This is a genomic window from Streptomyces mayteni (genome assembly GCF_054783955.1).
Genome location: NZ_BAAGPR010000007.1, coordinates 1 through 57542, shown reverse-complemented (window position 1 = coordinate 57542; position 57542 = coordinate 1). Strand labels below are relative to the sequence as shown.

Sequence of the window (57542 nt, the reverse complement as noted above, 5' to 3'; positions counted from 1 at the left end):
CCGCTCCTTCAGCGCCGTGTTCAGCGCCCTGGTGCCCGCCGGGCCGCCGTGGGCCGGGGTGATCACCTGGACCTCGCCAGCCGCGAGACCGAACGCCCGGGGGATGGAGTCGGTGACCAGCTGCACCGCGCGGTGCACGGCCTCGCCCGGATCCCGCACCGGCACGATCACCACCTCGTTGCCGGGGGCCGCCACCTGCGCGAGCTCGCCGACGCCGATCCCCGAGACCAGCTCGCCGACCGGCCCGGGGTCGGGGGTGCGGGAGCGGACGTGGGGGCAGCCGGCGGCCAGCACGTCGGCCAGCACCCGGCCGGGCCCCGCGGGGCCGAGCAGCAGCGGGTCGCCGCTGAGCACCAGCCGGGCGCCGTCCGGCAGGGACTCGACGAGGGACGCCGCCGACTCGGCCGTGAGCTGACCGGCGTCGAGCACCACGAGCAGGTCGAGCGGCAGCAGCCCCTCGGCGTCCCGCTCCGGGCCCTCCGCGCCGGACAGCAGCCCGGCCACCGTCACCGAGGCGCCGGCCGCGTCGTCCGGCAGCAGCGCGACCAACTGACGCCGGCCGGCCGGGACGTGGGAGGCGGCGCACACCCGAAGGCCGAGCTCCAGGGCCGCGGCGACCAGCGCCGCCGGCTCGGCCCTGGCGGCCTCGCCGCCGGTGTGGGCCACCAGCGCGGCGTCGGCCACCGCCCGGACCAGCTCGCCGGCCGAAGGGGACGGCGCGGCGCCGGCCGCGGCCGGCCAGTCGGCGTCGCCCGGGCCGCCGAAGGTGCCGCGCAGCCGGGAGAGGCCGTCGGCCAGGCTCTCCTCGGCCAACGCGCACCGGTCGAGCCCGAGCAGCACCCGGACCTGCGGCTCCTCCTCGTCGTCCCCGCCCCGGCCGGCGGCCGGCCGCTCCTCGCGGTCCTGGAAGGCGAGCACCGTGCCCGCCTCGACCGCGTCCCTGACGGCCGCCTCCGGGTCCGGCACGCCGTGCGCCGCGAGCCGCTCGGCCACCGCCTCCATCGGGAGCGCGGTGTGCCCGGTCAGGGCCGCCCGCTCCAGCAGCCAGCCGGTCAGCGCGCGCGTCCTGCGCTCGTCCTCCGGGGTGGAGTCGGCGCCGAGCAGCGCCCTGGCGAAGCCGTCCGCCTGCTCGGGGCGCACCCCCTCGACCGCGAGCAGCCGCCACGGATCGTCCCGCAACTCCCGCTCCGCACCCTCCCCGAGGGCCGCGGCCACCCGGCCGGCCAGCGATTCGGGCGCGCCGCCGGCGGCGAGCAGCGCGGGCAGCCCCTCGGGCACCGACACCGGAGCCGGCGCCCGCTCCCCGGCCGCGCCGGGTACCGGCGCCTTGGGCGCCGCTGGCCGTGGCCTGGGCGGCGGCGTGGGCCGGGTGAAGAAGGAGTCGGCCGAGCGCTCGCCGCTCTCCACCGCCCGCACGGCCTCCCGCAGCCGCTCGGCCACCGGTTTCTCGGCCGGGGAGTTGTTCGGTGCGGTCACAGCGAGCTCCAGTCGTGGTCGGGGTAGTGGTGCTCAGGAGCCGAGACGTCGTCCAACGCCTGGCAGATCTCCTGGGGAAGGCTAAGGTCCTCCACTGACAACGCCGCGCTGAGCTGCCGCGCCGTGCGCGCCCCGACGATCGGCGCCGCCACCCCCGGCCGGTCCCGCACCCAGGCGAGCGCCACCTGCAACGGCGTCACGGCCAGGCCGTCCGCGGCTATCGACACGGCGTCCACGATCCGGCTCGCGGCCTCGTCCAGATACGGCGCGACGAAGGGGGCCAACTGCTCGGACGCGCCCCGCGAGTCCGCCGGCAACGCCCCCTTCCGGTACTTGCCGGTGAGCACGCCGCGACCCAGCGGCGAGGACGGCAGCAGCGCGATCCCCAGGTCGAGCGCCGCGGGCAGCACCTCGCGCTCCACCCCGCGCTGCAATAGCGAGTACTCCATCTGGGAGCTCGCCAACCGGACGCGCGCCCCCGGCGCACCCAGCTGCCAGGTGGCCGCCTTGGCCAGCTGCCAGCCGCAGAAGCCGGACACCCCGGCGTAGCGCGCCCGCCCACTGCGCACCGCGATGTCCAGGGCCCCCAGGGTCTCCTCCAGCGGGGTCACCGGGTCGTAGGCGTGCAGCTGCCACAGGTCGACGTGGTCGGTGCCGAGCCGCTCCAACGAGGCGTCGAGCGCGGCCAGCAGATGCCCGCGGGAGCCGTCGAACCTGCGGTAGGGGTCGGGAACGCTGCCCGCCTTGGTGGCGATCACCAGGTCCTCGCGCGGCACCACGGAGCCGACCAGCCGGCCCAGGAGGTACTCGGCGGCACCGTCCGCGTAGACGTCGGCCGTGTCCACCAGCGAACCGCCGGCCTCCCAGAAGGTCTTGAGCAGTTCCGAGGCGTCCTGCTCGCCGATGTCCCGCGCCCAGGTGAGGGTGCCGAGTCCGAGCCGGGAGACGCGCAGGCCGGTGCGGCCCAGGTGCCGGTGATCCATGGGTGTTGAGCGTACTTGTGGCCCCCGTTACAGTCGGCGGGACGGGTAGTTACTCGCCAGTACATTCCGTACCGTCCGTGAGGAGTGGGGATGAAGCTTGGAATCAACCTCGGCTACTGGGGAGCCGGGATGGACGCCGACAATCTCGCGATCGTCCGCGAGGCCGACCGGCTCGGCTACGCGGTCACCTGGGCCGCCGAGGCGTACGGCTCGGACGCCGCCACCGTGCTCACCTGGGTCGCGGCGCACACCGAGCGAATGGACGTCGGCTCCGCGATCTTCCAGATCCCGGGCCGCGCTCCCGCCATGACCGCCATGACCGCGGCGACCCTCGACTCGCTGTCCGGCGGCCGGTTCCGCCTCGGCCTCGGCGTCTCAGGGCCGCAGGTCTCCGAGGGCTGGTACGGCGTCAGGTTCGACCACCCGCTGGCCCGCACCCGGGAGTACGTCGAGATCGTCCGCAAGGTGCTGGCCCGCGAGCGGCTGAGCTACCAGGGCGACCACTGGACGCTGCCGCTGCCCGGCGGCGCCGGAAAGCCCGTCAAGCTCATCGTGCACCCCGTCCGGGAGCACATCCCGGTCTACGTCGCGGCCGTCGGCCCCAGGAACCTCGCCCAGACCGGGGAGATCGCCGACGGCGCCCTGCTGCTGTTCTTCTCGCCCGAGCACGCCGAGGAGATCTCCATGCGCCACCTGCGGGCCGGCCGCGCCAAGGCCGGCCGCACCATGGAGGGCTTCGACGTCGTGCCCACGGTGCCGCTGGCCGTCGGCGACGACCTGGACGCGCTGGCCGACGAGTTCCGGCCGTACACGGCCCTCTACGTCGGCGGTATGGGCAGCCGCGGCAAGAACTTCTACCACCACCTCGCCCAGCGCATGGGCTACGAGAAGGAGGCCGCCGAGATCCAGGACCGCTACCTCGCCGGGGACCGGACCGGCGCCGAGGCGGCCGTGCCCCGCAAGCTCATCGAGGACACCGCGCTGCTCGGCCCCGTCGAGCGGATCGCCGACCGGATGACGGCCTACGCCGAGGCCGGGGTCACCACCGTCTCCTTCTTCCCCGGCGGCGCCACCCTGGACGAGCGGCTCCACGCCCTGCGCACCGCCGCCGAGGCGGTGGAGCTCGCCGGCCTCGGCTGAGGCGGTGCGGTCGGCGCGGTCGGCCGCCCCCGACGTCGGCGCGCTGCCTTAGGGTTGGCCACATGCCCACCCTGCTGCTCCTGCGCCATGGCCGCACCACCGCCAACTCCGCCGGGCTGCTCGCCGGCCGGGCGCCCGGCGTCGGCCTCGACGAGTTCGGCTCGGCGCAGGCCGCCGCGCTCCCGGCCAGGCTGGCGGGCATCCCGCTGGCCGCCGTCGTGCACAGCCCGCTGCAGCGCTGCGCCGAGACCGTCGCCCCGCTCCTCGCGGACCGCCCGGGCCTGCCCGCGTTCGCCGAGGAGCGGGTCGTCGAGTGCGACTACGGCGAGTGGACCAACCGGAAGCTGGCCGAACTGGCCGAGGAGCCGCTGATGGCCACCGTCAGGCGGCACCCGTCCGCCGCCGTCTTCCCCGGCGGCGAGTCGCTGCGCGCCATGTCGGCCCGGGTGGTGGCGGCCGTCCGCGACTGGGACGCCAGGATCGCCGCCGAGCACGGCCCGGGGGCCGTCTGGCTGATGTGCACGCACGGCGACAACATCAAGGCGATCGTGGCCGACGCGCTCGGCCTCCACCTCGACCTCTTCCAGCGGATCGTGCCCCACCCGGCGTCCGTCACGGCCCTGTGGTACGGCGAGCAGCCGCTGCTGCTGCGGTTCGGCGACACCGGCGACCTCGGCGAGTTCGTGCCGGACACCGAGGCCGCGGCGCGCGACGCGGCCGAGGCCACCAGGTCCCCGGTGGGCGGTGGGGCGTAGCGGAAGAGCCGTGCCCAGGGCACCGTGATCGCGAAGGGCAGTAGGGTGCCTGTGTCGGAACCGAGTCGACCCCCCGGAGCAGTGCGTGTCCCGTCAGGTGTTCCTCTACGACCCTCCCGACCGCTTCGTCGCGGGGACCGTCGGGCTGCCTGGCCGCCGTACCTTCTTCCTACAGGCCACGGCGGCGGGCCGAACCACCAGTGTCGCCCTGGAGAAGGCCCAGGTCGAGGCGTTGGCCGAGCGGATCGACGAGTTGCTCGACGAGGTCGTGCGCCGGTCGGGCGGCAACACCTCGGTGCCGGCCGTCTCCCCGTCCGAGCTCTCCGACACCGGCCCGCTGGAGAGCCCGGTGGAGGAGGAGTTCCGCGTCGGCACCATGGCGCTCGCCTGGGACAGCGAGAGTGAGCGCATGATCGTCGAGGCGCAGGCGCTGGTGGAGCTCGACGCCGACTCCGAGGAGGAGTTCGCGGAGGCCGAGGAGCGGCTGCTGCGCGACGACGAGAACGGCCCGCCGATGCTGCGGGTCCGGCTCAGCGGCACCATGGCCCGCGCCTTCGCCAAGCGGGCCCTCGAGGTCGTCAACGCCGGCCGCCCGCCGTGCCCGCTGTGCAGCCTGCCGCTCGATCCGGAAGGACACGTATGTCCGCGCCAGAACGGATACCGCCGCAGCCGGGCGTGACCGTCGACGAGGCGTTGGAGCGCGGCGAGTTGACCATCCACGGGCGGATCGCCGAGGCCTCCAACGCCGTGCTCTACGCCACGGCCGAGCTGTCGGGGCGCCGGGTGCCCTGCGTCTTCAAGCCGGTGGCCGGGGAACGCCCGCTGTGGGACTTCCCCGACGGCACGCTGGCCCAGCGCGAGGTCGCCGCCTACGAGGTCTCCAGGGCGCTCGGCTGGGACGTGGTGCCGCCCACCGTGCTGCGGGACGACCCGCTGGGCGGCGGGATGTGCCAGCTGTGGGTGGGCCCCGTGCCGGACGACGCCGACGCCGAATCCGGTGACGACGCCGAGGACCCCGAGGAGGCGGCCGCCGGCGGGCCCGAGTCGCTGCTGGCGCTGATCGAGGCCGAGCTGCCCGAGCCCGGCTGGAAGGCCGTGGGCCGCGCCGAGGTGGACGCGGGGCGCAGCGCCCTGCTGGTCCACGTGGACGACGAGCGGCTGCGTCGGATAGCCACGCTGGACGCGGTGATCAACAACGGCGACCGCAAGGGCGGCCATCTGCTGCCGCTCGCGGACGGCCGGCTCTACGGCATCGACCACGGCGTCACCTTCCACACCGAGGACAAGCTGCGCACCCTGCTGTGGGGCTGGGCCGGCGAGCCGCTGCCCGCCGCCGTGCTGACCGCGCTCACCGGTCTCGACGCCGAACTCGCGGACGGCCGGCCGCTGTTCACCCGGCTGCTGACGTTGATCACCGAGGCCGAGTGCCGGGCGCTGCGGGCCAGGACGGCCGCGCTGCTGAGCTCCGGTCGGCATCCGTTGCCCGGCGGCGAGTGGCCGGCCATCCCCTGGCCGCTGATCTGACGAGCCCGCCCCGCCGCCCCGGCCGCGGACGGCCCTGTCGTGTCCGCGCGGGCGGCCGGTTAGGCTCGTGGCATGTATGCCTGGCCTGCTTCCAAAGTCCCCGTTCTGCCCGGTCAGGGGCGTGATCTCACGATTCACGACACCGCCACGGGCGGCCCGGTGACGCCGACCCCCGGCCCCGTCGCTCGGCTCTACGTCTGCGGCATCACCCCCTACGACGCCACCCACATGGGCCACGCCGCCACCTACACGGCCTTCGACCTCGTCCAGCGGGTGTGGCTCGACACCAAGCGCCAGGTGCACTACGTCCAGAACGTCACCGACGTCGACGACCCCCTGCTGGAGCGCGCCGCCGCCACCGGCGAGGACTGGACGGCGCTCGCCGAACGCGAAACCACCCTGTTCCGCGAGGACATGACGGCCCTGCGGATCCTGCCGCCGCGGCACTACGTGGGGGCCGTGGAGTCCATACCGGCCATCGTGCCGCTGGTCGAGCGGCTGCGCGCCAAGGGCGCCGCCTACGACCTGGAGGGCGACGTCTACTTCTCCGTCGACGCCGACCCGCGCTTCGGCGGCGTCGCCCACCTGGCGCAGGACGCCATGCGCGCCCTGTCGGCCGAGCGCGGCGGCGACCCGGAGCGGCCGGGCAAGAAGAACCCGCTCGACCCGCAGCTGTGGCGCGCGGCCCGGCCGGGCGAGCCGTCCTGGGACGGCGCCTCGCTCGGCCCCGGCCGGCCCGGCTGGCACATCGAGTGCGTGGCCATCGCGCTCGAACACCTCGGCATGGGCTTCGACATCCAGGGCGGCGGCTCCGACCTCGCCTTCCCGCACCACGAGATGGGCGCCTCGCACGCCCAGGCGCTCACCGGCGAGCACCCGTTCGCGGCCAGCTACGCGCACGCCGGGATGGTCGGTTACCAGGGCGAGAAGATGTCCAAGTCCCGGGGCAACCTTGTGCTGGTGTCCCGGCTGCGCGCCGCCGGCGTCGACCCGGCGGCGATCCGTCTCGCGCTGCTCGCCCACCACTACCGGTCCGACTGGGAGTGGACGGACGCGGTGCTCGACGCCGCCGTGGAGCGGCTCGGCCGCTGGCGGGCCGCCGTCTCCCGGCCGGACGGGCCGCCGGCCGAGGGCCTGGTCGAGGAGATGCGCGCGGCGCTGGCCACCGATCTCGACGCGCCGGCCGCGCTGGCCGCCGTGGACCGCTGGGCCGCGGCCCAGGAACGGGGCGCGGGCGGCGATCCCGGCGGTCCTGGGGTCGTCTCCCGCGCGGTGGACGCGCTGCTCGGCGTGGCCCTCTGACGTCCGGCCCACGGCCGGCGCCCGCGCGTCCGTGTCGGCGCGCTCAGTCCTCGCCGTCGGCGGGGCCGGGCTCCGGCGGGCCCTGCTCGCCGTCCGTCGGCCGGCGCCGCGTCCGGGGCCGGCGGTTGCCGGGATCGCGCAGGTAGGAGCCGGTGTCGCCGGGCGGCGACTGGCCGTCCCTGCGCCGCAGGTAGCGCTCGAACTCCTTGGCGATCGCCTCGCCCGACGCCTCGGGCAGCTCCGCCGTGTCCCTGGCCTCCTCGAGCGACTTGACGTACTCGGCGACCTCGCTGTCCTCGGCCGCCAGCTGGTCGACGCCGATCTGCCACGCCCTGGCGTCCTCCGGCAGGTCGCCCATCGGGACCCCGACGCCCAGCAGGTCCTCCAGGGCGTGCAGCAGCGCCAGCGACGCCTTCGGGTTGGGCGGCTGCGCCACGTAGTGCGGCACGGCGGCCCACAGCGTCACCGCCGGCACCCCGGCGTGGGTGCACGCCTCCTGCAGGATGCCGACGATGCCGGTCGGTCCCTCGTAGCGGGACTCCTCGAGGTTCAGCCGGACCGCCAGGTCCTCGTCCGAGGTCACGCTGGTGACCGGCACCGGACGGGTGTGCGGGGTGTCACCGAGCAGCGCCCCGAGCACCACCACCATCTCGACGCCGAGCTCGTGCGCGAAGCCGAGCAGCTCGTTGCAGAACGAACGCCACCGCATGCTGGGCTCGATGCCGCGGACCAACACCAGGTCGCGGCGCTTCACCGGGCCGTTCTCCGAGCCGATCCTGACCACGGAGAGCCGGGTGGTGGGCCAGGTGACGCGGCGCACCCCGCCATCGAGCCAGATGTGCGGCCGATTGACCTGGAAGTCGTAGTAGTCCTCGGCGTCGAGCGCCGCGAACACTTCGCCCTTCCACTCCTGCTCCAGATGCGCGACCGCTGCGGAGGCGGCGTCACCCGCATCGTTCCAGCCCTCGAACGCGGCCACCATGACCGGGTCGACCAGCTCGGGAAGTCCTTCGAGCTCGATCACCCAGCGCCTCCTCCCGGCCGGGGCGGGAGGTGTGCCCGGCCCGGCTGCCGTTGTGTTGCGTGCGGCCCCAGCCTACGGCGTGACCGTGCCCATACCGGAGTCCTCGTACGCATGTGCGCGGGTCAGCGGCGTTCGCGGGTTCGGTCACTCGGTCGGTAGACCGAGCACGGTGGCCACCCGGGCGCGCACCTCGGGCGTGTCGAGACCCCGGATGGTCAACGTGGTGCGCCGGCGGACCACGTCCTCCACGGTCTCCGCCCACTCGTGGTCCCTGGCGTAGACGACCTGGGCCCAGATCTCGGGTCCGTCCGGGTGGACGCGCTCGCCGAGGGCCGGGTCCTCGCGGACCAGCCGGGCGATCTCGAAGGCCAGGGAGCCGTAGTGGGTGGCGAGTTGGCGGGCGGTCAGCGGATCCATCCGGGCGCCGGGGTCGCGGTCCACGAGCAGCCGGTGCGCGACCGCGTTGGGGTTGGCGACGCCGGGCAGCGGCACCCGGCGCACCAGCCCGGAGAGCGGCTCCATGTCCTCGCCGAGCGGCACCGTCGGCTGGCTGGCCAGCTTGCGCAGTACCATCCGGCCGATGTGCCGGTAGGTGGTCCACTTGCCGCCGGCCACCGACAGCATGCCGCCGCGCCCCTCGGTCACCACGGTCTCGCGCCTGGCCGACTCGACGCCGCCTGGCCCGCCCGGCAGCACCCGGAGGCCGGCGAACGCGTAGGTCAGCAGGGAGCGGTCGAGCTGCGCGTCGCGGACCGAGAACGCGGCCTCGTCCAGGATCTGCCGGATGTCCGCCTCGGTGGCGCGCACGTCGGCCGGGTCGCCCTCGTACGGCTCGTCGGTCGTGCCGAGCAGCAGCTGGTCCTCCCAGGGGAGGGCGAAGGTGATGCGGTACCTGTCGACCGGCGTGGCCAGCGCGGTCCGCCACGGAGCGGAGCGGCGCAGTACCACGTGCGCGCCCTTGGAGAGCCGGATGCTGGGGGCCGCGCCCGGGTTCTCCAGGCGGCGCAGGTGGTCCACCCAGGGCCCGGTGGCGTTGAGCACCACGCGGGCCGAGACGTCGAACTCCTCGCCGGTGAGCCGGTCGCGCAGCTCGGCGCCCGTGACCCGGCCGTGCACCTGGCGCAGCCCGACGACCTCGGCGTGGTTGAGGACGGCGGCGCCGGACTGGACGGCGGCGCGCACCGTCATCACGGCCATCCGGGAGTCGTTCATCTGGTGGTCGCCGTAGACGGCGACGGCACGCAGGTTCTCGGTGCGCAGCGCCGGGTTGAGGGCGGCGGCGCGGGCGGGGGAGATGACGCGGCCGACGCCGTCGCCGAAGGCCGAGAGCGCGGAGTAGGCGAAGACGCCGGCGCCCAGCTTGGCGGCGCCGTGCGGGCCGCCCCGGTAGACGGGCAGGTGGAAGGTGAGCGGGTTGACCAGGTGCGGCGCGACGTCGCGGGCCAGCACCCGGCGCTCGTGGTGGTTCTCGGCCACCAGCCGGACCGCGCCGGTCTGCAGGTAGCGCAGGCCGCCGTGCACCAGCTTGGAGGAGGCGGACGAGGTGGCGCCGGCGAAGTCGCCGGCGTCCACCATCGCCACCCGCAGCCCGGACTGGGCGGCGTGCCAGGCCACCGAGGTGCCCAGAATGCCGCCGCCGACGACGAGCAGGTCCCAGGTCGACGTGGCGAGTCGGTCCCTGGTCTCGGCCCGCCGGTCGGCCGCGGCTATGCCGGCGGGGCCGACGGGGGTGGGGGAACCTGCGGTCGGCTGCGGGGTGTTCATGATCGTCAGCTCTCCTCGTCTAGCCAGCCCATGGTCCGCTGCACGGCCTTGAGCCAGAACTGGTATTCGCGGTCGCGTTCGGCCGCGTCCATCGCCGGGGTCCACTCGGCGGCCCGGCGCCAGTTGTGGCGCAGGTCCTCGATGTCGGTCCAGAACCCCACCGCGAGGCCCGCGGCGTAGGCGGCGCCGAGGCAGGTGGTCTCGGAGACCATCGGGCGCACCACGGGCACGTCGAGGAAGTCCGAGATGTTCTGCATCAGCAGGTTGTTGGAGGTCATCCCGCCGTCCACCTTGAGGGTGGTGAGCTCCATTCCGGAGTCCTTCCTCATGGCGTCGACGATCTCGCGGGTCTGCCAGGCGGTGGCCTCCAGGACGGCCCTGGCGATGTGTGCCTTGGTGACGTAGCGGGTGAGCCCGGAGATGACGCCGCGGGCGTCGGACCGCCAGTAGGGGGCGAAGAGCCCGGAGAAGGCGGGGACGAAGTAGGCGCCGCCGTTGTCCTCGACGGAGCGGGCCAGGGTCTCGATCTCGGCCGCGCTGTTGATGAGGCCCATCTGGTCGCGCATCCACTGCACCAGGGCGCCGGTGATGGCGATGGAGCCCTCGAGCGCGTACACCGGGGCCTGGTCGCCGATCCGGTAGCCGACGGTGGTGATCAACCCGGCGTAGGAGTTGATGGCCTCGGTGCCGGTGTTCATCAGCAGGAACGTTCCGGTGCCGTAGGTGGACTTGCCCTCGCCCACCGCGAAGCAGGTCTGCCCGAAGAGCGCGGCCTGCTGGTCGCCGAGCGCCGAGGCCACCGGCACGCCGTCCAGCACGCCGCCCTTGGCGGTGCCGTAGACCTCGGCCGAGGAGCGGATCTCGGGGAGCACCTCGGGCGGCACGCCGATCGAGGTGACGATGCGCTGGTCCCAGTCGAGGGTGCGCAGGTTCATCAGCAGGGTGCGGGAGGCGTTGGTGACGTCGGTGACGTGCACGCCGCCGTCGGGGCCGCCGGTGAGGTTCCAGATGACCCAGGAGTCCATGGTGCCGAAGAGGATCTCGCCGCGTTCGGCGCGCTCCTGAAGGCCCTCGACGTTGTCGAGCAGCCAGCGGATCTTGGGGCCGGCGAAGTACGAGGCGAGCGGGAGCCCGGTCTCGCGGCGGAACCGGTCCTGGCCGACGTTCCGGCCCAGCTCGCGGCAGAGGGCGTCGGTGCGGGTGTCCTGCCAGACGATGGCGTTGTGCACCGGCTCGCCGGTGGCCCGGTCCCACAGCAGCGTGGTCTCGCGCTGGTTGGTGATGCCGATGGCCTTGACGTGCTCGCGGGTGATGCCGGCCTTCTCCAGGGCGCCCGCCACCACCTCCTGGACGTTGGTCCAGATCTCGGCGGCGTCGTGTTCGACCCAGCCGGGCTTGGGGAAGATCTGTTCGTGCTCCTTCTGGTCGACGGAGACGATCCGGCCGTCCCTGTCGAAGACGATGCAGCGGCTGGACGTGGTGCCCTGGTCGATGGCGGCGATGTACTCGCGTGGGGCGTTGGAGGTCTCTTGGGTGTCCGACATGCGGCGGCTCCTGGTGGCGGCGGATCGGCGGGGGTGGCGGGCTGGGCGCCCTCAGAACAGTGCGTTGTGGATTCCGCCGGCCGCGGCGGCGCCGATGAGCGGGCCGACCACCGGGATCCAGGCGTAGCTCCAGTCGGAGCTGCCCTTGTGGGGGAGCGGCAGCAGCTGGTGGACGATGCGGGGGCCCAGGTCGCGGGCCGGGTTGATGGCGTAGCCGGTCGGTCCGCCGAGCGAGAGGCCGATGCCGACGACGACCAGCGCGACCATCAGCCCGCCGGTGCCGGAGACCGCCAGCCCGTCGTTGAGGCCGATGCCGAGCACCAGGAGCACCAGGACCATCGTGGCGATGATCTCGGTGGCCAGGTTCTGCACGGTGTTGCGGATCTCGGGGGCGGTGGCGAAGACCCCGAGCACGGGGCCTGGCTGCCCGGCCTCCGGCTCGCGCCGCTCCTCGGTCTCGCGGACGTCGTCGAACGCCTTGGCGCCCGGGGTCCGGGAGCCGCTGACGATCTCGTGGTCCGCGAGGTGGGCCTTGAAGTGGCCGTAGTAGGCGATCCAGGTGAGGGTGGCGCCGATGATGGCGCCGACCATCTGGCCGCCGACATAGGTGCCGACGTTGCGCCACACGCCGGTGTCGATGGCGATACCGAGGGTGACGGCGGGGTTCAGGTGCGCGCCGGAGAGCTGGGTCGAGACGTAGACGCCGGAGAGCACGCCGATGCCCCAGCCGAAGCTGATGGCGACCCAGCCGGCGTCGAACGACTTCGATTTCTTGAGCACGACGCCTGCGACGACGCCCGTGCCGAGCAGGATCAGCGTGGCGGTCCCGATGACCTCGCCGAAGAAGATGTCGGAGCTGGACACCCGTGACTCCTTTGTCCTTCGTCCAGGGATTCCTGGCCGACGACCGTCCAGTGTTCGACAATGTCGACCATCGAACGGCAGTTTTCTCCCCGGAGAAGCCACCGTCAAGGGGTTGTGCGGCAGATAACCCAAGGGTGCCTGGATTGTCCTAGAAGCGCCCGGCTCCGAGGTCGCGCGACACGGACCGGGCGCAGTCCCGCACGGCGGCCACCAGCCGGTGGTCGAGCTCTGAACCGACCTGCATCCGTTCCACCGCGCCGGTGATCCCCACCGCCCCGACCGGCATCCGCCGCCGGTCCACGATGGGCGCGGCGACGGACGCCACCCCGTCCCAGGTCTCGCCGACGTCGCTCGCCCAGCCACGGGCGCGCACCTGCTCCAGGTTCCGGGCGAGGGTCTCGGGGTCGGTCACCGTGCGCTCGGTGATCGGGGTGAGTTCGTCCTCCATGACCTCGTTGTGCGCCACCGGGTCGAAGGCCGCGATCACCTTGCCGAGCGCCGTGCTGTGCAGCGGCTGCATGGCGCCCACCTCCAGCACCTGCCGGCTCTCGTCCGGCCGGAAGACGTGGTGCACGATCAGCACGCCGCGCTGGTGCAGGACACCGACGTACGCGGCCTCCCCGCTGGCCCTGGCCAGGTCGTCCGTCCACACGAGCGCGCGGGCGCGCAGCTCGTGCACGTCCAGGTAGCTGTTGCCGAGCCGCAGCAGCTCGGCGCCGAGCTGGTACCTGCCGGAGCCCGGGTCCTGCTCGACGAAGCCCTCCTGCTGGAGGGTCCGCAGCAGCCCGTGCGTGGTGGCCTTGGCGAGCCCTATGGCCGAGGCGATGTCCGACAGGCCGAGGCGGCGCTCTCCGCCGGCCAGCAACCGCAGCACGGCCGCCGCGCGCTCCAGCGACTGGATGGTCCGTGCCATGAGGCCGCCTCCCTGCTCCTCGCTCCATACCCTGCCCGTGCCGGGCTTCGTTCGGCATTGTCGAACGAGAGCGGGTTATGTCGATACCCCCGGTGCCGCGGAATGAGTCTAAGTCCGTCCAACGACCGGAACGGATCCCCGCCCCGACCGGCCGGGCGGTTACCCTGACCAGGTGCGCCCGCCGCGGGGCAGGGCCCCGGAAGGGCGCATAGCCGACAGCCGTCGCATCTCCGGGAGCCTCCCCATGGCCTTGTCCAGTGCCGCGTCCAGTCCCGCCTCCGCCCCCCAGTCCCAGCGGGCCACCGCCCTCCGGGAGGCCCTGGCCTCCCGGATCGTGGTCGCCGACGGTGGCATGGGAACCATGCTCCAGGCGCAGGACCCCACGCTCGAGGACTTCGAACAGCTCGAGGGCTGTAACGAGGTCCTCAACGTCACCCGCCCCGACATCGTCGGCAACGTGCACCGCGCCTACTTCGAGGCCGGCGTCGACTGCGTCGAGACCAACACCTTCGGCGCCAACCTGAGCGCGCTCGGCGAGTACGAGATCCCGGAGCGGATCCACGAGCTGTCGGCCGCCGGCGCCGCCGTCGCCCGCGGCGTCGCCGACGAGTTCGCCGCGGCCGACGGCCGCCAGCGCTGGGTGCTCGGCTCGATGGGCCCAGGCACCAAGCTGCCCACGCTCGGGCACACCACCTTCGCCCCCCTCAGGGACGCCTACCAGCGCAACGCCGAGGGGCTGATCGAGGGCGGCGCCGACGCCCTGCTCGTCGAGACGTCCCAGGACCTGCTCGGCACCAAGTCCGCCGTGCTCGGCGCCCGGCGCGCCCTCACCGCCACCGGGGCCACGCTGCCCCTGATGGTGCAGGTCACCGTCGAGACCACCGGCACCATGCTGCTCGGCTCCGAGATCGGCGCCGCGCTGACCGCCCTCGAACCGCTCGGCATCGACGTGATCGGCCTCAACTGCGCCACCGGTCCCGCCGAGATGAGCGAGCACCTGCGCTACCTGGCGAGGCACGCCGGGGTCCTGATCTCCTGCATGCCCAACGCCGGCCTGCCCGTGCTCGGCAAGGACGGCGCGAGCTACCCGCTCTCACCCACCGAACTGGCCGACGCGCACGAGCGGTTCATCGCCGACTTCGGCCTCTCGCTGATCGGCGGCTGCTGCGGCACCACGCCCGAGCACCTGCGGCAGGTGGTGGAGCGCGTCGCACGGCTCACGCCCGCGACCCGCGACCCGCGCCCCGAGCCCGGCGCCTCCTCGCTCTACCAGACCGTGCCGTTCCAGCAGGACGCCTCCTACCTGGCCATCGGCGAGCGCACCAACGCCAACGGCTCCAAGAAGTTCCGCACCGCCATGCTCGAGGCCCGCTGGGACGACTGCGTGGAGCTGGCCCGCGAGCAGATCCGCGAGGGCGCCCACCTGCTCGACCTGTGCGTGGACTACGTGGGCCGGGACGGCGTGGCCGACATGGCCGAGCTGGCCGGCCGCCTCGCCACCGCCTCCACGCTGCCGATCGTGCTGGACTCCACCGAGCCGGGCGTGCTCCGCGCCGGCCTGGAGAAGCTCGGCGGGCGCGCGGTGATCAACTCCGTCAACTACGAGGACGGCGACGGCCCCGACTCGCGCTTCGCCACCGTCACGGCGCTCGCCGCCGAGCACGGCGCCGCGCTGATGGCGCTCACCATCGACGAGACCGGCCAGGCGCGCACCCCCGAGCACAAGGTGGCGGTGGCCGAGCGGCTGATCGCCGACCTCACCGGCAACTGGGGCGTGGCCGAGCACGACATCATCATCGACTGCCTCACCTTCACCATCTGCACCGGGCAGGAGGAGTCCAGGAAGGACGGCGTCAACACCATCGAGGCGATCCGGGAGTTGAAGCGCCGGCATCCCGCCGTGCAGACCACCCTCGGCCTCTCCAACATCTCCTTCGGCCTCAACCCGGCCGCCCGCCTCGTGCTGAACTCCGTCTTCCTCGACGAGTGCGTCAAGGCCGGCCTCGACTCGGCGATCGTGCACGCCGCCAAGATCCTGCCGATCGCCAGGATCGAGCCCGAACACGTCCAGGTCGCCCTCGACCTGATCCATGACCGGCGGCGCGAGGGCTACGACCCCCTCCAGCACTTCCTGCAGCTCTTCGAGGGCGTGGACGCCAAGTCGATGCGGGCCGGCAAGGCCGAGGAACTGGCCGCGCTGCCGCTCGACGAGCGCCTGCAGCGCCGGATCATCGACGGCGAACGCAAGGGCCTGGAGGCCGACCTGGACGACGCGCTGGCCGAGCGCCCCGCCCTGGAGATCGTCAACGACACGCTGCTCGCCGGCATGAAGGTGGTCGGCGAGCTGTTCGGCTCCGGCCAGATGCAGCTGCCGTTCGTGCTCCAGTCCGCCGAGGTGATGAAGCAGGCGGTCGCCCACCTGGAGCCGCACATGGAGAAGACCGGGGACGCCGGCAAGGGCACCATCGTGCTGGCCACCGTCCGCGGCGACGTCCACGACATCGGCAAGAACCTCGTCGACATCATCCTCACCAACAACGGCTACACCGTCGTCAACCTGGGCATCAAGCAGCCGGTCGGCGCCATCCTCGACGCCGCCGCCGAGCACCGCGCCGACGTCATCGGGATGTCCGGGCTGCTCGTGAAGTCCACGGTGATCATGAAGGAGAACCTGGAGGAGCTCAACCGGCGCGGCATGGCGGCCGACTACCCGGTGATCCTCGGCGGCGCCGCGCTGACCAGGGCCTACGTCGAACAGGACCTCCACGAGATCTACGAGGGCGAGGTCCGCTACGCCAGGGACGCCTTCGAGGGGCTGCGCCTGATGGACGCCCTGGTCGCCGTCAAGCGCGGCGTGCCGGGCGCCACCCTCCCCGAGCTCAAGCAGCGGCGGGTGGCCGCCCGCCCCCGCGCCGAGCTCGCGGTCGAGGAGCCGGCGCCGCCGGCCCGCTCCGCCACCGCCACCGACGTGCCGATCCCCGCCGCGCCGTTCCTCGGCACCCGGGTGGTCAAGGGCATCCCGCTCAAGGACTACGCCGCCTGGCTGGACGAGGGCGCCCTGTTCAAGGGGCAGTGGGGCCTCAAGGCGGCCCGCGAGGGCGGCCCCGACTACGCGGAGCTCGTGGAGAGCGAGGGCCGCCCCCGGCTGCGCGGCTGGCTCGACCGGCTGCACACCGAAGGGCTGCTCGAGGCCGCCGTGGTCTACGGCTACTTCCCCTGCCACGCCGAGGGCGACGACCTGGTCATCCTCGACGAGGACGGCAAGGAGCGCACCCGCTTCACCTTCCCCCGCCAGCGCCGCGGCCGGCACCTCTGCCTGGCGGACTTCTTCCGCCCGGCCGAGAGCGGCCAGACCGACGTCGTGGCGCTGCAGACCGTCACCGTCGGCCCGCGGGTCAGCCAGGCCACCGCCGAGCTGTTCGCCGCCGACTCCTACCGCGACTACCTGGAGCTCCACGGCCTCTCCGTGCAGCTCGCCGAGGCCCTGGCCGAGTACTGGCACGCCCGGGTCCGCGGCGAGCTCGGCATCGCCGGCGGCGACCCGGCCGAGCTCGACGGGATGTTCCGCACCGAGTACCAGGGCTGCCGCTACTCCCTCGGCTACCCGGCCTGCCCCGACCTCGCCGACCGGGCCAAGATCGCCCAGCTCCTGGACTCCCAGCGGATCGGCGTCACGCTCTCCGAGGAGTTCCAGCTCGACCCGGAACAGTCGACCGACGCGCTCATCCTGCACCACCCGGAAGCGAACTACTTCAACGCCCGCTAACCCGATCGGGCGTAAAAATCCGACGACCGCCGCCTGCGGTCGTCGGATTTTCGCCGCCGCAGTAGACTGATCGGTCCGGAACAGGCCGGTCGTCCCCCGTGGACGGCCGGCCTTCCCGCCCCTTTGGACCCCGACGCGGAGGTGTGCGGATGACGTCTTCCTACCAGGTCGTCGACGCCGGACCGGCCCTCGCCCCGACCCCGGGCGCCGTGCTGTTCGACATGGACGGCACCCTGGTCGACACCGAGGGCTTCTGGTGGGACGCCGAGGTGGAGGTGTTCGGCGCCCTCGGGCACGCCCTGGCCGACGAGCACCGCCAGGTCGTGGTCGGCGGCCCGATGAACCGGAGCGCCGGATACCTGATCGAGGTCACCGGCGCCGACATCACGCTCGACGAGGTGCGCGACCTGCTCAACGCGACCTTCCTGCGCCGCCTCGACGGAGGCGTCCCGCTGATGCCGGGCGCCCGCCGGCTGCTCACCGAGCTGACCGCGCACCGGATCCCCACCGCGCTGGTCTCGGCCTCCCACCGCACCGTCATCGACCGGATGCTGCGCTCGCTCGGCGCCGAGCACTTCACACTGACCGTCGCCGGCGACGAGGTGCCGCGCACCAAGCCGCACCCCGACCCCTACCTGACCGCCGCCGCCCGGCTCGGCGTCGACCCGACCCACTGCGTCGCCGTCGAGGACACCGTCACCGGCGTGGCCTCCGCCGAGGCCGCCGGCTGCCGGGTGCTCGCGGTGCCCTCTGTGGCCCCGATCCCGCCCGCCGCCACCCGCACCGTGGTCGGCTCCCTCGAACAGGTCGACCTGGCCTTCCTGCGCCGCCTGCCGGCCCTCGCGCCGCCCGGCGCGGGACCGCTCGCCCCGGCGCCGCACCCGTTCGGCCTCGGGCCCGAGCCCTCGCCGGTCGGCCCGTGAGCTTCCTCACCTCGGCCCGGCGGATCCGGATGTGACGTTAGGGTCTGTCTGTGAGCAGACGGGGACGAGGGCGGCGGACGTGAGAATTCGTGCTTCCCGGCCGGTCCTCCCGACGGTCGCGGTGGCCCTCACCGGTCTGCTCGGCGGCTGCGCCCTGGGCGCCGACGACGGCCCGGGCACCGGCGAGCCCGTCGTGGTCGGCATGACCGACGCCGTGCTGGCCACCGACCCGGCCGGCGGCTACGACCCCGGCTCCTGGCTGGTCTTCAACAACGTCTTCCAGTCCCTGCTCAGCTTCCCGCCAGGCGGCGTGGAACCGCAGCCCGAGGCCGCCGAGCAGTGCGGCTTCACCGACCGCGTCAGCCAGCGCTACACCTGCACCCTCCGCGACGACCTCACCTTCAGCAACGGCGACGAACTCACCGCGGAGGACGTGCGCTTCTCCTTCGAGCGCACGCTGCGCATCAACGATCCAGGCGGCCCCGCCGTGCTGCTCAGCTCCATCGAGCGCATCGACACCCCGGACGAGCACACCGTCACGTTCCACCTCAACCGGCCGGACGCCGCCTTCCCCCAGAAGATCGCCTCCGGCGCCGGCTCCATCGTCAACCACCGCGAGTACCCGGCGGACGCGCTCCGCACCGACGGCCGCGCGGTCGGCTCCGGCGCCTACACCCTGGAGAGCTACGGCGAGGACGAGGCCGTCTTCGGGGTCAACGACGACTACCGGGGGCCGGCCGAGGTGCGGAACTCCGGGCTCACCCTGCGGTTCTTCCACGGCGACCAGGGCGCCCTCGGGGACGCCGTGGCGGACGGCGGCGTCGACGTCGCCTACCGCGGGCTGGCCGCCACCGACATCGCCGAGCTCGGCGCCGCGGCGCGCTCCGGGCAGGGCGACGGGCTCAAGGTCGTCGACGGATCGAGCGCCGAGGCCCAGTACCTGGTCTTCAACGTCGACGACCCGGTGACCGGCCGCCAGGGCGTCCGCGAGGCCATCGCCTGGCTCGTCGACCGCACCGCCCTCGCCAGGGACGTCTACCAGCGCACCGTGGAACCGCTGTACTCGGTCGTCCCCGCCGGCATCACCGGCCACAACACCGCCTTCTACGATACCTACGGCGACGAGCCCGACCGCGGCCGCGCCGAGGCCGCGCTGCGCGCTGAGGGCATCACCGAGCCCGTCGAGCTGACCCTCTGGGTCACCCCGACGCGCTTCGGCCCCGACACCGAGGCCGCCTTCGAGCACCTCGCCGCCCAACTCGACGCCAGCGGCCTCTTCGACGCCACCGTGCGCAGCGTCGACGCCGACACGTTCGCCCGCGGCGTGGCCGACGGCTCCTACGGCGCCTACGTCCGCGGCTGGGTGCCCGACTACCCGGACCCCGACAACTTCGTCGAGCCCTTCTTCGGCCAGGACAACGTGCTGAACAACGGCTATCAGGACGAGCGGATCACCGGGGAGCTGATCCCGAGCACCGAGCGGGAGCCCGACCGGGCCGAGACCGTGCCGGACTACGAGGAGATCCAGGACATCGTCGCCGAGGACCTGCCGCTGATCCCGATCTGGCAGGGCCGGCAGTACGCCGTCGCCGCCGAGAGCGTCGGTGGCCTCCAGTGGTCGCTCGACGCCTCGACCGTCTTCCGCTTCGGGGAGATCGGCAAGAGCTCCTGACCGTCCGCGGGCCCCGCCGGACCGGTCAGAGGCCAGGCCGCACCAGGCCGCTCTCGTAGGCGTAGACGGCCGCCTGCACCCGGTCGCGCAGCCCGAGCTTGGTCAGCACGTGCCCCACGTGGGTCTTCACCGTGGTCTCGCTGACGAACAGGTCGGCGGCGATCTCCGCGTTCGACAGACCGCGCGCCACCAGCTTCAGCACCTCGACCTCGCGCTCGGTCAGCGTGCTCAACGCGTTGGGCACCGGATTCTCGCCGGACGGCAGCTTCTCCGCGTACATGTCGAGCAGCCGCCGCGTCACGCTCGGCGCGAGCATCGCCTCGCCGGCCGCCACCACCCGGATCGCCTGCACCAGCTCGGCCGCCGGCGCGTCCTTCAGCAGGAAGCCGCTCGCGCCCGCCCGCAGCGCCTCCACCACGTACTCGTCGAGATCGAAGGTGGTCAGCACCAACACCTTGGCAGGACCGTCCTTCGCCGGCCCGGTGATCTGCCGCGTCGCCTCCACACCGTCCATCCGCGGCATCCGGATGTCCATCAGCACCACGTCCGGCTGCAGCGCCCGCACCTGCTCCAGCGCCTGCACCCCGTCGCCGGCCTCGCCGACGACCGCCACGTCGGGCTCCGCCTCGAGGATCATCCGGAATCCGGTGCGCAGCAGCGGCTGGTCGTCCACCAGCAGAACGCGGATCGGCATGGGGCACCCATCGTCGGCTGAATCCGGCCGGCGCCCTGGGGCGCGACCGGCGGCGCGGCGCGCCGGGGCACCATTCTCACTCACGGCACCGGCTCGTCCGCCCCCGGCCTGGCCTGTCCTGGCAGCTCCACCGGCAGCGCCGGCTGGATCATCAGCGGATAGGGCGGGGGAGTGCCGCCGAACTCCGGACAGCGCGACTGGTGATCGCACCAACCGCAGAGCTTGGTGCGGTTGGGCCGCCAGTCGCCCGACTCCGTCGCCAGCCTGATCGCCTCCCACAGGGCCAGCAACTTCCGCTCCACGGTCCGCAGATCGGACTCGTCGGGGTCGTACGTCAGTACCTCGCCGCTGCCCAGGTAGACCAGCTGGAGCCGGCGCGGCGCGGTGCCCCGCAGCCGCCACAGCACCAGCGCGTAGAACTTCATCTGGAACAGCGCCTCGTTCTCGAACCGCGGCCCAGGCGCCTTGCCCGTCTTGTAGTCCACGATCCGCACCTCGCCGGTCGGCGCCACGTCCACCCGGTCGATCACCCCGCGCAGCCGCAGCCCCGACTCCAGCCGGGTTTCGACGAACAACTCGCGCTCGGCCGGCTCGAGACGCGTCGGGTCCTCCAGGGAGAACCAGCGCTCCACCAACGCCTCGGCCTCCGCCAGCCAGGTGGCGAGCCGCGCCCGGTCCAGCTCGTCCGCCGCTTCCGCCGCGGCCCCCTCGGCCGCCTCCGCCTCCTCCGCGCCCTCACCTTCCTGGGCGGCGCGGAACAGGCCGGCCAGCTCGGGCCGCTTGGCGAGCAGCCGCTCCCACTCCCGCACCACCAGCGCCTTCGCCCTCGGCGCCACCCGCTGCCCAGCCGGCATGTCGAAGACCCGCTCGAGCACCGCGTGCACCACCGTGCCCCGAGTGGCCGCCGCGTTCGGCTCCTCGGGCAGTTTGTCGATCACCCGGAAGCGGTACAGCAGGGGACACTGCATGAAATCCGCGGCTCTCGACGGCGACAGTGAGTTGGGAGGCGTTGCGGTGGACCCATTCTTCGGCGGCATGGAGCGAACCCTACGGCGCGTCACTGACACCGGGGCGGCATACCATCGACAGCAGAGCCCGTACGGACGGCCCGATCGACCTGGCGGCGGCGGTCGCGTGCGAGGACACAAAACAACGAGGGGAACTGGTGGGAGACTCGGATACGGACCGGACACCGCACGTCGAGGGCCGACCGGCCGACGGTCGGGAACCGCGACGTCCGGAGGGCGCCGGCGGCGGATTCCTGATGGGCAGGGTCTACGGCGTTCCGGTCTACGTGGCCCCCAGCTGGTTCCTGGTGGCCGCCCTGATCACCTGGTTCTTCGGCAACCAGCTCGACCGGGTGCTGCCCGAGCTCGGCAACGGCCGCTACCTGGTCTCACTGTTCTTCGCCGTGGCCTTCTACGCCTCCGTGCTCGTCCACGAACTCGCCCACACGGTGGCCGCGATCCGCTTCGACCTCCCGGTCCGCCGGATCCAGCTCCAGTTCTTCGGCGGCGTCTCGGAGATCGAGAAGGAGTCGCAGACCCCGGGCCGTGAGTTCGTGCTCGCCGGCGTCGGCCCGCTGCTCTCGCTGGTCCTCGCCGGCGTCTTCTACCTGGGCATGCTCGTCGTCGACGCGGACACCGTCCCCGGCGTGCTGCTCGCCGGGCTGATGATCTCCAACCTGATCGTCGCCGCGTTCAACCTGCTCCCCGGCCTCCCGCTCGACGGCGGTCGCATGCTGCGCGCCGTCGTCTGGAAGGTGTCGGGCTCCCCGATGACCGGCACCGTGGCCGCCGCCTGGACGGGCCGGGTGCTCGCCGTCGCCGTGCTGATCGGCTTCCCGCTCGCCACCCACCTCGGCTCGGCGGGCGAGCGCGACTCGTTCACCGGTCTCGAGACGCTCACCGACGCGCTGCTCGCCGCGATCCTCGCCGCCATCATCTGGACCGGGGCGGGCAACAGCCTGCGGATGGCCAGGCTCCGCGAGCGGCTGCCCGGGCTCAACGCCCGCACCCTGACCCGCCGAGCCGTGCCCGTGACCGGCGAGACGCCGCTCTCCGAGGCGCTGCGCCGGGCCAACGACGCCGGCGCCCGCGCCCTCGTGGTGGTCGACGGCCAGGGCGCCCCCGTCTCCGTGGTCCGCGAGGCCGGCATCGCCGGCGTCCCCCAGCACCGCAGGCCCTGGGTCCCGGTCAGCACCCTGGCCCAGGACCTCACCGACGGCATGCGGGTGCCGGCCGGGCTCACCGGCGAGGGGCTGCTCGACCACCTGCGGGCCACCCCGGCCACCGAGTACCTGGTGGTCGAGGAGACGGGCGAGATCTACGGCGTGCTGTCCACCAGCGACGTCGAGCGGGCCTTCATCGACGCCATGGCCCGCCCCGCCGCCCTCCCGGCCCGCCCACCCGCCGCCGGCTCCTGAGCCGGCCGGCCCCGACCACCCGGGCGACGACGCCGCCACCCGAGGTACTAGGCTTGCCCGCATGTCCGAACCGACCGGTGCGGCCCGCAGGCGCGGGCCCTTCAAGGTCGGGGACCAGGTCCAGCTGACCGATCCCAAGGGACGCCACTACACCTTCACGCTCGAAGCGGGGAAGAGCTTCCACACCCACAAGGGTGCCTTCCCCCACGACGAGCTGATCGGCGCCCCCGAGGGCTCGGTCGTGCGCACCACCGGGAACGTCGACTATCTCGCGCTGCGCCCCCTGCTCCCCGACTATGTCCTGTCCATGCCGCGCGGCGCGGCCGTGGTCTACCCCAAGGACGCGGGGCAGATCCTGGCCATGGCCGACATCTTCCCCGGTGCCCGGGTCGTCGAGGCCGGTGTGGGATCCGGCTCGCTGAGCACCTTCCTGCTGCGCGCCATCGGTGACCAGGGCATGCTCCACTCCTACGAGCGCCGCGAGGACTTCGCCAGGATCGCTCAGGAGAACGTCACCCGTTACTTCGGGGGACCGCACCCCGCCTGGCGGGTCACGGTCGGCGACCTGCAGGACCACCTCTCCGACACCGAGGTCGACCGGGTCATCCTGGACATGCTCGCCCCCTGGGAGTGCCTGGACCCGGTGGCCAAGGCGCTGGTGCCCGGCGGCATCCTCTGCGCCTACGTCGCCACCACCACCCAACTCGCCCGCACCGTCGAGACCATCCGCGAGCACGGCGCGTTCAACGAGCCGACCGCCTGGGAGACCATGGTCCGCACCTGGCACGTCGAGGGCCTCGCCGTCCGCCCCGACCACCGGATGATCGGGCACACCGGCTTCCTGCTCACCGCCCGCCGGCTCGCCGACGGCGTGGTGCCGCCAAGGCGCCGGCGCCGCCCGGCCCCCGGCGCCTACGGTGCCGACTACTCGGGCCCCGGCGGGCAGAGCGGCGGCGAGGGCGCGGAGCAGGGCTGACGGACCGTCGGGAACGTGCCCCCGCCGTTCACCGGCGGGGCTTCCTGTGGCACGATGCCGTGCACCTGCCGGCGGGCAGGGTCCGGCATCGTGTCCAACCCCCGTGTTCTCCCGTGTCCCCCCTCACGTCTCCCCTGGAGTCCACCGCGTGCTTCCGGCAGGCAACGACCTCCCGCACACCCGCACCCGCCCCACCCACTGGTTCGTCACCGCGGCCGCGCTCGTCGCCGTGACCGGTGCGGCCGCGCTCATCGAACCGGCCGGCGCCACCGCGCCCGCCGCGGCACCCGCGCCCACCACGCCGGCGCCCGAGGGGGACGACGCCCGGCCGCCGGCCCAGGCCACGGCGCCCGACCCGGAGACCGCCGACTATCCGGTCGACTGCGGCCCGCTCGACATCCTGGTCACCGACCACGTCGAGGTGGACCTGGACTCGGACGACCGGCCGGAGACCGTCGCGGTGGTCCGCTGCGACGCCGGCTCGGGATCGCCGCCCAACGGCGTGTACCTGCTCACCGCGCCGGCCGAGGCCGGCGCCCCGCCCACCGTGGCCGGCACCCTGGTCGACCCGGCAGAACGGATGACCGTGGAGAACCTCGAGGTCCGCGGCTCCGACGTGGCGGTGCGGCTGCTCGGCTACTCCTCGGAGGCCGTGCCGCGGTGCTGCCCCGACCAGCGCCGGGACGTCAGCTGGACCTGGCGCGGCGGCCGCCTCGAACTCGAGCCGGCGCCCGCGCCCAACAGCGTCTGACCCGGGACGTGTCAGTCGGCGTCCGGGCCGAACACCTCGGCCCGGTCCGCCACCCGGCGCACGTGGATGCACTGGCCGGGACAGTCCTTGGCGGAGTCCGCCACCTCGCGAAGCAGCGGCAGCGGCACCCGGGCGGTCGCGCCCGGCTCGGTCAGCAGCTCGGCCTCCTGGCCGATCGGCACCGGCGGTTTCACATAGGCGAGCCCGTCGATGTCGAGTTCGAACACCTCGGGCGCGTACTGGGCGCAGATCCCATCGCCGGTGCAGAGGTCCTGGTCGATCCAGACCTCGAGTTCCTCCGCCGCCTCGTCCCGCACGGTCATCTGGCCTACCGTTCCTCGTGTCACTGCGTCGTACCAGCTGTGTCGAACTGCGTCAAAGACAGCCATCCCTGACGGGTGTTGATCGGTTACGACCATACAGCGGGCCGCTTTCCCGTGGGGTCGGGTGGGTATTCCCCTGGCGTGAGGGAGTGCGCAAGGGTGAAGATCGGACACACCCCGACCGTCTTTTTGATCTAGGGGTTTCGAACTGCACCGGTCCAGGTAGGGTCTGGAAGCGTCCAGCTCCCCTTGGAGGAGGTGAGGACCGTGGTATCCCAGAACGACGACATCAACCGCGGCGACCGGCCCGGTCGAGGGTCCGACGACCCGGCCCGACGGGTAGCCGATCTCGAGCAGGAGATCACCGTCCTGCGCCGTAAGCTGGCAGACTCTCCGCGCCACACTCGGATCCTCGAGGAGCGGATCGTCGAGCTGCAGACCAACCTGGCGGGCGTCTCCGCGCAGAACGAGCGGCTGGCGAACACGCTGCGGGAGGCCCGCGACCAGATCGTCGCCCTCAAGGAGGAGGTCGACCGGCTGGCCCAGCCGCCCTCCGGCTTCGGTGTCTTCCTGCGCGGCAACGAGGACGACACCGCCGACATCTTCACCGGCGGCCGCAAGCTCCGGGTCAATGTCAGCCCCGGTATCGACCTCGACAAGCTGCGGCGTGGCCAGGAGGTCATGCTCAACGAGGCGCTGAACATCGTCTCCGCGATGGAGTTCGAGAGCGCCGGCGACATCGTCACCCTCAAGGAGGTCCTGGAGGACGGCGAGCGCGCCCTGGTCGTCGGCCACACGGACGAGGAGCGGGTGGTCAGGCTCGCCGAGCCCCTGATGGACGTCACGCTGCGCGCCGGGGACGCCCTGCTGCTGGAGCCCCGCTCCGGCTACGTCTACGAGGTCGTGCCCAAGAGCGAGGTCGAGGAGCTGATCCTCGAGGAGGTGCCCGACCTCGACTACTCGCAGATCGGCGGCCTCGGCGGACAGATCGAGCTCATCCGCGACGCGGTCGAGCTGCCCTACCTCCACCCCGACCTGTTCCGCGAGCACGAGCTGCGCCCGCCCAAGGGCGTCCTGCTCTACGGCCCGCCTGGCTGTGGCAAGACCCTGATCGCCAAGGCCGTGGCGAACTCGCTGGCCAAGAAGGTCGCCGAGGTCACCGGCAAGACGGCGGGGAAGAGCTTCTTCCTCAACATCAAGGGCCCCGAGCTGCTCAACAAGTACGTCGGCGAGACCGAGCGGCACATCAGGCTGGTCTTCCAACGGGCCCGCGAGAAGGCGAGCGAGGGCACGCCCGTCATCGTCTTCTTCGACGAGATGGACTCCCTCTTCCGCACCCGCGGCTCGGGCGTCAGCTCGGACGTCGAGAACACGATCGTCCCCCAGCTGCTCTCCGAGATCGACGGTGTCGAGGGCCTGGAGAACGTCATCGTCATCGGCGCCTCCAACCGCGAGGACATGATCGACCCGGCGATCCTGCGCCCTGGCCGGCTCGACGTGAAGATCAAGATCGAGCGCCCCGACGCCGAGGCCGCCAAGGACATCTTCTCCAAGTACCTCGCGCCGCGGCTCCCGCTGCACGCCGACGACCTCGGCGAGCACAACGGCAACGCGGACGCCACGGTCGCCGGAATGATCCAGACCGTCGTCGAGCAGATGTACGCCGAAACCGAGGAGAACCGCTTCCTCGAGGTGACGTACGCCAATGGCGACAAGGAAGTCCTCTACTTCAAGGACTTCAACTCGGGCGCCATGATCGAGAACATCGTGGACCGGGCCAAGAAAATGGCCATCAAGGATTTCCTCGACCACAACCAGAAGGGTCTGCGGGTCTCCCATCTCCTCGCCGCCTGCGTGGACGAGTTCAAGGAGAACGAGGACCTGCCGAACACCACCAACCCGGACGACTGGGCCCGGATCTCCGGCAAGAAGGGCGAGCGGATCGTCTTCATCCGCACCCTGGTCACCGGAAAGCAGGGCGGCGACACCGGCCGCTCGATCGACACGGTGGCCAACACCGGCCAGTACCTGTAAGACGCGTCCGACGCGTCGGCGTCCGGCTGCGGGGCACGCCACGGCGGCCCCGCAGCCGGGCGTTTTCCCAGCGGGCGCCCGCCTGGCACCCGCCACGGCAGTGCTTCCAAGTCAGTCCGATGGAAACCCGCAGTGACCTCCTCACCGCACCCCGTGTCGCCTAGGCTCGTAGGCAGCGACGGTTCGGCGCAGGACCGCCACCGGGCAAGGAGGGCCGCATGACTGTACGGCGAGTGATGGGCATCGAGACGGAGTACGGCGTGTCCGTTCCCGGCCACCCGAACGCCAACGCCATGCTCACCTCCTCCCAGGTGGTCAACGCCTACGCGGCGGCGATGCACCGGGCGCGGCGCGCCCGCTGGGACTTCGAGGAGGAGAACCCGCTGCGGGACGCCAGGGGCTTCGACCTGGCCAGGGACAACGCGGACGCCAGCCAGCTCACCGACGAGGACATCGGCCTCGCCAACGTCATCCTGACCAACGGCGCCCGGCTCTACGTGGACCACGCCCACCCCGAGTACAGCTCGCCGGAGACGACCAACCCGCTGGACGCCGTGCTGTGGGACAAGGCCGGCGAGCGCGTCATGGCCGAGGCGGCCCGCCGGGCCGCCGAGGTGCCGGGCGCGCAGCCGATCATGCTCTACAAGAACAACACCGACAACAAGGGCGCCTCCTACGGCACCCACGAGAACTACCTGATGAAGCGGGAGACCCCGTTCTCGGAGATCGTGCGCCACCTGACGCCCTTCTTCGTCTCCCGGCAGGTGGTCTGCGGCGCCGGCCGGGTCGGCATCGGCCAGGACGGTTCGGAGCACGGCTTCCAGCTCAGCCAGCGCGCCGACTACTTCGAGGTCGAGGTCGGGCTCGAGACGACGCTCAAGCGCCCGATCATCAACACCAGGGACGAGCCGCACGCGGACGCCGAGCGCTACCGCAGGCTGCACGTGATCATCGGCGACGCCAACCTCTCGGAGATCTCCACCTACCTCAAGCTGGGCACCACCGCGCTGGTCCTCTCCATGATCGAGGACGGCTTCATCGCCGTCGACCTGGCCGTCGACCAGCCCGTGCGCACCCTGCACCGGGTCAGCCACGACCCGTCACTGAAGCAGCTGGTCACACTGCGCAACGGGCGGTCGCTCACCGCGGTCCAGCTCCAGATGCAGTACTACGAGCTGGCCAGGAAGTACGTGGAGGAGCGCTGGGGCGTCGACGCCGACCCGCAGACGGCCGACGTGCTCGCCCGCTGGGAGGACGTGCTCACCCGCCTGGAGACGGACCCGATGAGCCTGGCGGGACAGCTGGACTGGGTGGCCAAGCGGGAGCTCATGGAGGGCTACCGGCGGCGCGACGGCCTGGGCTGGGAGGCGGCCAGGCTGCACCTCGTCGACCTGCAGTACGCGGACGTCCGGCCCGAGAAGGGGCTGTACAACCGGCTGGCGGCCCGGGGCCGGATGTCCAGGCTGCTCGCCGACGAGGACGTGCTGCGGGCCCAGGGGGCCCCGCCAGAGGACACCAGGGCCTACTTCCGTGGGCGCTGCCTCGACCAGTACGCCGACGACGTCGCGGCCGCCTCCTGGGACTCGGTGATCTTCGACCTCCCTGGCCGGGACTCGCTCCAGCGGGTGCCCACGATGGACCCGCTGCGGGGCACGAAGGAGCATGTCAAGGACCTGCTCGACCGCAGCTCCACCGCGGAGGAGCTGGTCCGATCGCTCTCCGGAGGCTGATTTCCCGCCGATCAGGGAATCATGGAGATGGGTCCCCATGGCGACGACGCGATCGGGGAGCCGATGTCGGTCCCGGCTAGTAGGGTCTGATCTTGATACGTCTGATACGTCGAATCTGATCATGGGGTGAGGGAGATGGCGACCAAGGACACCGGCGGCGGCCAGCAGAAGTCGTCGCGCACCAGCCAGGAGACAGAGGAGCAGGCACAGGAGGCCGAGGTCTCCGAGGAGCTCAAGGAGCGCCAGGAGGCCCTCACGGACGACGTCGACTCCGTCCTGGACGAGATCGACGAGGTGCTCGAGTCCAACGCCGAGGACTTCGTGCGCAGCTTCGTCCAGAAGGGCGGCCAGTAGGCCGCGGCGGCCGCGCCGCGAAGTTCACGCGATCCATGTGGATCATGAGTGTTTGACGGGTAGGGTCCGTGGCGTACCGCGCCTCTGCCCCGGCCGCGCCGCCGACCGGGGCAGCGGACTGTTACCACCTGGACACCACCTGGAAGGAAACCTGTGGCAGCCAACTCCCATGACCAGGGGCGACTCCCGGCGGCCTTCCTGCGGCCGGGGTCGTCCTCCTTCCTGGACTTCCTCTCCGACCACGCCCCCGAGCGGTTGCCCGGCAACCGGGTGCTGCCACCGGTGCAGGGCGACCTGGAGACGGTGCACGGCACCACCATCGTGTCCGCCACCTTCGCGGGCGGCGTGGTGCTCGCCGGCGACCGGCGCGCCACCATGGGCAACATGATCGCCCAGCGGGACGTCCAGAAGGTCTTCCCGGCCGACGAGTACTCGGCCGTGGGCATCGCCGGCACCGCCGGCCTCGCCGTCGAGCTGGTCAAGCTGTTCCAGCTGGAGTTGGAGCACTTCGAGAAGGTCGAGGGCCACGTGCTCTCCCTGGAGGGCAAGGCGAACCGCCTGTCCACCATGATCCGCGGCAACCTGGGCATGGCCATGCAGGGCCTGGCGGTCGTCCCGCTGTTCGCCGGCTATGACCTGGAGCGCCAGAAGGGCCGGATCTTCTCCTACGACGTGACCGGCGGCCGCACCGAGGAGCTGGGCTTCGCCACGGTGGGCTCGGGCTCCATCTTCGCCCGCGGCTCGCTGAAGAAGCTGCACCGCGACGACCTCACCGAGGAACAGACGGTCACGGCCGTCGTGCAGGCGCTCTACGACGCCGCCGACGACGATTCGGCCACCTCGGGGCCCGACCTGACGCGGCGGATCTTCCCGATCGTCACGGTGATCACGGAGGATGGGTTCCGCAGGCTCTCCGAGACGGAGATCTCCGAGATCGCCGGTTCCGTGGTCGAGGGTCGCCTCCAACTGCCCAACGGGCCCCAGGCACCGGTGCTCTAGGCGCTCGGCGCGCCGGACCGGGTCCGGGGGCGCCGAGCGGACTGCCGCGAAGACTTCCAACGGACTTTGAAGGGACGAACGCCGGTGTCGACGCCGTTCTATGTCTCACCCCAGCAGGCCATGGCGGACCGCGCGGAGTACGCCCGCAAGGGCATCGCGCGCGGGCGCAGCCTGGTCGTGCTGCAGTACGCCGACGGCATCGTGTTCGTCGCCGAGAACCCCTCGCGCGCGCTGCACAAGGTGAGTGAGATCTACGACCGGATCGCCTTCGCGGCGACCGGCAAGTACAACGAGTACGAGAGCCTGCGGATCGGCGGCACCCGCTACGCCGACCTGCGGGGCTACACCTACGACCGGGAGGACGTCACCGCCCGGGGGCTGGCCAACCTCTACGCGCAGACGCTCGGCAACATCTTCTCCAGCGCGGCCGAGAAGCCGTACGAGGTCGAGCTGTTGGTCGCCGAGGTCGGCGAGTCCCCGGCGGACGACGAGATCTACCGGCTGCCGCACGACGGTTCCATCATCGACGAGCACGGCTCGGTCGCGGTCGGCGGCAACGCCGACCAGATCAGCAGCTATCTGAGCCAGCGTCACCGGGAGGGCATGAGCCTGGGCGAGGCCCTGCGGCTCGCCGTCGAGTCGCTCACCAGGGAGAGCAACGGCACGGAGCGCGCGCTGACCGCCGACCAGCTCGAGGTGGCGGTCCTGGACCGCACCAGGCCGCAGCAGCGGAAGTTCAAGCGGGTACTCGGGGCACAGCTCGCCCGGCTGCTCGAGGAGTCGGCCGCCGCCACCGAGGACGCCGCAGCCGACGAGGGCGAGGCCGAGGAGAGCACCGAGAGCGCCGAGAACGGCGAGAACTAGTCCGGGTCGGGCCCGGCCGCCCGCGGCGGCCGGGCCGTCGAGCCGCGGGGCACCAACTCGACCGGCAGGAGCGCGCCCCCCGGCGCCTCGCCGCCCAGCGCGGCCAGCAGGGCGCGCATGCCCGTCGCGCCCAACTCCTCGGCGGGCAGCCGCACCGTCGTCAGCTCGGGCTCGAGCGCCGTGCTCAGCGTCAGGTCGTCGAAGCCGGTGACCGAGACGTCCTCCGGCACCCGCAGGCCCATCCGCCGGGCCGCCTTGACGGCGCCGGCCGCCAACAGGTCGTCGTCACAGACCAGGACCGTGGGCCGGGGCGCCGCGGTCAGCGCGCGCTCGGCCGCCCGCATCCCGCCCTCGATGGTGAGCGGCGTCCGTTCGGTGGTGAGCAGGCGCGCGCCTGGCGCCCCCGCCAGCCGCTCGGCGAGTTCACCCGACCTGACGGCGAAGGTCCAGGAGTCCACGGCCGCCGCCACATGGCCGAAACCGCGGTGTCCGAGCGCCAGCAGATGGTCGACGACCAGCCGCATCCCGGCCGCGATGTCCGGGTTGACGGTGCCCGCCGCGCCGCCGCGCCCCGGCTCGCTGTCCAGCATCACCAGCGGCAGCCCGTCACCGCTCAGCTCCGCGAGGGACTCGGCGGCCATCGAGGAGGCCAGCACGCCGGCCAGCGAGGCGCTGGCCGAGGCGAACGGGTCGCGCGCGGGCAGCACCACCTCGGGGGAGTGGTAGAGCACCAGACCCACGTCCTCCTCGCCGGCCACGCGGGCGGCGCCCGCGTGCACCCGGGCGAAGAACTCGTTGGTGAGCGCCGGCACCACGAGCAGCACCGTCCTGCTGCGGCCGAGGCGCAGGCTGCGCGCGGCCAGATTCGGTCGGTACGCCAGCTCGCGCGCCGCGGCGCGCACCGCCTCGACGCGCGCCGGGGAGACCCGCCCGCGCCAGCGGTCGCCGAGCACCAGCGAGACCGTCGCCTGGGACACCCCGGCCCGGCGCGCCACGTCCCGGCTGGTCGGCCGGCCCTGCCGCCCCGTCTCGCTCACCCGCCGCGCTCCCGCTCCCGTCCGGCCGGGATCCGCTCTCCCGGAGTCCCGCAATCGTACGTACACTCAGGCGGAGTTATACGTAACACGTGCGGAGGGTGCGGTCATGGCCATGGGGTATCTGGAGCTGCTAAGGGCCCGCCATGTGGGCAGGTTGCTCGTCGGTACGCTCGTCGGTCGGCTGCCCAACGCCACCGCGGGGCTGGGCATCGTGCTGTTCATCAGGGCCGAGGGCGGCGGCTACCCGCTGGCCGGCGCGCTGGCCGCCGCCTACGGCGTCGCCAACGCCGTGGGACAGCCGCTGCTCGGCCGGCTCGTCGACGTCCACGGACAGCCCCGGGTGCTGCTCCCCTCGGCGGTGCTCTCCGCCCTCGGTATGGGCCTGCTCGCCCTCGCCGGCACCGACCCCGTCGCGCTCGCCGTGGTCGGCGCCGTGATCGCCGGCCTCGCCACCCCGCCCCTGGAGGGCGCGCTGCGCGCCCTGTGGCCGAGCGTGCTGGTCGGCGAGGGGCGGGTGCAGCGCGCCTACGCGCTGGACGCGGTGGCCCAGGAGGTCATGTTCACTGTCGGCCCGCTCGCCGTGACGCTGCTTGTCGCGCTCTGGTCGGAGACCGCCGCGCTACTGGTGATCAACGTCCTCGGGCTGCTCGGCGCGCTCGCCGTGGCGACCTCCGGCCCCTCCAGGCGGTGGCGCGGGGCCAGGCGCGAGGCGCACTGGCTCGGCGCGCTGCGCTCGCCAGGGCTGCTCGCGCTGCTCGGTGGCTTCTTCTTCGTGGGGATGGCTCTCGGCTCCACCTCGGTGGCCGCCGTCGCCTACGCCGACGCCCGCGGCGACGAGTTGATCGCCAGCTATCTGCTCTCGGCGCTGAGTGCCGGCGCCCTGGTCGGCGGTCTCGGCTACGGCGCCGTGCCCTGGACCGGCGCCCCCGAACGCCGGCTGCGGTGGCTGCTCGCCGGCCTCGCCCTCGGCTACCTGCCGCTGGCCCTGGCGCCCGACTCGGTACCCCTGATGATCCTGCTCGCCGGGGTGGCGGGCGTCTTCCTCGCCCCCGCGCTGGCCTGCTCGTTCGTCGTCATCGACCGCCAGGCGCCGGTGGGCACGGTCACCGAGGCGTTCTCCTGGCTGGTCACCATGTTCGGGGTCGGGGCGGCCATCGGGCAGGCCGTGGTCGGCCCGGTCATCGAGTGGGGCGGGGAGGCCGCCGGGTTCTCGGTCACGGCGGCCGCCGGGGTCCTCGCCCTGCTGGTGGCGGCCGCGACCCGCCGTGTTCTCGCAGTTCCCGGCGTTTCGCCGGCCCGGGGTGCCACGCCGCCGGAATCGCAAAATGATCGAAACGCCGCGCGCGAACCCGGTTTCAGAACCGGGCATCAGGCGTAATGTTCACTCATGGATCGCCGAATCTTCGGGCTGGAGAACGAGTACGGCGTCACCTGCACGTTCCGTGGCCAGCGCCGGCTGTCCCCGGACGAGGTGGCCCGTTACCTCTTCCGTCGCGTCGTGTCCTGGGGGCGCAGCAGCAACGTTTTCCTGCGCAACGGCGCACGGCTGTATCTGGATGTCGGTTCGCACCCGGAATACGCCACGCCGGAATGTGACAACGTCGTCGAGCTCATCACCCACGACAAGGCCGGTGAACGCATCCTCGAGGGGCTGTTGGTCGACGCGGAGCGGCGGCTGCACGAGGAGGGCATCGCGGGCGACGTCTACCTGTTCAAGAACAACACGGACTCCGCCGGCAACTCCTACGGTTGCCACGAGAACTACCTGGTGGCCAGGCACGGCGAGTTCTCCCGGCTGGCCGACGTCCTGATCCCGTTCCTCGTCACCCGCCAGCTGATCTGCGGCGCCGGCAAGGTGCTCCAGACCCCGCGTGGCGCGGTGTTCTGCGTCAGCCAGCGCGCGGAGCACATCTGGGAGGGCGTGAGCTCGGCCACCACCAGGTCGAGGCCCATCATCAACACCCGCGACGAGCCGCACGCTGACGCGGAGCGCTACCGCAGGCTGCACGTCATCGTCGGCGACTCCAACATGTCCGAGACGACCATGCTGCTCAAGGTCGGGGCCACCGACCTGGTGCTGCGCATGATCGAGGCGGGCACCGTGATGCGCGACCTGACCCTGGAGAACCCGATCCGGGCCATCCGCGAGGTCAGCCACGACATCACGGGACAGCGCAAGGTGCGGCTGGCCACCGGGCGCGAGGCCTCCGCGCTGGAGATCCAGCAGGAGTACTACGAGAAGGCGCTCGACTTCTGCGAGCGGCGCGGCATGCGCACCGGGCTCACCGAGCAGGTCCTCGAGCTGTGGGGCCGGGCCCTGGAGTCCATCCGCAGCCAGGAGCTCGACAAGATCAACACCGAGATCGACTGGGTGATGAAGTACCAGCTGATCGAGCGGTACCGGGCCAAGCACAACCTGACCATGTCGCACCCCAGGGTCGCGCAGATAGACCTCGCGTACCACGACATCCACCGCCGCCGCGGCCTCTACTACCTGCTGGAGCGCAGGGGCCAGGCCCAGCGGATCTGCAACGACCTGAAGATCTTCCAGGGCAAGTCGGTGCCGCCCCAGACCACCAGGGCCCGGCTGCGCGGCGACTTCATCCGCCGCGCCCAGGAGCAGCGCAGGGACTTCACGGTGGACTGGGTGCACCTGAAGCTCAACGACCAGGCACAGCGCACCGTGCTGTGCAAGGACCCTTTCCGGTCGGTGGACGAGCGGGTGGAGAAGCTGATCGCCGGCATGTGACCGGTGTATGCGGGTGGGGCGCCGGAGCACGGGCGCCGGAGGTCGTAGGGTGGGTGGGACCAGCGGGTCCCGCCCCCGACCGTGCCTATCCGAGTTGGACTCATGATCCCCACCACCAAGCGAGTGCGCCGCATCGTCGCGGTGCTGGCCGTCCCGGCCATCCTGTTGCCCGTGGCCGCGTGCGGTTCCGACGACGGCTCCGGCTCCTCGTCGTCAGACGGCCCGGTGGCCACCGTGTCGGGCAAGCCAGGCGAGCAGCCGGAGATCACCGTCTCCGAGGACGCCGACGTCGCCGACGAGACCGTCTCCCGGGTGCTCGACGAGGGTGACGGCGCCGAGGTCGCGGAGGGGGACTTCGTCCGGGTGAATGTCGTCGGACGTACCCTCCAGGGCGACATGGAGCTGATCAACACCTGGAAGTCGACCACCGGCGAGGAGCTCTCGCCCGACGAGGGCCCGAGCCCGCAGGTCATCGTGCAGGCCGGCGCCGAGTCCGCGCTGCCCGCCACCGCGACCGAGCCGCTGATCGGCCAGACGGTCGGCAGCCGGATCCAGGTCGAGGGCGGCTCCGTGGACATGCTGGGCGCGGCCGCCCAGCAGGGCGGCATCCCCGAGGACGACGGCGTCGTCTGGGTCTTCGACATCGCGGGCGCGGTCAGCGTCGACCCGCAGGCGGCCGCGGAGGGCGAGCAGGCCCCCGCCGATGAGGGGCTGCCCGAGGTCGAGGCCCCGGCCGGCGAGCCCGCCACCGTCACCATGCCCGAGGGCCAGGAGCCGCCGGCCGAGCTCCAGGAGCAGGTGCTGATCCAGGGCGACGGGCCCGAGGTCACCGCAGGCCAGGCGCTCGTCGTCCAGTACACCGGCGTCACCTGGGAGTCCGGCGAGAAGTTCGACTCCTCCTGGGACCGGGAGAGCGCCTCGGCGTTCCAGATCGGCACCGGCCAGGTCGTCCAGGGCTGGGAGCAGGGCCTGGTCGGCAAGAACGTGGGCGACCGCGTGCTGCTGGTCATCCCGCCGGACCTCGGCTACGGCGAGCAGGAGCAGGGCGGCATCCCCGCCAACTCGACGCTGGTCTTCGTCGTCGACATCGTCGGCGCCGCGTAACACCCTTCGAGCGCGCCGAGCGGCCGGCACCGACTGCCGGCCGCGTAGGCCCTGTCCTGGCGGTCTTCGAGGATCAGCCCTTGGCTCCCCCAGGCCTGGCGGCCCGGGAGGTACCCCCAGACGCGGTGCATCGCAAGGCGCCGAATCGCAGCTCGTACTCGGTGGTATTCGCGCGATTCGGTAACGCGGCGAGGTGCTGTAGCTGGCGTCGCGGGCCCGAAGAAGATCGCCCGGACAGGGCCCAGGCACGCCGGAGCGCAGTTTTCCGAAGCAAAGCCCTTGGAGGGGTTTTCACGTGAACATCGACAAGCCCGAGGTCGACTTCCCGGGTGGCGAGCCGCCGGCCGATCTGGAGATCAAGGACATCTGGGAGGGCGAGGGCCCGGTCGCCCAGGCCGGCGCCACGGTCGCCGTGCACTACGTCGGGGTCTCCTTCAGCAGCGGCGAGGAGTTCGACGCCAGCTGGAACCGCGGCACCCCGCTGAGCTTCCAGCTGGGCGCCGGCCAGGTCATCCCTGGCTGGGACCGCGGCGTGCAGGGCATGCGGGTCGGCGGTCGGCGGCAGCTGATCATCCCGCCGCACCTGGCCTACGGCGACCGTGGGGCCGGCGGCGGCCAGATCGCGCCGGGTGAGACGCTGATCTTCGTCTGCGACCTGGTCTCGGTCTGATCCCCACAGGCGGTACCGTGGGCCCATCCCCGAACGGACCAACGCGGTCCAAACCCGGGATGGGCCCACGGTGTTGAAGAGGGAGGGCGGCGCTCCATGGCGATTGCCAAGGCCGAGCGACTGATGAACCTGGCGCTGTGCCTGCTCGGCAGCGGCCGCCCGCTGAGCAAGCGCGAGCTGCGCTCCTCCATCGAGGCGTACCTCGAGGTCGGCTCCGAGGACGCCTTCAACCGCATGTTCGAGCGCGACAAGGACGACCTCCGCGAGCTCGGCATGGTGATCGAGACGGTCGAGAGCCTCGACGGCGACGTCGGCTACGTGGCCCGCCGCGACCGCAACCAGCTGCCACCGGTCACGCTCGACGCCGAGGAGGCGGCGGCGCTCGGGCTCGCCGCCCGGGTCTGGCAGCAGGCCAGGCTGGCCGGCGCCGCCAGCGGCGCGCTCCAGAAGCTGCGCGCCGCCGGGATGCCGCTGGCCGCCGAGGAGGGCGAGGCGTACGGCGCGCTCGAGCCCCGGGTCCCGGCCGGCGAGGCCGCCTTCGAGCCGCTGATGCTGGCCTGCCGCGACCGCCGCCCGGTCACCTTCGACTACCGGAGGTCCAACGCCGCCCGCGCCCAGACCAGGCAGGTCGAGCCGTGGGCGCTCGAGTGCTGGCGCGGCCACTGGTATCTCGCCGGCTGGGACCGGGACCGCGGCGCCGAGCGGGTCTTCAGGCTCTCCCGGATCTCCGGGCGGGTCAGGTCCAGGTCGGGCGCCTTCACCGCTGTCGTGCCCGACCAGGTCGCCGTGCGCGGCAGCGTGGCGCGGTGGGCCGGCGAGGAGGCCACCGGGCAGGCCAGGATCAGGCTGCGGGCCGGCTCCGGCTACCCGCTGCGCGCCAGGGCCGCCAGCGTGACGACGGGCGCCGCCGGGCCCGACTGGGACGAGCTCGAGATCCCCTACGGACACGGGCTCGGCGCCTGGCTGGCCGAGTTCGGCCCCGACGTGATCGTGCTGGAGCCCGCCGAGCTGCGGGCCGACGTGGTCGACCGGCTGCGCGCGGTCGCCAAGGGCTAGGACCAGGGCAAGGGCTTAAGGAGAGGTACTGACAATGGCGACCACCGCCATCGACCGGACCCGGCGGATGCTGTCCCTGGTCACCTATCTCCGCGAGCGCCCCGGCGCCCGGGTGGAGGAGGTGGCGCGGGCCTTCGGGATCACCGAGGAGGAGTTGATCTCCGACTTGCAGGTGCTGCCCATGTGCGGCACCAGCTTCCGCGGCGGGGACCTGCTCGACATCGACACCGACGGCGAACACATCTGGTGGTACAACGCGGAGGCCGTCGGCTCGGGCACCGGCAAGCCGCTGCGGCTCGGCGCCGACGAGGCCACCGCCCTGCTGGTCGCGGCCCGCGCCGTGGCCACTCTGCCCGGGCTGCGCGACGGCGACCGGGACGCCCTGCTGCGCGCCACGGCCAAGCTGGAGGCGGCCGCGGGCGAGAACGCCGGGGCCAGCTCCCGGCTCTCGGTGACCTTCGAGGCCGAGGGCGGCGTCTTCGCCGACGTCGACCGGGCCATAACGGAGCGCCGCCGGCTCAGGATCCGCTACTACTCGCCGGGCCGCGACGAGCTGACCGACCGGGAGATCGACCCGATCCGGCTGTTCGCCGTCGGGCACACCTACGTCGAGGCCTGGTGCCGGCGCTCCGAGGCCCGCCGCACCTTCCGGCTCGACCGGGTGGCCAGGATCGAGCTGCTCGACACCCCGGCCGATCCGCCGCCCGTGGAGCCGCGCGACCTCAGCGAGGGCCTGGTGCAGCCCGCCCCCACCGACCCCGAGGTGGTCGTCGAGGTGGGCCCCGGCGGCCGGTGGGTCGCCGAGTACTACCCGCACGACACCGCGGAGGAGCTGCCGGACGGCGGGCTGCGGGTGACGCTGCGCACACCGGACCCGGCGACGCTGCGCCGGCTGGCGCTGCGGCTCGGCGGGGACGGCCGGATCGTGTCCCCGCCCGAGCTCGCGGACAGCGCGCGGCAGGCCGCGCGGGCCGCCCTGGCGCTCTACGAGGCGGCCGAGGAGGTCGGGTAACGGTGTTCTGGCCGATGTTCCAGCTCGCCCTCGCGTTCGTCGGGGTCGCGGTGCTGGGGGTGATGGCGGTGCTGGTGGGGATCGAGGTACGCAGGTTCTCCCGGGCCGTGGGAGACGGCGCCGAGCGGGTCAGCCGGGCGGCCGACGACCTGGAGCGGGCCGCCGCACCCCTCGCCACCAGGGGTGGGACCCTGGGCCGCGGTGACGGGTCGCCCGACGGGCGACAATAGGTGGTCGCGCGGGCATTGATTCGTGTTCACCCTCGCGCGTTAAGATTGCCGCACGTGCGGGACCGTCGGGAATGCCCGTCTCCGGCACGGCAAGGCTTCAGCCAGAAGCTCATTCCCGAACAGAAGGTAGACGGAGAAGATTATGGGCTCGCTCTCGATTTGGCATCTCCTCGTCGTCTTCCTCGTCGTCGTGCTGGTCTTCGGATCGAAGCGGCTGCCGGACACCGCGCGTTCGCTCGGCAAGTCCCTGCGCATCCTCAAGAGCGAGACGCAGGCCATGAAGAACGACGGCCGGACCGAAACCCCCGCCGCCGAGCCGACCACGGCCGAGCCGCAGGCCGCCCCGCGGACGATCCAGGCCGCCCCCGGCGACGTCGCGAGCTCCCGCCCGGTCGACGAGCCGAACCGTTCCACCCAGGGCTGACGCCCCGGCGGCTGTACAGGTTCGAGGTCAGGTGGCGGCCGGCGGTGTTCCGGCTGCCCTACGAGATGAGGACGTGGGGTGCCGAAGGCCGCACGGAGTAGAACGGTGAAGGACCCCGAGGGGCGGATGCCGCTCACGGAGCATCTGCGCGAGCTGCGCAACCGGCTCGGTATCGCGGTCGCGGCCATCCTGGTGGTCACCATCGCCAGCCTGGTGTTCGCCAAGGACATCATGGACTTCCTCACCGAACCGGTGCCGCTCTGTGCCGACCAGCAGGATCCGGACGCCGCCGCGCACCGCTGCGCCGTCCTCGCGCAGAACGGCCTGACGTCGCCGTTCGCCACCTACTTCCGGGTGTCCCTGCTGGTGGGCGTCATCGCCGCCTCGCCGGTCTGGCTGTACCAGTTCTGGGCCTTCATCGCGCCGGGGCTGCACAGGAACGAGAAGAAGTACAGCCGCGCGGTGGTCAGCGTCGGGGTGCCGCTCTTCCTGACGGGCACCTACTTCGCCTACTGGCTGCTGCCCAGGGCCATCCCGGTGCTGCTGAGCTTCAGCGCCAACGACGCCACCAACTTCGTGTCCGTCGAGGAGGTCCTCGACATCACGGTCCGGCTCGCGCTGGCCTTCGGCCTCTCGTTCGAGCTGCCACTGGTGCTGGTCATGCTCAACATCGGCGGCGTCCTCTCCGGCAAACGGATGCTGAGCTGGTGGCGCTGGATGGTGGTCGGCATCGCCGTCTTCGCCGCCGCGATCACCCCGACCGACCTGATGTCGATGATCGCGCTCCAGGTCCCCGTCACCGGCCTCTACTTCATCGCCTGCGGCATCGCCCTCTTCAACGACCGGCGCCGGCGCCGGCGGGACGAGGAGGCCGAGCTGGCCGACGACGAGGCCTCGCAGCTGGACCTCACCCCGGCCTCGATCGAGTCGCCCGAGCGGGTCAGCTCGGGCTCCCTCGACGACAACCCGCCGCGGCTCAACGGCTACGACGACGCCACCTGAGCCGGTCGGGGACGCGGCCGGGCCGAGAGGTTCCGGCCGCACCCGAGCGGCCGTAAAAGATCACCATCCTGTCAGAGGCGGCCGGTAGGCTCGTAACCACAATGACCGAGAACACGTCCCCCGCCGAGCGCTACGCCGAGGCTCGGCGGCGCGCCGTCGAGCAGGCCAGCGCCCTCGCTCCGTTCCGCGAGATGTACGACTTCGATCTCGACGCCTTCCAGATCGAGGCCTGTCAGGCCCTGGAGTCGGGCAAGGGCGTGCTGGTCGCCGCCCCCACCGGCTCGGGCAAGACGATCGTGGGGGAGTTCGCCGTCCACCTGGCGCTCGACCAGGGGCGCAAGTGCTTCTACACCACGCCGATCAAGGCGCTCTCCAACCAGAAGTACACCGACCTGGTCAAGCGGTACGGCGCCGACCGGGTCGGCCTGCTCACCGGCGACAACAGCGTGAACGCGGACGCCCCGGTGGTCGTGATGACCACCGAGGTGCTGCGGAACATGCTCTACGCCGGCTCGCAGGCCCTGGTGGGCCTCGGCTACGTCGTGATGGACGAGGTGCACTACCTGTCGGACCGCTTCCGCGGCGCGGTCTGGGAGGAGGTGATCATCCACCTGCCCGAGTCCGTCACCCTGGTCTCGCTCTCCGCCACGGTCTCCAACGCCGAGGAGTTCGGCGACTGGCTGGACACGGTGCGCGGCGACACCCGGGTGATCGTCTCCGAGCACCGGCCGGTGCCGCTGTGGCAGCACGTGCTGGCCGGCCGCCGGATGCTCGACCTGTTCGAGGAGTCGGAGCACAAGCGCGAGGTCAACCCCGACCTGCAGCGGATGGCCCGGCTGGAGAACAGCCGCAGCTGGGGCGCCCGCGACCGGGACCGGAACGGCCGCGACCGGCGCCGGGCGGCCGACCGGGAGCGGGAGCGGCGGCAGCGCTCCCGGGTCTACACGCCGAGCCGGGTCGAGGTCATCGACCGGCTCGACGCCGAGGGGCTGCTGCCCGCCATCACCTTCATCTTCAGCCGGGCCGGCTGCGAGGCCGCCGTCCAGCAGTGCCTGCACGCCGGGCTCCGGCTCAACGACGCGCCGGCCAGGGCGCGGGTGCGGGAGATCGTGGAGCGCCGCACGGCGGCCATCCCCGACGAGGACCTGCACGTGCTCGGCTACTTCGAGTGGCTGGAGGGCCTGGAGCGCGGTATCGCGGCGCACCACGCCGGCATGCTGCCGACGTTCAAGGAGATCGTCGAGGAGCTGTTCGTCCGCGGCCTGGTGAAGGCGGTGTTCGCCACCGAGACGCTGGCGCTCGGCATCAACATGCCGGCCCGTTCCGTGGTGTTGGAGAAGCTGGTCAAGTGGAACGGCGAGCAGCACGCCGACATCACGCCCGGCGAGTACACCCAGCTCACCGGCCGGGCCGGTCGGCGCGGGATCGACATCGAGGGCCACGCGGTGGTGCTGTGGCAGCGCGGGATGGATCCCGGGCACGTGGCGGGCCTCGCCGGCACCCGCACCTATCCGCTGCGCTCGTCCTTCAGGCCCTCGTACAACATGGCGGTCAACCTGGTCGGCCAGTTCGGCCGGCACCGTTCGCGGGAGCTGCTGGAGACGTCCTTCGCGCAGTTCCAGGCCGACCGGGCGGTGGTCGGGATCTCGCGCCAGGTCCAGCGGAACGAGACGGGTCTCGCCGGCTACCGCGAGGCGATGACCTGCCACCTGGGGAACTTCGAGGAGTACGCGCGGCTGCGGCACCGGCTCAAGGAGCGGGAGACGGAGCTGGCCAGGCAGGGTGTGGCCCAGCGGCGGGCCGCCGCCGCCAGCTCGCTCGAGCAGCTGCGGCCCGGCGACATCATCCACGTGCCGACCGGCAAGTTCGCGGGGCTCGCGCTGGTGCTCGACCCGGGGACCAGGCCAGGCCGCAGCCCTGGCCACCGTGGCTTCGACCCGCAGGACGGCCCGCGCCCGCTGGTGCTCACCGTCGAGCGGCAGGTCAAGCGGCTGGCGTCGATCGACTTTCCGGTGCCGGTCGAGCCGTTGGACCGGATGCGGATCCCCAAGTCCTTCAACCCGCGCAGCCCGCAGTCCCGGCGTGACCTGGCCTCGGCGCTGCGCTCCAGGGTGTCGCACGACGAGCCGCGCCGGCACCGCAGGCAGCGGGCCGCGGCCGCGGACGACGCCGAGATCGCGCGGCTGCGCACCGAGATCCGCGCGCACCCCTGCCACGGCTGCGACGATCGCGAGGACCACGCCAGGTGGGCCGAGCGGTACTACCGCCTGGAGCGGGACAACCGCGGGCTGGAGCGGCGGATCGAGGGCCGCACCAACACCATCGCCAGGACCTTCGACCAGGTCTGCGCGTTGCTGACCGAGCTCGACTACCTGCGCGACGACGAGGTCACCAGGGAGGGGCGTCGCCTCGGCCGGCTCTACGGCGAGCTCGACCTGCTGGCCAGCGAGTGCCTGCGGGCCGGCGTCTGGGAGGGGCTCGGCCCCGAGGAGCTGGCGGCCTGCGCCTCCGCCCTGGTCTACGAGGCCCGCTCCGCGGACGACGCGCCGGCGCCCGAGCTGCCGGGCGGCCCGGCCCGCCAGGCCCTGGGCGAGATGGTGCGGATCTGGGGCCGGCTCGACGCGCTGGAGGAGGAGCACCGGATCAGCCAGGCCACCGGCGTCGGCCAGCGCGAGCCGGATCTCGGCTTCGCGATGCCGGTCTTCCGCTGGGCCCACGGGAACGGCCTCGACGCGGTCCTGCGGGACGCGGACATGCCGGCCGGCGACTTCGTGCGCTGGTGCAAGCAGGTGATCGACGTGCTCGGGCAGATCGCGGCCGCCGCCCCGCCCGAGGGCACGGTGCCGGGGAGCGCCAGGAAGGCGGTTGACGCGGTGCTGCGGGGCGTGGTGGCGTACAGCTCGGTGGGCTGAGCCGGCTGAGCCGGGCCGGCCAGGCCCGGCTCAGCGCTGGAGCGCGCCGAGAAGCCTGGTCAGGGAGCCGCCCAGGCCCCAGCGGGCGTTCAGGGCGTCCAGCGCCTCGGGGTCGCGCGGCGCGGTCGGCAGCGCCGCGTCGTGCGGCGGCAGCGGCACGTCGGTGGCGACCCGGACGACCCTGGGCGCCACGGCGAGGTAGTCCCTGGCGTCGGTGAGCCGCTTCCGCTGGGTGGGGGTGAGGGCGGCGCGCGGGTCGTCGACGGCGGCCAGGATGCCGGCGAGGTCGCCGAACTGGTCGATCAGCCGGGCCGCGGTCTTCTCGCCGATGCCGGCCACGCCCGGCAGCCCGTCGCTCGGGTCGCCGCGGAGCAGGGCGAGGTCGGCGTAGCCGGGACCGTCCACGCCGTACTTCGCGCGCAGTGCCGCGCCGTCGAAGCCGGTCAGGGTGCTCATGCCCTTGACGGGGTAGAGCACCCGCACCCCCCGCGCGTCGTCGATCAGCTGGAAGAGGTCGCGGTCGCCGGTGACGATGTCGACCGGGCCCGTCGAGCGGCCGGCCAGGGTGCCGATCACGTCGTCGGCCTCGTAGCCCGGGGCGCCGACCCGGGCGATGCCGAGCGCGTCGAGCACCGCGTCGATGACCGGGACCTGGGGAGTGAGCGTGTCGGGCACGGTCTCGGTGTCCGGGCCCCCGGCGTGCTCCTCGGCCACCCGGTGGGCCTTGTAGCCGGGGATCAGTGCCACTCGCCAGGCCGGGCGCCAGTCCTCGTCGAGGCAGGCGACGAGATCGTCGGGGCGGTGGTCGGCCACCAGCCGGGCGATGAAGTCGAGCAGCCCGCGGACGGCGTTGACGGGGGTGCCGTCCGGGGCGCGGACCGATTCCGGCACGCCGAAGTAGGCGCGGAAGTAGAGCGAGGCGGTGTCGAGCAGCATGATGCGTCTGGTCACACACCGGATCATGCCGTAAGGAGCGGGTGAGCGATCGGTCCCTCCGACGTAAAAATAATCGTTTGATATGCTAACTATTGACGGTTTCTTTACGCCCTCTCGACGCTCAGATGACCGAGCCGTCCGGACGCCCCAGGAGGAAACATCCGCTCGCTGACGCCCGCCCGACCCGGCCCCCGTTCGCTCCTGTCCCCCAGCTCCACTCGGCGCGGGTGATCACATGGGACACGCTGACACCCTGCTCGCCATGGGCGGCGCCTTCGTGGCCGCCGCCATCCTCGCCCGCCTCGGCAGCCGGATAGGACTGCCCACGATTCCCCTGTTCATCCTGGCCGGGATACTCCTCGGCCCCAACACCCCGGGCTTCGTGCTGCTCGACGATCCGCACGACCTGGAGATGCTGTCCGCGCTCGGCCTGGTGCTGCTGCTGTTCTACCTGGGTCTCGAGTTCCACATGGACGACCTCAAGACCGGCGGCCGCAAGATGGCCGTGGCCGGCTGCACCTATCTGGCGCTGAACGTCGGCGCCGGCCTGGGCTTCGGCTTCGCGCTCGGCTGGGGCACCTCCGAGGCGCTGGTGCTCGCCGGCGTGCTCGGCATCTCGTCCTCCGCCATCGTGACCAAGATCCTCGTCGACCTCGGACGCATCGGCAATCCGGAGACCAAGCCGATCCTCGGCATCATCGTGGTCGAGGACATCTTCCTCGCCCTCTACCTGGCGGCCCTGCAACCGGTGATCTCCGGGGCCGACGACCTCGGCGCCATGGCCGTCGACATCGGCAAGGCGTTCGGCTTCCTGTTGGCGCTGGCCGTCGCGGCCCGCTGGGGCACCGGCCTGATCGGCAAGCTGTTCGCGATCAAGGACAACGAGCTGCTGGTCATCTCGTTCCTCGGCGCGGCCGTCCTGATCTCCGGCATCGCCGAGACCTTCGGCGTGGCCGACGCCATCGCCGCCTTCATGGTCGGCCTGATCCTGGGCAACACCACCTCGGGCGACCGGATCCGGGATCTGGTGCACCCGCTGCGCGACGCCTTCGCGGCGATCTTCTTCTTCGGCTTCGGCCTGTCGATCGCCCCCGGCGACCTGCCCATCGTCATCTGGCCGGTGCTGATCGCCATCGTGATCACCGTCTCGATGAACCTGCTGGCCGGCGTGGTCACGGCCCGGATCTACGGCTTCGGCCCGCAACCGGCGTCCAACGTGGCCACCACGCTGCTGGCGCGCGGCGAGTTCGCGTTGATCCTGGCCACCATGGCGGCCGCGGCCGGCCTCGACTCGCGGCTCTCGCCGTTCATCGCCGGCTACGTGCTGATCCTGGCCGTCGTCGCGCCACTGGTCGCCGGCCGCTCGCACTGGTTCGTCCGGGTCATGCCGGGCGGCAAGGCGCAGCTCGCCGCGGCCGCGGCGGCCGAGCGCGAACCGGCGGCGTCCCACCGCTAGCGTTCGCCGGGCCGTGGGCCGTGGGACGCGCCACCGGCGCATCCCACGGCCCACGGCCGTTCGCGGCCGGCTCAGCCCTCGGCGGCGGCGACCAGCGCGCGGAGCAGACGGGGGTCGTCGGCCGCCTCCGGATGCCACTGGACGGCCAGCACGAACGCCGCGGAGGCGGGCAGCTCGAGCGCCTCGACCGTGCCGTCGGCGGCGCGCGCGGTGGCCGTGAGACCGGTGCCGAGATCGGCCACCGACTGGTGGTGGTGGGTGGGTACCGCGAGCGGCGCGGGGGAGAGGACGGCGGCCAGCCGGCTGCCCGGCACCGGCGTGACCTCGTGGTCGACGAAGGTGCCAGGCCGGCCCTGGTGTCCTGCCACGTGCTGGTTGAGCGTCCCACCGAGCGCCACGTTGAGCAGCTGCATGCCCCGGCAGATCCCCAGCAGCGGCAGACCGGCGGCCAGCGCCGCCTCGATCAGCGCCAGCTCCCACGCGTCCCGCTCGGGCGCCGGCGGTCCGGTGCGCGGGTCGCGGGTGGCCCCGAAGCGGGCCGGATCCACGTCGGGTCCGCCGGAGATCACCAGCCCGTCGAGGCGGGCGACCGCGGTGGCCGCCGCCTCCGGCGCGCCGTCCGGCGGCAGCAGGACGGCGAGGCCGCCCGCCCGCTGCGTCTGCCGGTGGTAGCCGGCCGGCAGCAGCGCCGCCGGCGTCTCCCACACCCCCCACCGCGCCCGGTCCTCCAGATAGCTGCTGATCCCGATCAGCGGCAGCGCCATCGCGCCGACTCCCTTCAGTCCCGGGTCAGTTCGGCCTCGGCCGCGGCCAGGGCCGCGAACTCCTCCTCCGGCGCCGCGGCCACCAGGCGATGCCGACTGTAGAAGGCGAAGTACGCCGCCGCCACCGCGTACACGCCGAGCGCGATGAACGCCGCGTCCCGGTCCACCAGGAACGTCGCGACCAGCGCCGCCAGCGCCAGCACGAACGCGATCCCCGAGGTCAGCACGCCGCCGGGGGTGCGGTAGGGCCGGTGCAGCGCCGGCTCGCGGCGCCGCAGCACGATGTGCGAGAGCGTCATCAGGGCGTACGAGATCGTCGCGCCGAAGACCGCCACGTTCAGCATCCGCGCCCCGTCACCGGTCGCGGCGGCGAGCGCGAAGCCCAGCGCGCCGGGGATCAGCAGGCCCAGGTAGGGCGACCTGCGCCGGCTGGTCAGCGAGAGGAAGCGCGGCAGGTAGCCGGCCCTGGAGAGCGCGAACAGCTGCCGGGAGCCCGCGTAGACCAGGGAGAAGAAGGACGCCACCAGGCCGGCCAGGCCCGCGTAGTTCACGAAGCGGCTCAGGGCCGTCGTCTCGCCGTCCGGTTCGAGCGCCGCCACCAGAGGGTTGCCGGCCTCCATCACCGCCGCCGAGCCCCGCGCCCCGGTGGCGGCCACGAAGGTCAGCAGGGCGAGCACCAGCAGGACGCCGATCGCCCAGGCCATCGCCCTCGGCAGGGTGCGCGCCGGGTCCCTGGTCTCCTCGGCGGCCAGCGGCACCCCCTCCACCCCGAGGAAGAACCACATGCCGAACGGGAACGCCGCCCAGATGCCGAGCAGCCCGAACGGCAGCCAGGAGCTCGCGCCGAACGCCCCGGCGTCCACCGGGATGTCGTCGAGCGAGCCCGGGCTGAAGTCGGCCAGCGCCCCGACCACGAAGACCAGCAGCGCGGCCACCGCGATCGCCGTCACCGTCAGGCTGAACCGCAGTGCCTCGCCCACGCCCCACAGGTGGATGGCCAGGAACACCACGAAACAGCCCAGGTAGACCGGCCAGCTCGACTCCAGCCCGAACAGGTCGAGGGACTCCACGTAGTCGCCGATGAAGATCGCGATCGCGGCCGGCGCCAGCACGAACTCGATCAGGATCGCCGTGCCGGTCAGGAACCCGCCCCAGGGACCGAGCGCCCGCCGCGCGAAGCCGTAGCCGCCGCCGGCCGTCGGCAGCACGGCGGCCAGCTCGGCCAGCGCGAACACCATGCAGGTGTACATGATCCCCATCAGCGCCGCGGCGATGGCCAGGCCGCCGAAACCGCCCTCGGCCAGGCCGAAGTTCCAGCCCGCGTAGTCGCCGGAGACCACGTAGGCGACGCCGAGGCCGGTCAGCAGCAGCGGCCCGGCGCTGCCGGTGCGCAGCGCCCGGCGGCGCAGATAGGCGTCCTCCGCGGCGGACGGCTCGGCGCCGGACGACGGTGCGGTGCCTGGCTCGGTCTGCTCGGTCATGGGCCGCTCCTGACGCGCCGCCCGCGAGGGGCACGAATGGTTTGGGCGCATACCTTTGCGGGTGGAGCGCGCGCCGCGCAACCCCCCGTGCGTAAAAGGGCTGTTACGGCCGAGCCGGCGGTCGGGGCGGGGAAGCGGCGGGGAAGCGGCGGGGGAGCGGCGTCAGGCCAGGAAGCCGCGGAGCAGCGCCGCCGTCCCCGCGCAGTGCTCGCGCATCATCTCCCGCGCCCCGTCCGCGTCCCCCTCGCACACCGCCGCCACCAGCGCCACGTGCTGGGCCTGCGAGTGCCCCAGGTTGCGGACCAGCAGCGGGATGCAGTCCAGCAGATCGTTCACCGTGGCCCGCACCGCCGCGTACTGGGCGGCCAGCGAGGGGGAGCCGGACAGCTCGGCCAGCGTCAGGTGCAGCGCGGTGTCCATCCGCCGGTAGTCGGCCGGCGCCGCCTCATCGGTGGCGGCGAGCGCCGCCCGCAGCCGGGCCGCGCCTTCGGCGTCCGGCGGCCCGGCGGCGCACAGCCCCGCCGCGCCGACGCCCGGCACCGCGCGCAGCCGCAGCGCGTCCTCCAGGTCCACGTCCGCGATCCGCCGCCGCAGCTCGGCCCGCCCGGCGTCGCCGGCGGGCGGCGGCCGCCGGCAGACGAAGGTGCCGCCGTACCTGCCGCGCCGGCTCTCCACCAGACCCTCGTCCTGCAGCACCTTCAGCACCTCGCGCAGCGTCACCCGGCTCACCCCGAGCCGGGACGCCAACTCGCGCTCCGCGGGCAGCCGTTCGCCGGCCGGCACCAGGCCGAGCCTGAGCACCTGGAGTATCTGCTCAAGCGCCTCCTCGAAGCCGTTGCCGGCGCGCACCGGCCGCAGCACCGCCGTCAACCGTTCGGCGCCGCCGCCCCGGCCGCCGACCTCGTCGTCCATCGGACCTACTTCCCAATCAATGGTCTGCGCCGCTACCTTATGGCCCCCGACGGAAACGACAGGAGGCCGTAGCCGTGTGGGATCGCACACCACCGCTGTCCATCGAGGAACTGCGGGGCCTGGTCGACCTCGGCGAGCTCGACACCGTCGTCCTCGCCTTCACCGACATGCAGGGCCGCCTCCAGGGCAAGCGGTTCGCCGCCAGGTTCTTCCTCGACGAGGTCTGGCGGAACGGCAGCGAGGGCTGCGACTACCTGCTCGCCGTGGACACCGACATGAACACCGTCGACGGCTACGCCATGTCCTCCTGGGCGCGCGGCTACGGCGACTTCGCCATGCGCGGCGACCCCGACACCCTCCGCCGGGTGCCCTGGCACCCGGGCACCGCCATGATCACCGCCGACCTCGCCTGGCACGACGGCAGCCCGGTCGCCCCCTCCCCGCGGCAGATCCTGCGCCGCCAGCTCGACCGGCTCGCCGACCGCGGCTGGACCGGACACGCCGGCACCGAGCTGGAGTTCCTGCTCTTCAAGGACAGCTACGAGCGGGCCTGGGACGCGGGCTACCGGGGCCTCACCCCGGCCAACCAGTACAACGTCGACTACTCGGTGCTCGGCACCGGCCGCGTCGAGCCGCTGCTGCGCCGGATCCGCAACGAGATGGCCGGCGCCGGGCTCGTCGTCGAGTCCGCCAAGGGCGAGTGCAACCTCGGCCAGCACGAGATCGCCTTCCGATACGCCGACGCGCTCACCACCTGCGACCAGCACGCCGTCTACAAGACCGGCGCCAAGGAGATCGCCGCCCAGGAGGGCGTCGCCCTGACCTTCATGGCCAAGTACGACGAGCGCGAGGGCAACTCCTGCCACATCCACTTCTCGCTGCGCGACGCCGAGGGCCGCCCGGTCTTCGCGGCCGCCGACGCCCGCGAGCCACACGGCATGTCGCCGACCATGCGGGGGTTCCTCGCCGGCCAACTCGCCACGCTGCGCGAGTTCTCGCTGTTCTACGCGCCCAACATCAACTCCTACAAGCGCTTCCGGGCCGGCTCCTTCGCCCCCACCGCCGTCGCCTGGGGTGTGGACAACCGCACCTGCGCGCTCCGCGTCGTCGGCCACGGCCCCTCGCTGCGGATGGAGAACCGGCTCCCCGGCGGCGACGTCAACCCCTACCTCGCCGTCGCCGCGATGATCGCGGCCGGCCTGCACGGCGTCGAGCAGGGCCTCGAACTCCCAGAACCCTGCGACGGCAACGCCTACACAGGCGACGCCCAGCTGGTGCCGGCCACGCTGCGCGACGCAGCGGCGCTCTGGCGCGACAGCGCCGTCGCCCGCGCCGCCTTCGGCGACGAGGTGGTCGAGCACTACCTCCACATGGCGCGGGTCGAGCAGGACGCCTACGACGGCGCCGTCACCGACTGGGAACGGTTCCGCTCCTTCGAACGCCTCTGATCCCCGACCCCGACCCCGCCCCGTCGCACCACCGCACACCCGCACACCCGCACACCCGTAACGAGGAGCGAGCCGCACCGTGCAGACCACGCCGTCGGCGCACGAGATCGTCAACCCGGCGACCGAGGAGACCATCGCCACCATCCCCGTCACCACCCCGGCCGAGGTGGCCGCGGCCGTGCGCCGGGCGGCCGCCGCCCAGACCGGCTGGGCCGCGGCCGCCCCGGGCGACCGGGCCAGGCTGCTGCGCCGGTTCGCCGCCGAGGTGGACGCGGCCCGGGAGGAACTGGCCGGGATCGAGGTCCGCGAGGCCGGCCACCCGATCGGCAACGCCCGCTGGGAGGCGGGCAACGTCCGCGACCTGCTCGACTACGCCGCCGGCGGCGTCGAGCGGCTGACCGGCCGGCAGATCCCGGTGGCCGGCGGCCTCGACGTCACCTTCCACGAACCGCTCGGCGTCGTCGGCGTGATCACCCCCTGGAACTTCCCGATGCCCATCGCCGCCTGGGGCGCCGCGCCCGCGCTCGCCGCCGGCAACGCCGTGCTGCTCAAGCCCGCCGAGACCACCCCGCTCACCGCGCTGCGGCTCGCCGAACTCGCCCTGGCCGCCGGCCTGCCCGAGGGCCTCTTCCAGGTGCTGCCAGGCGACGGCCCGGGCACCGGGGAGGCCCTGGTCACCCACCCGGGGGTCGCCAAGATCGTGTTCACCGGCTCCACCGCCACCGGCAGGCGGGTCATGACCCACTGCGCCGCCGCCGTCAAGCGGGTCACCCTCGAACTCGGCGGCAAGAGCCCCAACATCGTCTTCGCCGACGCCGACCTGGAGCGCGCCGCCGCCAGCGCGCCCGGCTCGTTCCTCGACAACACCGGCCAGGACTGCTGCGCCCGCAGCCGCATCCTGGTGCAACGCCCCGCCTACGACCGCTTCCTGGCCCTCCTCGAACCCGCCGTACAGGCCGTCGTCGTGGGCGACCCGGCCGACGAGGACACCGCCGTCGGCCCGCTGATCTCGGCCGCCCAGTGGGAGCGGGTCCGCTCCTACGTGCCCGAGGACGCGCCGGCCGCGATCCGCGGCCGCGCCCCGGCGGGCCCCGGGTTCTGGTACCCCGCCACGGTCCTCGAAGCCCACCAGGCCGGCGAGCGCGCCGCCGTCGAGGAGATCTTCGGACCGGTCGCCGTCGTCACCCCCTTCGACGACGAGGACGAGGCCGTCCGGCTCGCCAACGCCACCGACTACGGCCTCTCCGGATCGATCTGGACCCGCGACCTCGGCCGGGCGCTGCGCGTCTCCCGCGGTGTCGCCGCCGGCAACCTCTCGGTCAACTCGCACAGCAGCGTGCGCTACGCCACCCCCTTCGGCGGCTTCAAGCAGTCGGGGCTCGGCCGCGAGCTCGGGCCCGACGCGCTGGCCGCGTTCACCGAGACCAAGAACGTCTTCCTCGCCTCGGACGCCTAGGGCCTGTCTTTTGGATCTTCGTGGATCAGGCCTTGGCTCCCCCAGGCCTGGCGGCCTTGGAGGTACCCCCAGATGCGGTGCATCGCAAGGCGCCCCACGCGGCGGAGCCGCACATCGACCGCAGCGCAGCTCATACTTGGCCGTATTCGCGCGATTCGGTAACGCAGCGAGGTGCCGTAGCTGGCGTCGCGGCCCCACGAAGATCCGGAAGACAGGCCCTAGCCCCGTCCTGCCGTCCGACGACCGGATCCACCACCACGACCCAAGGGACCCGCAGTGACCCAGACCCCAGCGACCCCCCGCCGGCTGGTCGGCCGCACCGCCGTCATCACCGGAGCCGCCAGCGGCATCGGCCTCGCCACCGCCCGCCGGTTCGCCGCCGAGGGCGCCACCGTGGTCCTGGCCGACATCGACGCGGAACGCGGCGAGGCCGCCGCCGCCGAGACCGGCGGCCGCTACGTGCACGCCGACGTCACCGAAGCCGAGCAGGTCGAGGCGCTCTTCCAGACCACCGTGGACGCCTACGGCGCCGTCGACATCGCGTTCAACAACGCCGGCGTCTCGCCCCCCGACGACGACTCCATCCTCACCACGGAACTCGACGTCTGGCGCCGGGTCCAGGAGGTCAACCTCACCTCCGTCTACCTGTGCTGCAAGGCCGTCATCCCGCACATGCGCCGGCAGGGGCGCGGCTCCGTCATCAACACCGCCTCCTTCGTCGCCGTGATGGGCGCCGCCACCTCCCAGATCAGCTACACCGCGTCCAAGGGCGGCGTGCTCGCCATGTCCCGCGAGCTCGGCGTGCAGTTCGCCCGCGAGGGCATCCGGGTCAACGCGCTCTGCCCAGGCCCCGTCAACACCCCGCTGCTGAAGGAGCTGTTCGCCAAGGATCCGGAGCGCGCCGCGCGCCGCCTCGTGCACGTGCCGACGGGCCGGTTCGCGGAGCCCGAGGAGATCGCCGCCGCCGTCGCGTTCCTCGCCAGCGACGACGCCTCCTTCGTCAACGCCGCCGAGTTCCTGGTGGACGGCGGTATTTCGGGCGCCTATGTGACCCCGCTCTGACCCCCCGCCACCGCCGGGTCGGGCGTTCGAGCGGCGACGCACGGTGGCCCCGTGGGCCAAGCTGTGGCAAGTTCACTCCGTGAGCATGACGACGCCTCCCGGCTGGTACCGGGATCCGGCCCAGACCGAGGGCGGGCCCACCATGGAGCGGTGGTGGGACGGCTCGACCTGGACCGGCGGCACCCGCCCCGCCGGCGGCGAGCCGCCGACCACGCCGCCCAACCCGACCCCCGGCTACGGCTATCCGACCGTCTCCGCACCGCTCGTGCCCCCGCCCCCCGCCCACCAGCCGCCGCGGCCCGAGGGTCGGGGCGGCCGCCTCGCCATGCTGATCGGCGGCGCGCTGCTCCTCACCGGCCTGCTCGTCGCGGGGCTGCTGCTCTCCGGCGGCGCCTCGGACGACGAGGCGCGGCCCGGCCAGGCCCGCTCCGACGAACCACCCCAACGGGACGGCGAGGGCGGCGAGGACGACGACGGCGGTGACGGCGGTGACGGTGGGGACGGCGGCGACGGCGAAAGCGGCGCCGGGCCCGGCTTCACCCGGGCCCAGGCCGGCGGGGTCGCCCTGCCGGTGCCCGAGGGCTGGGAGGAGGGGCAGACGGAGGGCGGCGTCTCGGTGACCACCAGCGGCGGCTACCCCTGCCCCCTCGCCCCCGACCTCGACTGCGTGGACGCCGGCGTCTTCCTGATCGGCGTGCCCGACGTCTCAGGCGTCACCCCGGAACAGTTGGCGCTCGGCGACATCGCGGGCAACGAGCGGGACTCCTACGGACCCGACTCCTACGGCGGGATCACCGACTCCCGGGAGGAGATCTCCGAGCCGGTCACCGTCGCCGGACAGGAGGGCTACCGGGTCCGCACCCGCGTCACCACCGAGGTCGGCACCGAGGCGTACGTCGAGTCCGTGGCCTTCCGCGCCCCGGACGGCTCGGACACCCTGCTGCTGCTCAGGATCGGCGGCGACATCGGGCCCGACGCCCCCGAGCCGGACGTTCTCGACCGGTTCGTCCAGGACGCCAGGGCGGTCGCGGCCGGGCCAGGTACCGAAGTCTGAGCCGACGACCGTAAAGTGACCACGACACGCGTGACCAGCGGCGCTGGTGGGCCGGGGAGAGGGTGGATGAACACGGAGCAGGGTCCCCGGCGCATCCCCACCCCGCCCCCGGCGTCCCCCGCCCCACCCCGGCCGGCCACCCCACCGCGCCCCGCGACCCCGCCGCCCCCTGCGGCGCCACCACCGCCCAGGAGCGCACCACCCGGGGCAACGCCCCCGCCCCGCCCGGCCGTCGCCGACTCGCCCGCCACCCTCGACCTGCGCGGCATCATCGCCCGCCGCGCCTCGAGCCGGGTCGTCGCCGCGGTCGCCTGCCTGGTGCTCGGCGCCGGGCTGCTCGGCGGCGCGGCCGCCGGCGCCTGGCTCACCGGCGGCGAGGAACAGGCGGCCAGGACCGCCTTCGACAACGCCCGCGAACTCTGGCGCGACAGGCCGGTCGACGAGCTGTTCCCCGCCGAGATCGACGGCGCCGGCGCGGGCCCCGGCGGCGCCGACCGCCGCTGGATACGCGTGGCCGTCGCCCCCGACGGCGCCTGCGCCGACGCCCTCGACCCGCTGCTCGCCGAGGTGTTGTCCGGCATCGGCTGCCACCGGCTGGTGCGCGCCACCTACACCGACGAGACCCAGAGCACCGTCACCACCGTCGGCCTGCTGTTCGCCGATGCCGACTCCGCCGGGATGGACGCCCTCGCCGGCCGCTTCGCCGACGAGGAACTCGCCGCCCGCGGCGACCTGTTGCCCAAACCCTTCGCCGCCCCCGGCACCCCCGCGGACGACTTCGGGGACGCCCAGCGGGCCTCCTGGTCCGTCCGCGTCCTGACCGAACTCCCCGTCGTCGTCTACTCCGTGAGCGGCTTCGCCGACGGCCGCCCGATCTCCGATCCGGAACCGGCCGCCGAGGCCACGGCGGACGGCCAGGACTCCACCATCGCCCTCGCGGGGCTCGGCCACGACGCGGCGGGCATCGCCGACCGGATCGAGGCCGGGCTGCGCGAGTCCGCCGAGTCCCTCACCCAGGAGACGCGATGACGACCCAGGCCCGCCGGCTCGCGGCCCTCGCCCTCGCGCTCGGCACCGTGCTCGCCGCCCCGCTGCTGCCGGGCGCCGCGCCGGCCGCCCGCGCCGACTCCATCCGCGACCAGCAGCAGTGGGCGCTCGACGCCGTGAACGCCCCGGAGGCGTGGGAGTCCACCCGCGGTGACGGCATCACCGTCGCCGTCCTGGACACCGGCGTCGACGCCGACCACCCGGACCTGGTCGGCGCCGTGGGCGACGGGGTCGACCTCGTCGGCATGGGCGCCGGCCCCGGCGACCCCACCTGGGCGGCGCACGGCACCGCCATGGCCGGCATCATCGCCGGCCGCGGCCACGGCGCCGGCCGGGGGAGCGGGGTGATCGGCGTCGCGCCGCAGGCCACCATCCTGCCCGTGCGGGTGCTCCTGGAGGACGACGACCCGCAGCGCGAGGAGGCCCGCGAGGCCCGCGCCGGCGCCCTCGCCGAGGGCATCCGCTGGGCCGTCGACCAGGGCGCCGACGTCATCAACCTCTCCCTCGGCGACGACAGCGAGTCCGCCCACCCCGACCCCGAGGAGGACGCGGCCGTCCGCTACGCGCTCGACAAGGGCGCCGTCGTCGTCGCCTCGGCCGGCAACGGCGGCGAGCGCGGCGACCCCGTCTCCTATCCGGCCGGCTACCCGGGCGTGATCGCCGTCGCCGCCGTCGACCGCACCGGCGGCCCCGCCGAGTTCTCCACCAGGCGCTGGTACGCCACGCTCAGCGCGCCGGGCAAGGACGTCATAGTGGCCGACCCGGACGGCCGCTACTACGCGGGCTGGGGCACCTCGGCCGCCGCCGCCTTCGTCTCCGGCTCCGTGGCGCTGATGCTCGCCGCCAACCCGGAACTGACGCCGGCCCAGGTCAGGCGGGTGCTGGTCGAGACCGCCCAACAGCCACCCGAGGGCGGGCGCAACGACGCCGTCGGCGCCGGCCTCGTCGACGCGGCCGCCGCGATCGAGGCGGGGGCGTCCCTGACGCGCCGGGAGCTCGCGCCCGCGTCGGGGCCCTACGAGGGCGAGTATTTCGGCCCCGGGCCGCGCGAGGTGGACGACGGGGCGGGCGGCGCCGCCTGGCTGGCCCCGGTGTCCGGGGCGCTCGGCGTGATCCTGCTCGGCGTGGCGGGCGCGCTCGGCGGCGTGGCCGGCCGGCTGCGCACGCTGCTCGACCGCCGGCTCAGGCGATCGGGCCCAGCCTTCGGGCCGCGTTCAGGTTGGCCCCCGGATCCGTCGTGACCGCCTCGACCGCGGCCCGGGCCGCGGCCTCCACCATGGCTATGCCGTCCTCGAAGGCGGCGTGCCCGTCCGAGACGACCGCGACCAGGTAGGACGTGCCACCCGAGGTCACCCGGCCGATGCTGTTGACGTCCCACAACTCCGTCTGGGAGCGTGGCAGCCAGCCGTTCTTCAGCTCGAAGCCGCCGTCCGCGGCGGCCGATATCCCCCACTGCTGCTCGGGGACGACGGCGGCCATCAACTCCCTCAGGTAGCCCTGGGATTCGTCGGTGAGCGGGGAGTTCACCCCGTACACGGCCCGCAGCAGGGTCAGTTGGTCGGCGCTGGTGGTCTGGGTCAGCCCCCAGTGGCCTCCCGCGCCCCCCTCGGTCGCGTCCAGGCCCAGGCGCCGGTTGGCGGCGTCGAAGCCGCTCATGCCGCCTATCGTCCGCCACAGCTCGTCGGCCGCGTCGTTGTCGCTCTGCTGGATCATCACCGCGGCCTGGGCGCGTTCGGACGCGGTCAACTCCCGCCCTTCGTCCTGCGCCTGGAGCAGCAGCGCCGCGAGGATGTTCACCTTGACGATGCTCGCGGTGTCGAACCGGCCGGTGCCGAAGCTGGCCGTGAGCCCGGTGTCCTCGGCCAGCACCACGACGGAGAGCCGGGTGCGGTGGTCGGCGAGCAGCGGTGCCAGGGACTCGGCGAGCGCGGCGTTCGGGGCGGACGGCGCCAGCGCGTGCGGCGAGGCGCCCGAGGTGGCCCGGGGCCAGGGGGTGGCGTTCGCGGCGTCGAGCGCGTCGTCCGCCGGCCGGTCGGCGGCGCCGAGCACCGCGTCGGCCGCGTCGCGCACGGAGTCGCTGGCCACCGTGCCGGCGAGCAGCGAGGTGGCGAGGGCGGCGTTCACGACCAGGGCAGGCCGGATCCGCCGTGCTACCGGACCGGGGATCAGGCTCATGACTCCGCACCGTATCCCGCACAGGTGCCCGAGTCACCGCCTCCCGCATGAAGAACGCGTAACGGGACGTGACGGCGATCACTCCGCGAGACCGACGGGCGCTCTATCACGCCCCGCCGCCACGCGTGGGCGACGACCGAGCGTGTCGCGGAACATGCCCCGGAAGAGGGGCGCCCGGACGGCTGGCGCCACCCCCTGCGGGACCCGCCGGCCCGCCCTCGGGAGGCGCCGCCTAACCTCGTCGCCGTGGCCCAGAAGAACATCCCGCAGCCCGCCTTCGCCGACGACGACGGCACCGCCGCCCCCGAGCTCAGGTCCGCGCTCGACGCCTGGGCGAGCGACCCGGCCGCCGAACCGCGGCTGGTGACCGCGCTCGCCGACGCCCGGCTGCTGGTGCCCGTCGTCGCCGTGCTCGGCGAGGCCGAGACCGGACCCGAAGGGCTGCGCCGCGAGAAGAGCAGCGAGATGGCCGTCCTCACCCTGGAACTGCCCAACGGCCGGCGCGCGCTTCCGGTGTTCACGGCCGTCGAGACCATGGCCCGCTGGCGCCCCGACGCCCGCCCGGTCGCCGTGACCACCGCCCAGGCGCTGCGCGCCGCCGTCCAGGAGAACGCCGGCGCCCTGGTCGTCGACGTGGCGGGACCGGTCGGCTACGAACTCTCGGGGCCCGCGCTGCGCGCCGGCGCCGCCGGCGGTGACCCCGCCGCCGCCCCGGCCGTCGCCGACGCCGTCCGCGCCGTGCTCGCCACCGAGCC

The 57542-nt window shown here is 73.1% G+C and carries 50 protein-coding genes (1 of these 50 running past the window's edge); 34 read left to right on the top strand and 16 right to left on the bottom strand.

Features of this window, described 5'->3' with window-relative positions; all coding sequences use genetic code 11:
- Together ACYVPE_RS05430 and ACYVPE_RS05425 are read right to left on the bottom strand one after the other, a co-directional pair.
- Window positions 1-1488: the 5' portion of a helix-hairpin-helix domain-containing protein gene (locus ACYVPE_RS05430; protein WP_461032309.1), read on the bottom strand. Its footprint begins 441 nt before the window's first position; the window shows 1488 of its 1929 coding nt (coding positions 1-1488); its start codon is at window positions 1486-1488; the stop codon falls past the left edge of the window.
- Complete coding sequence (locus ACYVPE_RS05425) at window positions 1473-2459, bottom strand: aldo/keto reductase (RefSeq protein WP_461032235.1); 987 nt, start codon at window positions 2457-2459, stop codon at window positions 1473-1475. Before ACYVPE_RS05425 ends, ACYVPE_RS05430 begins: the two co-directional genes overlap by 16 nt.
- A 90-nt stretch (window positions 2460-2549) precedes the next feature.
- Between ACYVPE_RS05425 and ACYVPE_RS05420 the strand changes: the two genes are divergently transcribed.
- The 5 genes from ACYVPE_RS05420 to mshC all read left to right on the top strand — a co-directional run bounded on the left by ACYVPE_RS05420 (window position 2550) and on the right by mshC (window position 7180).
- A complete protein-coding gene (locus ACYVPE_RS05420; protein WP_461032234.1) occupies window positions 2550-3599 on the top strand; it encodes an LLM class F420-dependent oxidoreductase in 1050 nt (349 codons plus the stop codon).
- A gap of 62 nt (window positions 3600-3661) precedes the next feature.
- Window positions 3662-4354, top strand: a complete 693-nt coding sequence (locus tag ACYVPE_RS05415) for an MSMEG_4193 family putative phosphomutase (RefSeq protein ID WP_461032233.1) — start codon at window positions 3662-3664, stop codon at window positions 4352-4354.
- A gap of 85 nt (window positions 4355-4439) precedes the next feature.
- Complete coding sequence (locus ACYVPE_RS05410; RefSeq protein ID WP_461032232.1) at window positions 4440-5033, top strand: DUF3090 domain-containing protein; 594 nt, start codon at window positions 4440-4442, stop codon at window positions 5031-5033.
- Window positions 4994-5878 (top strand): SCO1664 family protein, encoded by an 885-nt coding sequence (locus ACYVPE_RS05405; RefSeq protein WP_461032231.1) that lies wholly within the window; start codon window positions 4994-4996, stop codon window positions 5876-5878. The genes ACYVPE_RS05410 and ACYVPE_RS05405 overlap by 40 nt, the downstream gene beginning before the upstream one ends.
- A gap of 72 nt (window positions 5879-5950) precedes the next feature.
- Window positions 5951-7180, top strand: a complete 1230-nt coding sequence (gene mshC, locus ACYVPE_RS05400) for a cysteine--1-D-myo-inosityl 2-amino-2-deoxy-alpha-D-glucopyranoside ligase (RefSeq protein WP_461032230.1) — start codon at window positions 5951-5953, stop codon at window positions 7178-7180.
- 43 nt (window positions 7181-7223) lie between these two features.
- Here mshC and ACYVPE_RS05395 read toward each other — a convergent pair whose 3' ends face one another.
- The 5 genes from ACYVPE_RS05395 to ACYVPE_RS05375 form a co-directional block, all read right to left on the bottom strand.
- A complete protein-coding gene (locus ACYVPE_RS05395; RefSeq protein ID WP_461032229.1) occupies window positions 7224-8204 on the bottom strand; it encodes a PAC2 family protein in 981 nt (326 codons plus the stop codon).
- A gap of 144 nt (window positions 8205-8348) precedes the next feature.
- Complete coding sequence (locus ACYVPE_RS05390; RefSeq protein WP_461032228.1) at window positions 8349-9968, bottom strand: glycerol-3-phosphate dehydrogenase/oxidase; 1620 nt, start codon at window positions 9966-9968, stop codon at window positions 8349-8351.
- A gap of 5 nt (window positions 9969-9973) precedes the next feature.
- A complete protein-coding gene (glpK, locus tag ACYVPE_RS05385; protein WP_461032227.1) occupies window positions 9974-11512 on the bottom strand; it encodes a glycerol kinase GlpK in 1539 nt (512 codons plus the stop codon).
- Window positions 11513-11563: 51 nt separating this feature from the next.
- Window positions 11564-12376, bottom strand: coding sequence for an MIP/aquaporin family protein (locus ACYVPE_RS05380; RefSeq protein WP_461032226.1), 813 nt, complete (start codon window positions 12374-12376; stop codon window positions 11564-11566).
- Window positions 12377-12524: 148 nt separating this feature from the next.
- Window positions 12525-13289 (bottom strand): IclR family transcriptional regulator, encoded by a 765-nt coding sequence (locus ACYVPE_RS05375; protein WP_461032225.1) that lies wholly within the window; start codon window positions 13287-13289, stop codon window positions 12525-12527.
- A 244-nt stretch (window positions 13290-13533) separates the two neighbouring features.
- Between ACYVPE_RS05375 and metH the strand changes: the two genes are divergently transcribed.
- The 3 genes from metH to ACYVPE_RS05360 all read left to right on the top strand — a co-directional run bounded on the left by metH (window position 13534) and on the right by ACYVPE_RS05360 (window position 19650).
- Window positions 13534-17055: a methionine synthase gene (gene metH / locus ACYVPE_RS05370; RefSeq protein WP_461032224.1), complete on the top strand. Its 3522-nt coding sequence runs from the start codon at window positions 13534-13536 to the stop codon at window positions 17053-17055.
- Window positions 17056-17204: 149 nt separating this feature from the next.
- Window positions 17205-17978 carry an HAD family hydrolase gene (locus ACYVPE_RS05365; protein WP_461032223.1) on the top strand — a complete coding sequence of 258 codons (774 nt, stop codon included), beginning with the start codon at window positions 17205-17207 and terminating at the stop codon, window positions 17976-17978.
- Between the two features lie 79 nt (window positions 17979-18057).
- The gene (locus ACYVPE_RS05360; protein ID WP_461032222.1) at window positions 18058-19650 is read left to right on the top strand and encodes an ABC transporter substrate-binding protein; all 1593 of its coding nucleotides are present in this window, start codon (window positions 18058-18060) and stop codon (window positions 19648-19650) included.
- A 25-nt stretch (window positions 19651-19675) separates the two neighbouring features.
- Here the strand turns inward: ACYVPE_RS05360 and ACYVPE_RS05355 are convergent, their stop codons facing one another.
- Window positions 19676-20344 (bottom strand): response regulator, encoded by a 669-nt coding sequence (locus ACYVPE_RS05355; protein ID WP_461032221.1) that lies wholly within the window; start codon window positions 20342-20344, stop codon window positions 19676-19678.
- Window positions 20345-20424: 80 nt separating this feature from the next.
- Complete coding sequence (locus ACYVPE_RS05350; protein ID WP_461032220.1) at window positions 20425-21381, bottom strand: RecB family exonuclease; 957 nt, start codon at window positions 21379-21381, stop codon at window positions 20425-20427.
- 128 nt (window positions 21382-21509) lie between these two features.
- Between ACYVPE_RS05350 and ACYVPE_RS05345 the strand changes: the two genes are divergently transcribed.
- From ACYVPE_RS05345 to ACYVPE_RS05335, 3 genes are all read left to right on the top strand, one after another.
- On the top strand, window positions 21510-22769 hold the full coding sequence (locus ACYVPE_RS05345; protein ID WP_461032219.1) for a site-2 protease family protein: 1260 nt from the start codon (window positions 21510-21512) through the stop codon (window positions 22767-22769).
- Between the two features lie 61 nt (window positions 22770-22830).
- Complete coding sequence (locus ACYVPE_RS05340) at window positions 22831-23745, top strand: tRNA (adenine-N1)-methyltransferase (protein ID WP_461032218.1); 915 nt, start codon at window positions 22831-22833, stop codon at window positions 23743-23745.
- A 148-nt stretch (window positions 23746-23893) separates the two neighbouring features.
- Window positions 23894-24496, top strand: coding sequence for a hypothetical protein (locus ACYVPE_RS05335; protein ID WP_461032217.1), 603 nt, complete (start codon window positions 23894-23896; stop codon window positions 24494-24496).
- Between the two features lie 11 nt (window positions 24497-24507).
- On the opposite strand, the gene ACYVPE_RS05330 is transcribed toward ACYVPE_RS05335, so the two are convergent.
- Entirely contained in the window at window positions 24508-24819 is a 312-nt protein-coding gene (locus tag ACYVPE_RS05330; protein WP_461032216.1) for a ferredoxin, read from the bottom strand.
- A gap of 249 nt (window positions 24820-25068) precedes the next feature.
- Here ACYVPE_RS05330 and arc point away from each other — a divergent pair, with 249 nt between their 5' ends.
- From arc to prcA, 5 genes are all read left to right on the top strand, one after another.
- Window positions 25069-26853 (top strand): proteasome ATPase, encoded by a 1785-nt coding sequence (arc, locus tag ACYVPE_RS05325; RefSeq protein ID WP_461032215.1) that lies wholly within the window; start codon window positions 25069-25071, stop codon window positions 26851-26853.
- A 218-nt stretch (window positions 26854-27071) separates the two neighbouring features.
- Complete coding sequence (gene dop / locus ACYVPE_RS05320) at window positions 27072-28583, top strand: depupylase/deamidase Dop (RefSeq protein ID WP_461032214.1); 1512 nt, start codon at window positions 27072-27074, stop codon at window positions 28581-28583.
- Between the two features lie 135 nt (window positions 28584-28718).
- Window positions 28719-28937, top strand: coding sequence for a ubiquitin-like protein Pup (locus tag ACYVPE_RS05315; protein WP_132816742.1), 219 nt, complete (start codon window positions 28719-28721; stop codon window positions 28935-28937).
- Between the two features lie 153 nt (window positions 28938-29090).
- A complete protein-coding gene (prcB, locus tag ACYVPE_RS05310) occupies window positions 29091-29936 on the top strand; it encodes a proteasome subunit beta (protein ID WP_461032213.1) in 846 nt (281 codons plus the stop codon).
- A gap of 84 nt (window positions 29937-30020) precedes the next feature.
- Window positions 30021-30800 carry a proteasome subunit alpha gene (gene prcA / locus ACYVPE_RS05305; RefSeq protein WP_461032212.1) on the top strand — a complete coding sequence of 260 codons (780 nt, stop codon included), beginning with the start codon at window positions 30021-30023 and terminating at the stop codon, window positions 30798-30800.
- Here prcA and ACYVPE_RS05300 read toward each other — a convergent pair.
- Window positions 30797-31837 (bottom strand): LacI family DNA-binding transcriptional regulator, encoded by a 1041-nt coding sequence (locus tag ACYVPE_RS05300; RefSeq protein WP_461032211.1) that lies wholly within the window; start codon window positions 31835-31837, stop codon window positions 30797-30799. The two genes, prcA and ACYVPE_RS05300, sit on opposite strands and share 4 nt — an antisense overlap.
- A gap of 106 nt (window positions 31838-31943) precedes the next feature.
- On the opposite strand from ACYVPE_RS05300, the gene ACYVPE_RS05295 reads away from it, so the two are divergent.
- The 10 genes from ACYVPE_RS05295 to ACYVPE_RS05250 all read left to right on the top strand — a co-directional run bounded on the left by ACYVPE_RS05295 (window position 31944) and on the right by ACYVPE_RS05250 (window position 42996).
- Window positions 31944-33215 (top strand): MFS transporter, encoded by a 1272-nt coding sequence (locus tag ACYVPE_RS05295; RefSeq protein WP_461032210.1) that lies wholly within the window; start codon window positions 31944-31946, stop codon window positions 33213-33215.
- Between the two features lie 9 nt (window positions 33216-33224).
- Entirely contained in the window at window positions 33225-34586 is a 1362-nt protein-coding gene (pafA, locus tag ACYVPE_RS05290) for a Pup--protein ligase (RefSeq protein ID WP_461032209.1), read from the top strand.
- A gap of 102 nt (window positions 34587-34688) precedes the next feature.
- On the top strand, window positions 34689-35690 hold the full coding sequence (locus tag ACYVPE_RS05285; RefSeq protein WP_461032208.1) for an FKBP-type peptidyl-prolyl cis-trans isomerase: 1002 nt from the start codon (window positions 34689-34691) through the stop codon (window positions 35688-35690).
- Between the two features lie 295 nt (window positions 35691-35985).
- A complete protein-coding gene (locus ACYVPE_RS05280; protein WP_461032207.1) occupies window positions 35986-36360 on the top strand; it encodes an FKBP-type peptidyl-prolyl cis-trans isomerase in 375 nt (124 codons plus the stop codon).
- A gap of 96 nt (window positions 36361-36456) precedes the next feature.
- On the top strand, window positions 36457-37416 hold the full coding sequence (locus ACYVPE_RS05275) for a helix-turn-helix transcriptional regulator (RefSeq protein WP_461032206.1): 960 nt from the start codon (window positions 36457-36459) through the stop codon (window positions 37414-37416).
- A 34-nt stretch (window positions 37417-37450) separates the two neighbouring features.
- The gene (locus ACYVPE_RS05270; RefSeq protein WP_461032205.1) at window positions 37451-38428 is read left to right on the top strand and encodes a helix-turn-helix transcriptional regulator; all 978 of its coding nucleotides are present in this window, start codon (window positions 37451-37453) and stop codon (window positions 38426-38428) included.
- Between the two features lie 2 nt (window positions 38429-38430).
- Window positions 38431-38658, top strand: coding sequence for a hypothetical protein (locus tag ACYVPE_RS05265; protein WP_461032204.1), 228 nt, complete (start codon window positions 38431-38433; stop codon window positions 38656-38658).
- A 142-nt stretch (window positions 38659-38800) separates the two neighbouring features.
- On the top strand, window positions 38801-39082 hold the full coding sequence (gene tatA / locus ACYVPE_RS05260; protein ID WP_461032203.1) for a Sec-independent protein translocase subunit TatA: 282 nt from the start codon (window positions 38801-38803) through the stop codon (window positions 39080-39082).
- A 105-nt stretch (window positions 39083-39187) separates the two neighbouring features.
- The gene (gene tatC, locus ACYVPE_RS05255) at window positions 39188-40084 is read left to right on the top strand and encodes a twin-arginine translocase subunit TatC (RefSeq protein ID WP_461032202.1); all 897 of its coding nucleotides are present in this window, start codon (window positions 39188-39190) and stop codon (window positions 40082-40084) included.
- A 101-nt stretch (window positions 40085-40185) separates the two neighbouring features.
- On the top strand, window positions 40186-42996 hold the full coding sequence (locus ACYVPE_RS05250; protein ID WP_461032201.1) for a DEAD/DEAH box helicase: 2811 nt from the start codon (window positions 40186-40188) through the stop codon (window positions 42994-42996).
- A gap of 30 nt (window positions 42997-43026) precedes the next feature.
- Here ACYVPE_RS05250 and ACYVPE_RS05245 read toward each other — a convergent pair whose 3' ends face one another.
- Window positions 43027-43959, bottom strand: a complete 933-nt coding sequence (locus ACYVPE_RS05245; protein WP_461032200.1) for a 5'-3' exonuclease — start codon at window positions 43957-43959, stop codon at window positions 43027-43029.
- A 235-nt stretch (window positions 43960-44194) separates the two neighbouring features.
- Between ACYVPE_RS05245 and ACYVPE_RS05240 the strand changes: the two genes are divergently transcribed.
- Window positions 44195-45388, top strand: a complete 1194-nt coding sequence (locus ACYVPE_RS05240; RefSeq protein ID WP_461032308.1) for a cation:proton antiporter — start codon at window positions 44195-44197, stop codon at window positions 45386-45388.
- Between the two features lie 71 nt (window positions 45389-45459).
- Here ACYVPE_RS05240 and ACYVPE_RS05235 read toward each other — a convergent pair whose 3' ends face one another.
- From ACYVPE_RS05235 to ACYVPE_RS05225, 3 genes are all read right to left on the bottom strand, one after another.
- On the bottom strand, window positions 45460-46152 hold the full coding sequence (locus ACYVPE_RS05235) for a gamma-glutamyl-gamma-aminobutyrate hydrolase family protein (protein ID WP_461032199.1): 693 nt from the start codon (window positions 46150-46152) through the stop codon (window positions 45460-45462).
- Window positions 46153-46166: 14 nt separating this feature from the next.
- Entirely contained in the window at window positions 46167-47633 is a 1467-nt protein-coding gene (eat, locus tag ACYVPE_RS05230; protein ID WP_461032198.1) for an ethanolamine permease, read from the bottom strand.
- 162 nt (window positions 47634-47795) lie between these two features.
- Window positions 47796-48545, bottom strand: coding sequence for a FadR/GntR family transcriptional regulator (locus ACYVPE_RS05225; protein ID WP_461032197.1), 750 nt, complete (start codon window positions 48543-48545; stop codon window positions 47796-47798).
- Between the two features lie 74 nt (window positions 48546-48619).
- Between ACYVPE_RS05225 and ACYVPE_RS05220 the strand changes: the two genes are divergently transcribed.
- From ACYVPE_RS05220 to mycP, 6 genes are all read left to right on the top strand, one after another.
- A complete protein-coding gene (locus ACYVPE_RS05220) occupies window positions 48620-49993 on the top strand; it encodes a glutamine synthetase family protein (RefSeq protein WP_461032196.1) in 1374 nt (457 codons plus the stop codon).
- A 79-nt stretch (window positions 49994-50072) separates the two neighbouring features.
- Window positions 50073-51449, top strand: a complete 1377-nt coding sequence (locus ACYVPE_RS05215) for an aldehyde dehydrogenase family protein (protein WP_461032195.1) — start codon at window positions 50073-50075, stop codon at window positions 51447-51449.
- A gap of 276 nt (window positions 51450-51725) precedes the next feature.
- Window positions 51726-52511 (top strand): 3-oxoacyl-ACP reductase, encoded by a 786-nt coding sequence (locus ACYVPE_RS05210; RefSeq protein WP_461032194.1) that lies wholly within the window; start codon window positions 51726-51728, stop codon window positions 52509-52511.
- 85 nt (window positions 52512-52596) lie between these two features.
- The gene (locus ACYVPE_RS05205) at window positions 52597-53565 is read left to right on the top strand and encodes a DUF2510 domain-containing protein (protein ID WP_461032193.1); all 969 of its coding nucleotides are present in this window, start codon (window positions 52597-52599) and stop codon (window positions 53563-53565) included.
- Between the two features lie 66 nt (window positions 53566-53631).
- Window positions 53632-54594, top strand: coding sequence for a hypothetical protein (locus ACYVPE_RS05200; protein WP_461032192.1), 963 nt, complete (start codon window positions 53632-53634; stop codon window positions 54592-54594).
- The gene (gene mycP / locus ACYVPE_RS05195; RefSeq protein WP_461032191.1) at window positions 54591-55853 is read left to right on the top strand and encodes a type VII secretion-associated serine protease mycosin; all 1263 of its coding nucleotides are present in this window, start codon (window positions 54591-54593) and stop codon (window positions 55851-55853) included. Before ACYVPE_RS05200 ends, mycP begins: the two co-directional genes overlap by 4 nt.
- Here the strand turns inward: mycP and ACYVPE_RS05190 are convergent.
- Complete coding sequence (locus ACYVPE_RS05190) at window positions 55795-56787, bottom strand: serine hydrolase (protein WP_461032190.1); 993 nt, start codon at window positions 56785-56787, stop codon at window positions 55795-55797. The genes mycP and ACYVPE_RS05190 overlap by 59 nt on opposite strands.
- A gap of 246 nt (window positions 56788-57033) precedes the next feature.
- On the opposite strand from ACYVPE_RS05190, the gene ACYVPE_RS05185 reads away from it, so the two are divergent.
- The coding region (locus ACYVPE_RS05185; protein ID WP_461032189.1) for an SseB family protein at window positions 57034-57542 on the top strand (509 nt) is incomplete at its 3' end.

Coding starts and splice junctions, on each gene's coding strand:
- ACYVPE_RS05285 (WP_461032208.1), top strand. CDS start 34,689: ATGATCCCCACCACCAAGCGAGTGCGCCGCATCGTCGCGGTGCTGGCC.
- ACYVPE_RS05200 (WP_461032192.1), top strand. CDS start 53,632: ATGAACACGGAGCAGGGTCCCCGGCGCATCCCCACCCCGCCCCCGGCG.
- ACYVPE_RS05190 (WP_461032190.1), bottom strand. CDS start 56,787: ATGAGCCTGATCCCCGGTCCGGTAGCACGGCGGATCCGGCCTGCCCTG.
- eat (WP_461032198.1), bottom strand. CDS start 47,633: ATGACCGAGCAGACCGAGCCAGGCACCGCACCGTCGTCCGGCGCCGAG.
- ACYVPE_RS05405 (WP_461032231.1), top strand. CDS start 4,994: ATGTCCGCGCCAGAACGGATACCGCCGCAGCCGGGCGTGACCGTCGAC.
- ACYVPE_RS05425 (WP_461032235.1), bottom strand. CDS start 2,459: ATGGATCACCGGCACCTGGGCCGCACCGGCCTGCGCGTCTCCCGGCTC.
- dop (WP_461032214.1), top strand. CDS start 27,072: ATGACTGTACGGCGAGTGATGGGCATCGAGACGGAGTACGGCGTGTCC.
- ACYVPE_RS05295 (WP_461032210.1), top strand. CDS start 31,944: ATGGCCATGGGGTATCTGGAGCTGCTAAGGGCCCGCCATGTGGGCAGG.
- ACYVPE_RS05375 (WP_461032225.1), bottom strand. CDS start 13,289: ATGGCACGGACCATCCAGTCGCTGGAGCGCGCGGCGGCCGTGCTGCGG.
- mycP (WP_461032191.1), top strand. CDS start 54,591: ATGACGACCCAGGCCCGCCGGCTCGCGGCCCTCGCCCTCGCGCTCGGC.
- ACYVPE_RS05330 (WP_461032216.1), bottom strand. CDS start 24,819: ATGACCGTGCGGGACGAGGCGGCGGAGGAACTCGAGGTCTGGATCGAC.
- ACYVPE_RS05415 (WP_461032233.1), top strand. CDS start 3,662: ATGCCCACCCTGCTGCTCCTGCGCCATGGCCGCACCACCGCCAACTCC.
- mshC (WP_461032230.1), top strand. CDS start 5,951: ATGTATGCCTGGCCTGCTTCCAAAGTCCCCGTTCTGCCCGGTCAGGGG.
- ACYVPE_RS05390 (WP_461032228.1), bottom strand. CDS start 9,968: ATGAACACCCCGCAGCCGACCGCAGGTTCCCCCACCCCCGTCGGCCCC.
- tatA (WP_461032203.1), top strand. CDS start 38,801: ATGGGCTCGCTCTCGATTTGGCATCTCCTCGTCGTCTTCCTCGTCGTC.
- ACYVPE_RS05205 (WP_461032193.1), top strand. CDS start 52,597: ATGACGACGCCTCCCGGCTGGTACCGGGATCCGGCCCAGACCGAGGGC.
- ACYVPE_RS05245 (WP_461032200.1), bottom strand. CDS start 43,959: ATGATCCGGTGTGTGACCAGACGCATCATGCTGCTCGACACCGCCTCG.
- ACYVPE_RS05270 (WP_461032205.1), top strand. CDS start 37,451: ATGGCGACCACCGCCATCGACCGGACCCGGCGGATGCTGTCCCTGGTC.
- ACYVPE_RS05350 (WP_461032220.1), bottom strand. CDS start 21,381: ATGCCGCCGAAGAATGGGTCCACCGCAACGCCTCCCAACTCACTGTCG.
- ACYVPE_RS05250 (WP_461032201.1), top strand. CDS start 40,186: ATGACCGAGAACACGTCCCCCGCCGAGCGCTACGCCGAGGCTCGGCGG.
- ACYVPE_RS05420 (WP_461032234.1), top strand. CDS start 2,550: ATGAAGCTTGGAATCAACCTCGGCTACTGGGGAGCCGGGATGGACGCC.
- pafA (WP_461032209.1), top strand. CDS start 33,225: ATGGATCGCCGAATCTTCGGGCTGGAGAACGAGTACGGCGTCACCTGC.
- ACYVPE_RS05275 (WP_461032206.1), top strand. CDS start 36,457: ATGGCGATTGCCAAGGCCGAGCGACTGATGAACCTGGCGCTGTGCCTG.
- glpK (WP_461032227.1), bottom strand. CDS start 11,512: ATGTCGGACACCCAAGAGACCTCCAACGCCCCACGCGAGTACATCGCC.
- ACYVPE_RS05340 (WP_461032218.1), top strand. CDS start 22,831: ATGTCCGAACCGACCGGTGCGGCCCGCAGGCGCGGGCCCTTCAAGGTC.
- ACYVPE_RS05240 (WP_461032308.1), top strand. CDS start 44,195: ATGGGCGGCGCCTTCGTGGCCGCCGCCATCCTCGCCCGCCTCGGCAGC.
- ACYVPE_RS05365 (WP_461032223.1), top strand. CDS start 17,205: ATGACGTCTTCCTACCAGGTCGTCGACGCCGGACCGGCCCTCGCCCCG.
- ACYVPE_RS05355 (WP_461032221.1), bottom strand. CDS start 20,344: ATGCCGATCCGCGTTCTGCTGGTGGACGACCAGCCGCTGCTGCGCACC.
- metH (WP_461032224.1), top strand. CDS start 13,534: ATGGCCTTGTCCAGTGCCGCGTCCAGTCCCGCCTCCGCCCCCCAGTCC.
- ACYVPE_RS05225 (WP_461032197.1), bottom strand. CDS start 48,545: ATGGACGACGAGGTCGGCGGCCGGGGCGGCGGCGCCGAACGGTTGACG.
- ACYVPE_RS05235 (WP_461032199.1), bottom strand. CDS start 46,152: ATGGCGCTGCCGCTGATCGGGATCAGCAGCTATCTGGAGGACCGGGCG.
- ACYVPE_RS05315 (WP_132816742.1), top strand. CDS start 28,719: ATGGCGACCAAGGACACCGGCGGCGGCCAGCAGAAGTCGTCGCGCACC.